Here is a 51,117-nt window from a genome sequence, read left to right on the forward strand (position 1 = left end):
GAGCCAAGCAGCTCCGGTAAGACGTTAACCATTCAGTTTGTCAATCAGCGCCACTATCGGGCGCAGCAGTGCTTTATGTCTGTGGTGCTCATTGATAACGCCGATGGTTCAACCATGCTGGATAAGCGTTATTTCGTCACCAATACTAACCAGTTGTCCATCCAGGATGATCTGTTTAATAGTCTGTCTTTCGTTTTAACACAGCCCTGGCCTAATCGTATGCGAGAACAACTGGCCCTGTTCAGAACGCCGCAAAATACCGCGCTGATGCGTTTTTATGAGGCGCGCCAGCTTATTCTGAGCGGCGATGCGCAGGCGCTAGGTAAAGCCAGCGATATTCTGAATGGCATTATTAAGGAAACGCCTGATTTCAACTATGCCTATGAATATAAAGTGCTGGTAGATGTATTACGGCAATCACAGCAGCCGTTTGATAAAGAACAAGTGGCCGCACTGAACGAAGAGTTTAAAAAAATAGATCAAATTCCGGGCGTTGAGAAAACGTCTGTTTATTATAAAATCAAGACCGTCGATCTGTTAGGCAAAGGTGATATCGATGCAGCGTATGAGGAAATCAATAAAAGCATCGAGCTTGAAATGTCGTGGTTTAACTATGTCCTGTTGGGGAAAGTTTACGAAATGAAAGGTGAGAATCGTCTGGCCGCTGATGCCTATCTGACCGCCTTTAATTTACGTCCAGGTGAAAACACACTGTACTGGATCGAAAATGGCGTATTTCAGACATCCGTTCAGAAAATTGTCCCTTATCTGAATAGTTTTCTGGCAGAAGACTAAATTTAACGCTGAACCATGACGAATAAAAGCGAAAAGATATTAAATTTTTCGCTTTTATTTTGTGAAAAACATGTTGCCAAAAATAGCTTATGTTAATTTTGGCAACATATTCATCGCAAAGAAATGTAAATATAACTCTTTGTAATTAAACGATGTTTATCCTTTCATGATATTTTTCATGATATTTATATGTTAATTCAAAAAAATCAATCTATCAGTTTTTTCATGTTTGTGTTTATTTCACTTTTTCTTTAGGACTTATCTCAACCCATTCGTTAATCTTGTCGACAGTTGAACGGGCACGCAGCATATATGAAGCATAAGCCCGGTTCTTAAAAATACAGCTCAGGAGAAATAAACATGAGTTCTGTCAAAAAGATCGGGCTATTTGCCTGTACTGGCGTCGTTGCCGGTAATATGATGGGGAGCGGGATTGCATTATTACCCGCCAACCTTGCCAGTATTGGTGGCATTGCCATCTGGGGCTGGGTAATTTCTATTATTGGGGCAATGTCGCTGGCTTATGTTTATGCGAGGCTGGCAACCAAAAACCCTCAACAGGGTGGCCCTATCGCTTATGCTGGGGAAATATCTCCGGCGTTTGGTTTCCAGACCGGCGTTCTTTATTATCACGCAAACTGGATTGGTAACTTAGCCATCGGCATTACCGCTGTTTCTTATCTTTCTACATTCTTCCCGGCATTAAATAATCCAATACCGGCAGGTATTGCCTGTATTGCTATCGTCTGGCTGTTCACCTTTATTAATATGCTGGGCGGGGCCTGGGTCAGCCGCTTAACAACGATTGGCCTATTCCTGGTGCTGATCCCGGTAGTCTTGACCGCAGTCGCCGGCTGGCATTGGTTCGATATCGCGACCTATCACGCGAACTGGAACACGTCCACGACGACCGACTCTCACGCCATTGTTAAAAGTATTCTGCTCTGCCTGTGGGCATTCGTTGGCGTTGAGTCTGCCGCCGTCAGCACCGGCATGGTGAAAAACCCGAAACGCACCGTACCGCTGGCAACCATGCTGGGTACCGCGCTGGCAGGCATCATCTATATCGCCGCGACTCAGGTTATCGCCGGGATGTTCCCAGCTTCCGTTATGGCCTCTTCCGGCGCGCCGTTCGCTATCAGTACCTCCACGATTCTGGGTGGCTGGGCTGCGCCGCTGGTTTCCGCCTTTACCGCTTTCGCCTGCCTGACGTCTCTGGGCTCCTGGATGATGCTGGTCGGCCAGGCTGGGGTTCGCGCCGCCAACGACGGCAACTTCCCGAAAATTTACGGTGAAATGGATAAAAACGGTATTCCGAAAAAAGGTCTGCTGTTGGCTGCGGTGAAAATGACGGCGCTGATGATTCTGATCACCATCATGAACTCCAGCGGCGGTAAAGCGTCCGACCTGTTCGGCGAACTGACCGGGATTGCCGTACTGCTTACCATGCTGCCGTACTTCTACTCCTGTGTTGACCTGATTCGCTTCGAAGGGTTCAACATCCGTAACTCGGTAAGCCTGATTTGTTCTGTACTGGGCTGCGCATTTTGCTTCATCGCACTGATGGGCGCCAGCTCCTTCGAACTCTCCGGCACCTTTATCGTCAGTCTGATCATCCTGATGTTCTACGGCCGCAAAATGCACCAGCGCCAGAACAACGACAGCGACAACAATACGGCTGAAGCGCTTTAACCGCTAACTCCTTTTTCTCAAAGCCCCTTTCGTCACCTGCTATAGCGTAGCGGGAGGGGCCCACTTTACCAGGAACAAGACTATGAACGTTATTGCTATCATGAACCACATGGGCGTCTACTTTAAAGAAGAGCCTATTCGTGAACTGCATCGTGCACTGGAAGGTTTAAATTTCCGTATCGTCTATCCAAACGACCGAGAAGACCTGCTGAAGCTGATTGAAAATAACTCCCGCCTTTGCGGCGTCATTTTCGACTGGGATAAATATAACCTTGAGCTTTGCGAAGAGATTAGCAAGCTGAACGAGTATATGCCGCTGTACGCCTTCGCCAACAGCTACTCTACGCTGGACGTCAGCCTCAACGATCTGAGAATGCAGGTTCGCTTCTTTGAATATGCTTTAGGCGCCGCAGCCGATATCGCGGCGAAAATTCGCCAGAATACCGATGAATACATCGACAATATTCTGCCGCCGCTGACAAAAGCGTTGTTCAAATATGTGCGTGAAGGGAAATATACTTTCTGTACGCCTGGCCACATGGGCGGGACCGCTTTCCAGAAAAGCCCCGTCGGCAGCATCTTTTATGATTTCTTCGGCCCGAACACGATGAAATCCGATATTTCGATTTCCGTTTCCGAACTGGGTTCGCTGCTGGACCACTCCGGCCCGCATAAAGAAGCAGAAGAGTATATCGCCCGCGTCTTTAACGCCGAACGTAGCTACATGGTGACGAACGGCACCTCTACGGCGAACAAAATCGTCGGTATGTACTCCGCGCCGGCAGGCAGCACGGTACTGATTGACCGTAACTGCCATAAATCGCTGACCCATCTGATGATGATGAGCGACATTACGCCGATTTATTTCCGCCCAACCCGTAACGCCTACGGTATTCTTGGCGGTATTCCGCAAAGCGAGTTCCAGCACGCCACTATCGCTAAACGGGTAAAAGAGACGCCTAACGCAACCTGGCCGGTCCATGCTGTTATTACTAACTCAACCTATGACGGTTTGTTGTATAACACTGACTACATCAAGAAAACTCTGGATGTGAAGTCCATTCATTTTGACTCCGCCTGGGTGCCTTATACCAATTTCTCCCCTATTTATCAGGGTAAATGCGGTATGAGCGGCGACCGTGTAGAAGGCAAAATCATTTATGAAACCCAGTCCACGCATAAACTGCTGGCGGCGTTTTCACAGGCATCCATGATTCATGTTAAAGGCGACATTAACGAAGAAACCTTTAACGAAGCCTACATGATGCATACCACCACTTCTCCGCACTACGGTATCGTAGCGTCTACTGAAACCGCAGCGGCGATGATGAAAGGTAATGCGGGTAAACGCCTGATTAACGGTTCTATTGAACGTGCGATTAAATTCCGTAAAGAAATTAAACGCCTGAAAAGCGAATCCGACGGCTGGTTCTTTGACGTATGGCAGCCGGAACATATCGATGGGGCTGAGTGCTGGCCGCTGCGTTCAGATAGCGCATGGCATGGCTTCAAAAATATCGATAACGAACACATGTACCTCGACCCGATCAAAGTCACTATCCTGACGCCGGGGATGAAAAAAGACGGTACGATGGATGAGTTCGGTATTCCGGCAAGTCTGGTCGCCAAATATCTCGATGAACGCGGCATCATCGTAGAAAAAACCGGTCCATACAACCTGCTGTTCCTGTTCAGCATTGGTATCGACAAAACCAAAGCTCTGAGCCTGCTGCGCGCGCTCACTGAATTTAAACGCGCCTTTGACCTGAACCTGCGCGTCAAAAACATTCTGCCAGCACTGTACCGCGAAGCGCCTGAGTTTTATGAAAATATGCGCATCCAGGAACTGGCGCAGAATATTCATAAACTGGTCGAACATCATAATCTGCCGGACTTAATGTACCGTGCGTTTGAAGTGCTGCCGAAAATGGTGATGACGCCGTATACTGCGTTCCAGAAAGAGCTGCATGGCGAAACGGAAGAGGTGTATCTTGAAGAGATGGTTGGTCGCGTCAACGCCAACATGATCCTTCCTTACCCTCCGGGAGTGCCGCTGGTGATGCCTGGTGAAATGATCACCGAGGAAAGCCGTCCGGTACTGGAATTCCTGCAAATGCTGTGCGAAATCGGCGCTCACTATCCGGGCTTCGAAACCGATATCCACGGCGCCTATCGTCAGGCAGACGGACGTTACACCGTTAAGGTGCTGAAAGAAAATACGAAATAAGTACCAAAGGGAAGTGGCTTGCCACTTCCCTTTTTTCACGCAGCAAGGAGACTTTATGAAAACACCCTCACAACCGCGCGCGATTTTTTACATCGTGGCGATTCAAATTTGGGAATACTTCAGCTTTTACGGCATGCGTGCCTTACTCATCCTTTATCTTACCCACCAGCTTGGTTTTAATGACAGCCACGCGATCAACCTCTTCAGCGCCTACGCCTCTTTAGTTTACGTTACCCCTATTCTTGGCGGCTGGCTTGCCGACCGCCTGCTTGGCAACCGCGTGGCGGTTATCACCGGCGCCTTATTGATGACGCTGGGTCATGTGGTATTGGGCTTAGAATCTGATTCAACGCTGAGTTTGTATGCGGCGCTGGCCATTATTATCTGCGGCTACGGCTTGTTTAAATCCAATATTAGCTGTCTGCTGGGCGAACTTTACGCCCCTGATGACAACCGCCGCGACGGGGGATTCTCGCTGCTCTACGCCGCCGGGAATATTGGATCGATAGCCGCGCCAATCGCCTGTGGTCTGGCGGCGCAGTGGTATGGCTGGCATGTCGGCTTTGCGCTGGCGGGCGTGGGAATGTTCATCGGCCTGCTCATCTTTTTAAGCGGTCATCGCCACTTTCAGCAGACGCGCGGTGTTAATCGCCCCGCGCTGCGGGCGGTTAAATTCGCCCTTCCAACCTGGGGTTGGCTGGTATTAATGCTGTGTATCGCGCCGGTATTCTTCACCCTCCTGCTGGAAAATAACTGGTCTGGCTATGTGCTGGCCATTGTCTGCGTCTTCGCGGCGCAACTTATCGCCCGTATTATGGTTAAATTTCCCGAACACCGTCGCGCCTTGTGGCAAATCGTTCTGTTAATGATCACCGGCACTCTCTTCTGGGTTCTGGCGCAGCAGGGCGGAAGTTCGATCAGTTTATTCATCGACCGTTTTGTCAACCGCCACTGGCTGAATATGACCGTCCCCACCGCATTGTTCCAGTCGGTCAATGCGATTGCGGTGATGGCGGCGGGCGTGGTGCTGGCGTGGCTGAGCAGCCCGAAAGAGAGCGCCCGCTCGGTGCTGCGCGTCTGGCTTAAATTTGCCGTGGGACTGGTATTAATGGGCGGCGGTTTTATGCTGTTGGCGCTAAACGCGCATCAGGCCCGGTTAGATGGGCAGGCATCAATGGGAATGATGATCGCAGGGCTGGCGCTGATGGGCTTTGCGGAGCTGTTTATTGATCCGGTCGCGATGGCGCAAATTACCCGCCTCAATCTGCCTGGCGTCACGGGCGTACTGACCGGTATTTATATGCTGGCGACCGGCGCGGTCGCTAACTGGCTGGCTGGCGTCGTCGCGCAACAAACCACGGAATCGCAAATTAGTGATACGGCGGTAGCCGCCTACGGACACTTTTTCTCGCAAATGGGCGAGTGGACGCTAAGTTGCGTGGCGCTGATCGTCGCCATTGTCGGCCTGAGATGGGTTTGCACCCGGACTACATCGGCGCTACCGCAGGGCGATTAAACGGTGGTTCGCTGCCCACAAGGAGGAGACGGGCAGCGAATCGGCACATCAGATAGCCGCGTCGTCTTCTTCGCCAGTACGGATACGAATAACGCGGGCGACATCAAAGACAAAGATCTTACCGTCGCCGATTTTCCCCGTCTGCGCGGTACGAATGATGGTGTCAACACAGGTATCCACGATGTCGTCAGGCACAACGATTTCAATTTTTACCTTCGGCAGAAAATCCACCATATATTCCGCGCCGCGATACAGCTCGGTGTGGCCTTTTTGACGGCCAAAGCCTTTGACTTCAGTGACCGTCATGCCGGTAATACCTACCTCGGCCAGCGCTTCACGGACATCGTCCAGCTTGAAGGGTTTAATAATCGCATCAATCTTTTTCATGCTATTCCTTGAAAAGGTCGCCTGTGTTTTGATCGGTTAAACGTAACATATTTCGCGCTACTTTACGGCATGAAAACTACTCTTTGAAATCATTCGCATCCAGTTCGTGACGGGAGAGTAGCTTATAGAATTCCGTGCGGTTGCGCCCCGCCATCCTTGCCGCGTGCGTCACGTTACCTTTGGTAATTTGCAGTAACTTGCGCAGATAGTTCAGTTCAAATTGGTTTCGCGCTTCGGCAAAAGTTGGCAGCGCGGTGTTTTCGCCTTCCAGCGCCTGCTCGACCAACGCATCGCTGATCACCGGCGAAGAGGTTAACGCCACGCATTGTTCAATGACGTTGACCAGTTGGCGCACGTTGCCCGGCCAGCTTGCCGTCATCAGCCGTTTCATTGCATCAGTAGAAAAGGCGCGAACAAACGGTTTATGCCGCTGTGCCGACTGTCTGAGCAGATGATTAGCCAGCAGCGGAATATCCTCGGTACGCTCCGCCAGCGCCGGAATTTTCAGGCTCACGACATTCAGCCGGTAGTACAAATCTTCACGAAATTCGCCCCGCGCCATCGCCTTCGGCAGATCGCGGTGCGTCGCGGAAATAATTCGCACGTCGATATCAATATCGCGATTGCTGCCCAGCGGTCTGACTTTGCGCTCCTGTAACACCCGCAGCAGCTTCACCTGTAACGGCGCGGGCATATCGCCAATTTCATCCAGAAACAGCGTGCCGCCTTCCGCCGCCTGGAACAACCCTTCACGATTGCTCACTGCGCCGGTAAAGGCGCCGCGCGCATGGCCGAATAATTCGGACTCCAGCAACTGTTCCGGCAACGCGCCGCAGTTGATGGCGACAAACGGCTTGTTACTGCGCGGGCTGGCATTATGAATCGCCTGTGCGAAAATCTCTTTCCCGGTGCCGCTTTGTCCGTTAATCAATACGCTGACATCCGACTGCGCGACCATGCGCGCCTGTTCAAGCAGTCGCAGCATCAGCGGGCTACGGGTAACGATAGCGTTGCGCCAGCTATCGTCCGTCGCGGGAGCGGACTGCTCCAGCGCTTCATCTATCGCTTTATATAACGCGTCTCTGTCGATCGGCTTTGTCAAAAAGCTGAATACGCCCTTCTGGGTAGCGGCCACCGCATCCGGAATGGAACCATGCGCCGTCAGAATGATAACCGGCATTCCTGGCTGTACTTTCTGAATTTCTGTGAACAGTTGCATACCATCCATTTCGTCCATGCGCAGGTCGCTTATTACCAGATCCACTTTTTCCCGATGCAGTACCCGCAGTCCTTCCTGGCCGCTCTCTGCGGTCACGACGCTGTACCCTTCACTGGTCAGGCGCATACCGAGCAATTTCAGTAATCCGGGATCGTCATCGACCAGCAACAGGTGCGCCGGTTTACGGCTTATCATGGCGTTACCTCATCTTGTGACGGCGACGGCGCCGCGCCATCTTCAGACGTCGCGGGTTTGTCATTGGTATGCGGCGTATCGGCGTTGTAATTCCCTGCCGGTTTTCGTGTCGAAAGCTGGCGCTCAATATCGGTTAAACTCTCCAGCTTACGGGTGGTAAGATCGAGCTGCGTTTGCAAGGCCTGTTGCTGCTGGCGCAGCGCATCAAGCTCACTATCTGACGTTTGCTGGAGTTTGCTATAACGCTGACGTTCGGCAGAAAGTGCTAATTGCAGCGCCTGACCGTCATGCCAGATTTGGTAGACGGGCCGTACCTGAGCCGGTATTTGCGCGCTTAACGCCTCCAGACGGGTCACGATGGCGCGCCGCTCCGGCGGCGTAATTTTTGCATCCGCCAGTAAGATCCCGCGTCTGAAGGCATTCTGCCAGTTATCATCCGTCAACGCGCGCGCCTCTGCGCGCGACTGAACCGGCATCAGACGATCGGCGCAGTCAATCGTGCGTAGCCAGTACAGCGGATTCGTCTCCACCGCCTGCCCGCGTAGCGACCAGATATCCGCGCACGCCGTCGGGAGATAATCCGCCAGTTGATAATGGGGGAGCGTGTCCTGCGCTGCGCTACCGGGCAGTTGCTGTGAAGCATGGGGAACACATGCGGTCAGCGCCAGACACGATATGCCCACCGGTATTCCCCATCGCAAAAGGCATCGTTTAATAGTTTGGACGAAAACGTGTGACATACGCACCAGGCTTAAATTCATATTAGTGTTTGTCAGATGCAGGCAATGGCAGCGAGATGCGAAAACAAACTTCCTGCGCTTTGTCATCCACCAGTTGGATCTCTCCCTGCATTCGACGAATACAATCTCTGGCGATACTCAGCCCTAACCCACTGCCTTTTACCGCCCCTTTTCGCTGGTGGCTTCCCTGGAAAAAAGGCTCAAAAATCATTTCTCTTTCGGTTTGCGGAATCGGCTCGCCGCTATTAACCACATCGATATAAACCGTGGAGCCATGAGAGCGACTACGGATACAAATGTTACCGGATTCAGCGCCATAGTGCACCGCGTTGGAATAGAGATTATCCAGCACGCTCATCAGCAACATGGGCTCTGCTATGCAGCGTTCGGCCTTCAGGTCGACATCGGTATGCATCATTTTAGCGCGGGCAGGCAAACTGTGGGCGGAAACCACCATATCCACAAGCGGCGCGATATCGACCGATTCCAGCTCTGTGGCACTGTCTACCAGTTTCCGGTTGTAATCAAGCAATTGCTCAATCAATTTTTGTAAATTACGACTGCTGTCATCCAGAATATCGACCACCTCTTTTTGCTCCGGCGTCAGCGGCCCAACCACCTGATCGGCCAGCAGCTCTGTCCCCTCGCGCATACTAGCCAGCGGAGTTTTCAGCTCATGGGACAAGTGACGTAGAAACTGATGGCGCTGGGATTCCAGCCACGCCAGACGCTCACTCAGCCAGATAATGCGCTGCCCCACCGATCGTAATTCACGCGGACCGGTAAAGGTGACGGTATTCCCCAAAGAACGGCCTTCGCCCAGGCGATTAATCATCCGTTCAATTCCTTTCACCGGCCCGATAATCATGCGGGTAAAAAGTAGCACCATCGCCAGGCTCACCAGAAATAGCACCAGCGCCTGCCAGCCGAAAAATTGTCCGCGCTCGGCGATTTCTTGTTGTAACTGCTGCCCGCGCGAGTAAACCACAGTACGCGTCGCCTGCACCATTTCCGTATTAGCGTTGGCAAAGGCCTCCAGACGCGCGGCCGCTGCCGCTTCCGGGCCGCTATCTTTACACTGCAATTGCGCCAGCGCGTTTAAATCCTGGCGTAACGCCTGATACAACTTATCATCCGGCAAGACGCCGGCATGGGCGTCCAGCATATCGCTATAGCGCTTACGCTGGCTTTGATACACTTTTGCCAGCGTCGGATCGTCAAGCACGCAATACTGTCGGTAGCTTCGCTCCATCTCCAGCGCGACGTTGGTCATCGCCTCGCTGCGCCGGGCGTCAATAAGCGTGCTGCGGTTAGTCACCGCAGCCTGATCGCTTAACGCGTTAAGGCTTTGCCACGCCTGCCAGGCCAGAACCAGCAACGGCAGCAGGATCAGCAAAAAGGCCAGCATGACCAATTGTCGTAAAGAACGGGGGAAAACAGACCAGCGCTTCAACGTGTCGCTCACATAAAAGAAGAATAAAAAAGATGCTAACCGAGGGAAGCGCCAGATACAACAAAGCCGGGCTAAACCCGGCTTTGTTATGGAATAAGGCGGTGCCTAACTCGACGTTTCGCCCGGAGGTTGATAAAGCTACGCTATTATCAGAAGTTGGACGGCAGGCACCTTGTTGTGCGTCATTCGAAGTTTATGTAGCGCGTCCCTAAGGGGCTGACATAAGAAGGTGAATGAGCCACTGGTTACCATTATGCAGTAATTGTGCCAACATTCAAAAGAATTTGTTAACACAATGATAGATATGGAAAATATCGTTATTCATGCTAAAAATGGCTCTGCCTGTTTTTTGCCCTTTCTGTCGCCAATCAGCAACACCTGCAACACCTAAAAACAAAATCATTTTAAATCAAATGTTTAAATGTCTCTTTTTGGCGACAACCTACCCCCCGCTCATGTCGGGATTTCCCGACACTTTAATCTTGCGGCATAAGCGCTAGTTTATTGCCGGATGGCGGCGTAAACGCCTTATCCGGCCTACCGCTTGACGTTCAAGACGGTAGCTACAACCGCGCTTCCCCGTGGGCCTGATAAGCGCCGTCTACAAAAAGCCCCTCGTGAAGAGGGGCTTAATGGCTATCGGGCTAATTAACCTAGCTGCTTACGCGCATTACGGAAGATACGCATCCACGGGCTATCCTCGCCCCAGTTTTCCGGGTGCCAGGAGTTGGCGACGGTGCGGAATACGCGTTCCGGATGCGGCATCATAATCGTCACCCGACCATTTTCGGTCGTCACCGCCGTGATGCCGTTCGGCGAACCGTTCGGGTTAGCCGGATAGGTTTCGGTCACCTTACCAAAGTTATCAACGTAGCGCAGGGCGACCAGGCCTTTGCTCTCAAGCGCGGCAAGATGCGCATCGTCCCGCACCTCAACGCGCCCTTCCCCATGGGAAACCGCAATCGGCATCTGTGATCCTACCATTCCTTGCAGCAGCAGCGATGGGCTTTGCGTCACTTCCACCAGGCTAAAGCGGGCTTCGAAGCGGTCAGAATGGTTACGTACAAAACGCGGCCACAGTTCGCTGCCCGGGATCAGCTCGCGCAGATTCGACATCATCTGGCAACCGTTGCACACCCCAAGCGCCAGCGTCTGCGGACGATGGAAGAAGGTTTCGAATTCGTCGCGCACCCGATGGTTAAACAGAATGGATTTCGCCCAGCCTTCGCCCGCCCCCAGCACGTCGCCGTAGGAAAAGCCGCCGCAAGCCACCAGCGCATGGAAGTTACCCAGACCGATACGACCGCCCAGCAGGTCGCTCATATGGACGTCAATCGCGTCAAAGCCCGCACGATGGAACGCCGCCGCCATCTCCACGTGAGAGTTCACCCCCTGCTCGCGCAGTACAGCGACTTTCGGTCGTGCGCCTGTCGCAATGTACGGCGCGGCGATATCTTCATTAATATCAAACGACAGTTTCACGTTGAGGCCCGGATCGGCATCATTCGCTTTCGCCTCGTGTTCCTGGTCTGCACATTGCGGATTGTCGCGCAGACGCTGCATCTGCCAGGTGGTTTCCGCCCACCAGACACGCAGCGTAGTGCGGCTTTCGCTGAATACCGTCCGATCATTAGCGGTAATTACAAAGCGATCGCCAGCCAGGGCCTGACCAAGGTAGTGGACGCAGTCAGCAAGGCCGTACTGCGCCAACAGCGCTTCGACCGCGTCTCTGTCTTCAGCGCGTACCTGAATCACGCCGCCCAGCTCCTCGTTGAACAGTGCGGCCAGATGGTCATCGCCCAGCGCAGCGATATCGACCTGCACGCCGCAGTGGCCGGCAAAGGCCATCTCGGCCAGCGTCACCAGCAGACCGCCGTCGGAACGGTCGTGCCAGGCCAGTAATTTACGCGCAGCGACCAGCGCCTGCATGGCGTCATAGAAGCCTTTCAGTTGCGCGACGTCACGCACGTCCGCGGGTTTGTCGCCAAGCTGACGATAGACCTGCGCCAGCGCCGTTGCGCCCAGCGCGTTGTGGCCCTTGCCAAGATCGATCAGCAGCAAGGCGTTATCTTCCGTTGACAGCTGCGGCGTAAGGGTGTGACGCACGTCTTCCACGCGGGCAAACGCGGAAATCACCAGCGACAGCGGCGAGGTCATTTCGCGCTGTTCGTTGCCTTCCTGCCAGCGGGTTTTCATCGACATCGAATCTTTGCCCACCGGAATCGTCAGGCCAAGCTGCGGACAGAGTTCCTCTCCCACCGCTTTAACCGCGTCATACAAACCGGCATCTTCGCCAGGATGACCGGCTGCCGCCATCCAGTTAGCGGAAAGTTTGATGCGCTTGATATCGCCAATCTGCGTCGCGGCAATGTTAGTCAACGCTTCACCGACGGCCAGACGGGCGGAGGCGGCAAAGTCCAGCAGCGCCACCGGCGCGCGCTCGCCAATCGACATCGCTTCGCCGTAGTAGCTGTCGAGGCTGGCGGTAGTGACCGCGCAGTCAGCCACCGGGACCTGCCACGGGCCAACCATCTGGTCACGCGCCACCATACCGGTGACGGTACGGTCGCCAATAGTGACAAGGAAGGTTTTTTCCGCCACGGTCGGCAGATGCAGAACACGCTTTACCGCGTCGGCAATCGTGATATCCGCGCGGTTCAGCGCATCGCCTTTCGCCTTCAATGTTTGCACATCGCGGGTCATTTTCGGCGTTTTGCCCAACAGGACATCCAGCGGCAGGTCGATCGGCTGATTGTCGAAATGGTTATCATGCAACGAGAGATGCTGTTCTTCGGTAGCATCGCCAATGACCGCATACGGCGCGCGTTCGCGCTTACACAGTTCATCGAACAGCGGCAACTGGTCAGCCGCGACCGCCAGCACATAGCGCTCCTGGGATTCGTTACACCAGATTTCCAGCGGGCTCATGCCCGGCTCGTCGCTAAGAATGTCGCGCAGTTCGAATTTCCCGCCGCGCCCGCCGTCGCTCACCAGCTCCGGCATCGCATTGGAGAGACCGCCCGCGCCCACATCATGGATAAACAGGATTGGGTTAGCGTCGCCCAACTGCCAGCAGCGGTCGATCACTTCCTGGCAGCGGCGTTCCATTTCCGGGTTGTCGCGCTGAACAGAGGCAAAATCGAGATCCGCATCAGACTGGCCGGAAGCCATTGACGATGCCGCGCCGCCGCCGAGGCCGATATTCATCGCCGGGCCGCCAAGGACGATCAGCTTCGCGCCCACGACGATCTCGCCTTTCTGCACGTGATCGGCGCGAATATTACCGATCCCGCCCGCCAGCATGATCGGCTTATGGTAGCCGCGCAGCTCTTCGCCGTTGTGGCTGTTCACTTTCTCTTCATAAGTACGGAAGTAACCGGTCAGCGCCGGGCGACCAAATTCGTTGTTAAACGCCGCGCCGCCCAGCGGACCTTCGGTCATGATATCCAGCGCGGTGACAATACGTTCCGGCTTGCCAAAATCCTCTTCCCACGGCTGTTCAAAGCCCGGAATACGCAGGTTGGAAACGGAGAAGCCCACCAGCCCGGCTTTTGGTTTCGCGCCACGCCCGGTGGCGCCTTCATCACGAATTTCGCCGCCGGAACCGGTCGCCGCCCCCGGCCACGGAGAGATAGCGGTTGGGTGGTTATGCGTTTCGACCTTCATCAGAATGTGCGCGGGCTCCTGATGAAAATCGTAACGGCCGGTATTGTGGTCGGCGAAGTAGCGCCCCACCGCAGATCCTTCCATCACCGCGGCATTGTCTTTATAGGCAGAGAGCACATAGTCCGGCGTGGTTTCGAAGGTGTTTTTAATCATTTTAAACAGCGACTTCGGCTGCGGTTTACCGTCGATAATCCAGTCGGCGTTAAAAATCTTGTGCCGGCAGTGCTCGGAGTTCGCCTGGGCGAACATGTACAATTCGATATCTTTCGGGTTGCGCCCCAGTTTGGTAAACGCCTCCTGCAAATAGTCGATTTCATCTTCCGCCAGCGCCAGACCGAGACGCAGGTTGGCGTCAATTAACGCCTGGCGGCCTTCTCCCAGCAGATCGACACTGGAAACCGGCGCAGGCTGATGGTGGATAAACAATTTTTCCGCATCGGTTAAAGAAGAGAACACCGTCTCCATCATACGGTCGTGCAGCTCTGCGGCCACTTGTCGCCACTGTTCCGCCGTCAACGTCGAAGCCTCGATATAGTACGCTACGCCGCGCTCCAGCCGATCAACCTGTTGCAGGCCGCAGTTGTGGGCGATATCCGTTGCTTTTGAAGACCAGGGGGAGATGGTACCAGGACGCGGTGTGACCAACAGGAGTTTACCCGCCGGCGTATGGCTGCTAAGCGCCGGGCCGTATTGCAGCAGACGGGTAAGCTGCGCCTGCTCGCTATCATTTAACGGGGCGTTCAGGTCAGCAAAATGGACATACTCAGCGTATATATTGTGGACCTGGAGGTTGGCAGCCTGAAAGCGCGCCAGCAGTTTATTGATACGGAATGCAGACAGTGCAGGCGAACCACGCAGAATTTCCATCATAAGTCTCTCGTCTTCTAAGCTTTGGTGTGCGCAAGGGGGGAAACGGCCGTCATTATAAAGAATCTGACGCGCCGACGAAACCGTTTGCGTAGAAATAAAATCACCGCTTTTTCTTGTCATACGGTGCGGCTATCGTTGCGAATAAGTTGCCAACTGGCGCATTGTTACGCAAAATGCCGCTCATTAATGACTTATCCATTGCAGCAAAACATCTTTTTCAGCCCGAGGCAACGCACGATCCAGAGAATTAACTAATTGAAAAAATTAAAGATTAATTATCTGTTCATCGGCATATTGACGCTGCTGCTGGCAGCAGCCCTTTGGCCCTCAATCCCCTGGTTCGGTAAAACCGAAAACCATATCGCCGCGATTCAAGCCCGGGGGGTACTGCGCGTCAGTACGATCGACTCGCCATTAACCTATTCCGTTATCAACGGTAAAAAATATGGTCTGGACTATGAACTGGCGCAGCAGTTCGCCAACTATCTCGGCGTGAAGCTGAAAGTGACGGTGCGCCAGAATATCAGCCAGTTGTTTGACGATCTGGATAACGGCAATGCCGACCTGCTCGCGGCTGGGCTGGTCTACGACAGCGCACGCGTTAAAAACTATCAGCCCGGCCCCATGTATTATTCAGTTTCGCAACAGCTCGTCTACCGGGTCGGACAATATCGCCCACGCTCGCTGGCGACCGTTAACGAGAATCAGCTTACCATTGCGCCAGGGCACGTCGTGGTCAATGATTTACAGCGTTTAAAAGAGACAAAGTTTCCCGACCTGAGCTGGAAAGTGGATGATAAAAAAGGCTCGACGACGCTGCTGGAAGAGGTCATCAGCGGCAAACTGGATTACACCATTGCCGATTCAGTGGCGATCAGTCTGTTTCAGCGCGTCCATCCCGAACTGGCCGTGGCGCTGGATGTCACGGATGAACAGCCCGTGACCTGGTTTAGCCGACTGGACGACGATAATACGCTCTCCGCCGCGCTGCTCGATTTTTTCAATTCGATCAATGAAGACGGTTCTCTGGCGCGGATCGAAGAGAAATATCTGGGACATGGCGATGATTTCGACTACGTTGATACCCGCTCTTTCCTGCGAGCGGTGGATAACGTCCTGCCGGAGCTGGAACCGTTATTTAAAAAATATGCCAAGGAGATAGACTGGCGCCTGCTGGCGGCGATTTCTTATCAGGAATCACACTGGGACCCGCTGGCGACCTCGCCAACCGGCGTGCGCGGCCTGATGATGCTGACTAAAAATACCGCCCAAAGTCTGGGGCTGACCGACCGTACCGATGCGGAGCAAAGCATCAGCGGCGGCGCTCGCTATCTTGAAGATATGATGGCTAAAGTTCCCGAAACCGTTCCGGAAGACGAGCGTATCTGGTTTGCTTTAGCCGCCTACAATATGGGTTATGCGCACATGCTCGACGCCAGATCGCTAACGGTAAAAACCAAAGGCAATCCGGATAGCTGGACCGATGTGAAGCAGCGTTTGCCGCTATTAAGCCAAAAACCGTATTACAGTAAGCTAACCTACGGTTACGCGCGTGGACATGAGGCTTATGCTTATGTGGAAAATATCCGTAAATACCAGATAAGTTTAGTGGGGTATTTGCAGGAAAAAGAAAAGCAGGAAGCGGAAGCCATGAAACTGGCGCAGGATTACCCGGCGGTGTCGCCGGAGGAGCTGAATAAAGCGCCTTTCCCCTTCCTGTCGTTTTTATCGCAGTCATCAGGCTACCTGACGCATTCGCCGTCTTTACTGTTTACGCCGCAGAAGAAAGAAGAAAAATAGCGCGATGGTCTTATCGGATGGCGACGAGCAACGTCTTATCCGGCATTGCGCTATACTGCCGGCCCCGCGCCTTCCGCACGGTCGGCTTTCTTCAGGGCTTTAATTTCCTGACGACGCATACGGAAAAAATCACTGAGCAGCGTCGCACATTCATCGCGCAGCACCCCTTCAATAATGTCGACCCGGTGATTCATTCCCGGATGGTGCAGCACATCAATTAGCGATCCGGCCGCGCCGGTTTTTGCATCGCGCGCGCCAAAGACAACGCGTCCAATGCGGCTATGCACCATAGCGCCTGCGCACATCACACAGGGTTCCAGCGTGACATACAGCGTGGTATCCAGTAACCGGTAATTCTGCAATACCAGACCGCCCTGACGCAGCGCCATTATTTCAGCATGCGCAGTAGGATCGTGGCGGCCAATGGGTCGGTTCCAGCCTTCGCCAATGACGCGATGGTTATGCACCAATACCGCGCCAACCGGAACCTCGCGTTCGTCCCAGGCGCGTTTCGCCAGCGTCAGCGCGTGGCGCATCCAGTATTCGTGATCTAATTCGACATCAGACAAAGAGGTAACTCCGGTAATGAAAGCGGGCGGCATTATACACAGACGCTATGCGTTTCACTATTCGAGCTGCTGCAACTCGCCGTGCGGCGTCACCCGCCAGCGATGCTGGCAAAAATAAAGCAGCGGGTTATCCTGTTTGCTGTCGCTGTAGCCGCTATAAAGACGCAGCGGCGTACCGATTTTACGTTCCAGTTGCGCGACTTTTTCATGGCCCAGACAGCGCACGGTTAATACCCAGCCGCCATACCGTCGCGCCATCTGGCTGGCGATGAGGTTAACGCGCGGCAGCCACGGCGTATCAAAATAGACTTGCTCTACCAATGATTGCGGAGAACCGGTAATAAGCCAGATATCCGCGTCAGAGCTCAATAGATAGGTGGTCAGACGCTCCTGTACAACCGGAAACGCCGTGACGTTAGCGCGAAACCAACGGACAAAATCCGCCTGATGCGCCTGCAAACGCGTTTCGCTATGGCCAAAAGTACAGCCCCACAACAACAGACTCATCGGCCAGCGGGCCGCACGCCCTTTTACCAGTAAACCGATACCGATAATGGGCAACAACGGCAGTACGAGCAGCGCATTTAGCGGCTGACGGCGCAGCAAATAACGCAGAAAACTGCCGAACATATCCTGTTGATGTAACGTTCCATCCAAATCAAAAAAGACGACACGACGCTCGTGGCTGACCAAACCTTACTCCTCTGGATCATTGAACCCCAGCAGCCAGGTAAAAATAAACCCGGCAATTACCGCTATTAAATAGCCTAACAGATAGAACAGGACTTTTCCGGCAACAATTGTTAATGCCAGCGGCAAACCGGAAATACCAAAGGTAATCACCGTCGCCACTTTCCAGTAGCTGATCAACGCCCCGCCTACCGCGCCGCCGAGGCAAGCGCCAATAAATGGCTTACCCAGTGGCAGCGTGACGCCAAAAATCAGCGGCTCGCCAATCCCCAGCAGTCCGACCGGAAGCGCGCCTTTAATCACCTTTTTGAGCCGCGCATTGCGGGTTTTCATCAGTACGGCAATGGCCGCGCCTATCTGACCAACGCCCGCCATCGCCAGGATGGGAAACAGCGCGTTATAGCCGTGCGCTTGCACCAGCTCCACATGAATAGGCACCAGCCCCTGATGCAGCCCGGTCAGTACCAACGGCAGGAAGGTTCCGGCTAACACCGCACCCACAAGAAAACCGCCGCGATCGATAGCCCAGGACGCGCCGTGAGCGATAGCGTCTGAAATCCAGCCGCCAAGCGGTTGCAGAGCGACAATCGCTACCGCGCCGGTGATAACAGTCGTCAATAAAGGGTTAAGAATTAACTCCAGCGACCCCGGCAGCAGCTTACGGAACTGGCGCTCAATCCAGCACATTAACGCCACCACCAGCAGGACGGCGATGACGCCGCCCCGTCCCGGCTGAAGCGCCTCGCCAAAGAGCGTAATCTGCGCCAGTTGCGGGCTGGAAAGGATCCCCGCCATCACGCCGCCTAACGCCTGCGATCCGCCAAAGACTTTCGCGGTATTGACGCCAACCAGAATGTTCATGATAGCGAACACCGCGCTACCAAATATCCCCATCAGGCCCAGCAGGTTAGGATAGTGGACGGCAACATCGCCGACGATATCCGGACGTTTAAGAATGTTGATAATGCCGGTAATCAAGCCGGATGCGATAAAGGCGGGGATAAGCGGTATAAAAACATTCGCCAGCTTACGCAAAGCATCGCTCATCGGCGCTTTATACTTCGCTTTCGCCTCAGATTTGGTACGCGCCATAGCGTCGTCCGGCTTTACACCACCTGCGGCAATCTGCACGCGCATCGCATCAACCACCTGCGCAGCCTTCCCCGGCCCAACGATCAGCTGATGTTGCTCCCCTTGCTTTACGTATCCACTGACGCCAGGCAACGCTTTTAAGCGCGGAATATCCAGTTGGCTGTCGTCCTGTACCTCCACTCTGACTCGCGTCATACAGTTTTCCAGGCGCAGAATATTTTGCTCTCCGCCGATACCACATAAAATGTCGCTGGCGAGCGCTGCCGTCTTATCCATACACACCTCTTTAGTGTTCTAACGCCGCCCTTAAAAAGCCCTGATGAGCGGCGAGTTTTTCCCTGGCGGCTGCAGCATCCAGCCCCGTAAGCGCCATCAAAATGGCGGGCTTAACCTCAAAATCGGTCTGTTTCAGCAACGTTTCCGCCTCTTCACGACCTATCCCGGTCGCTTCAACGACCATCCGACACGCGCGATCGACCAGTTTGACGTTGGTGGCTTTCATATCCACCATCAGGTTTTGATAGACCTTGCCGAACTTCACCATCGCGCCGGTAGAAATCATATTGAGCACCATTTTCTGTGCGGTGCCGGATTTCAGCCGCGTGGAGCCAGTAAGCGCTTCCGGCCCGACAACGGGCGAAATGGCGATATTAGCCTCCCGCGCAATAGGCGAATCTGGATTACAGGAGACGGCAACAGTGGTACAACCGGACTGTCGCGCATAGCGCAGGCCGCCAATCACATAGGGTGTACGACCCGACGCCGCGAGCCCCACGACCAGATCTTGTTCTTGCAGATTTAGCGCGACAAGATCGTCTTCGCCTGCCTGTTGGCTGTCTTCCGCGCCTTCGACCGCTTTCAACAACGCGCCCGGCCCGCCGGCAATCAGTCCGACGACCAGACCGTGCGGAACGCCAAACGTCGGGGGGCATTCTGAGGCATCCAGTACGCCAAGCCGACCACTGGTGCCCGCGCCCATATAGATGATACGTCCGCCAGACTTCAGCGCCGCCGCCGCGGCATCCACCGCACGCGCAACGTCAGGCAGAGTGGCTTTTACTGCTTCCGCTACCAGCGTATCCTGTTCATTAAAACGCTTAACTAATTCAGGAGTAGGCAACGCATCCAGATCCATCGTTTGCGGGTTACGGGCTTCAGACACTAAGGTACCAAGATTCATTTTTGTCCCTCTGGAATTTTTAATTCATAATAAGCGTCCATGATGGAATAGAATATTCCCCCAGGCGAGTGAAATTTCGTTTTGTCGTCGCCATCACGTTTCGCAGGAGCTGCCCATGAACTGTTTGATTCGTATTCGCCAGCGTTATCCGGATCTCGCGCAAAGCGACAGGAAACTGGCAGATTATCTGCTCGCGCAACCGGATACGGCGCGGCATCTGAGCTCGCAGCAACTGGCGGCCGAAGCGGGCGTCAGCCAATCCAGCGTAGTCAAGTTCGCGCAAAAACTGGGGTTTAAAGGGTTTCCGGCGTTGAAACTGGCTCTCAGCGAAGCGTTGGCCAGCAATCCTAATCCGCATTCCGTTCCCGTTCATAACCAGATTCGCGGCGACGATCCGATGCGCCTGGTCGGGGAAAAATTAATTAAAGAGAATGTGGCGGCGATGCACGCCACGCTGGACGTTAACAGTGAAGAAAAGCTGTTAGAAAGCGTCACGATGCTGCGCCACGCCCGCCGTATTGTGATCACCGGGATTGGCGCCTCTGGGCTGGTGGCGCAAAATTTTGCCTGGAAGCTACTGAAGATTGGCATTAACGCGGTGGTTGAGCGCGATATGCACGCCCTGCTGGCGACGGTGCAGGCGCTGGCACCGGAGGATCTGCTGCTGGCGATCTCGTATTCCGGGGAGCGGCGCGAGCTGAACCTGGCGGCGGACGAAACATTACGCGCAGGCGCGAAGATCCTGGCCATTACCGGTTTTTCTCCCAACGCCTTGCAGCAGCGCGCCACCCGCTGTCTGTATACGATTGCCGAAGAGCAAGCGACGCGTAGCGCCGCTATCTCCTCGACACATGCGCAAATGATGTTGACCGACTTACTGTTTATGGCGCTGGTACAACAGGATTTAGAGCGGGCGCCGGAGCGTATTCGCCATAGCGAGGCGCTGGTAAAAAAACTGGTTTGAAAATGGCTCTTCCGCCTCATGCAGAAGCGCCATCAAGTTTATTGTGCTTCTTTAGCGTGAATCAATTGCGTCAGGAGTGTGTTAACCGGTACGGCAATATTGTTCTGAGCGCCGATTCGCGCAATCGCACCATTTAAATGGTCGATTTCAGTCAGTCGGCCTTTATGTAAATCCTGATGCATAGAAGGATAGTGGTGGCCGCTCTCACGCGGATCGAACACTTTCTTCACCGTATTCATCACCATTTGCTCAGTCAACGGAATATTCTGGCTGGCAGCAACTAACACAAACTCATCAACTACCGCTTGCGCTAAATCTAAAGCACCAGGCCGCTGACCAAATCCGCCGACATTACAATCCAGTAGCGCACAATAGGTGTTCATTACGCTATTAAAGGCTGCTTTCTTCCAGATCGATAATAATACGTCAGGGCTTATTTCAGCATTCAATCCAGCGCTATTAAGGGTGGCAATGACCTTAGCCTCTTGAGCCGCATCCTGGCTGGCAATCGGCTGCAGTTCAATCGTTCCGGTACCGGTGGCCATAATATGCCCAGCCCCCTCCAGTTCGCTGGACCATAACGTCACACCCGCATAGATTTTCTGCCGATCGACATATTTCTCCAGCGTTTCGATATTTCCCAAGCCGTTAGATAAAATCATCACTACTTTCGCGGCTGGCAGTAATGGCTTGATACGCTGTAACATGCTATCCAGCTGCATTGCTTTGGTAAACAGAATAACCAGCTCAAACTCCCCCGGGGATTCATCAGCCAACATAGCAGGGATGGGGTAATACTTCTGAGTCGTTTCCGTTTCGACAAACAACCCCTTGCTACGAATAGCGTCGACATGCTCCTGCCAGCTATCGATAAGCGTCACGTCGTGCCCGGCCTCCAGCAGCATATAGCCAAAACGACATCCCATAGCGCCTGCACCTGCGATTGCAATTTTCATTTTTATTTCCTTATTATCTGATTAATGAATTTTGGCTAAAACCGTTGCGACATATTTTTTCGTTATCAGGGTCAACACGACTCCAATAAGCAATAGCACCGTGGTCAAAATAAATACCGTATCGTAGCTTCCGGTATATTTTGCAATAGCGGACGTGACGTAAGGAGCAATAACCGCACCGACGGCAAAACCAAAATACATAAAGCCGTAGTTTAGTCCCTGGTTACGCATACCAAAATTCTGGCTGGTCAAGCCAGGGAAGATAACTAATATACCGGCATAAGCAAAGCCCACGCCCAGAGCGCTGAAATAGAATACCGAAGTATTGCCATTGAAGAAAAATAACAGCAGCATACACAAGCAAGTAAAGAGGTAAACAATAACCAGCGTATTATAGCCGCCTAATTTATCGGTTAACCCTCCCCAGAACAGGCGACCGATCGAGTTAAATATCGATACCAGGCTAACGACTAATGCACCGGACAGTAAACCGTACTGCGTCATACCAATTTGCGCAGAGCTTGAGCTAATTACCATCCCAGAGAACACGCCCAGCGCCAGAATCATAAACAGCAGCCAGAAGCGCAGATCTTTCAGCATGTGCCGATAGTCTTTATCCAGTGGCGACGCTTTAATTCCTCCACTATCTTTTGCTGGCGCGCTACGAATAAAGAACTGGACGATAAAAATAACCACCAGATAAACAATGCCCAGATATAACAACGCCCGACTAACATCGTGAGTTTGCGCCATAAAATATTCGGCCAGGCGGGTGCAAAGTAGCGTCCCGACGCCAACACCCGCCAGTACGATACCGCTAGCCAGACCGCGACGGTCAGGGAAAAATTTCAGAATATTATTCAGATTACCCGTAAAAGCCAGGCCCGATCCCAACCCGGCAATGACGCCGTAGGTTAAAAACAGCATTGGCAAATTATCCACAAACCCGGACAAGATAAAACCTAAAGAAAACAGGATACCGCCGATAACTATCGCCTGCTTTCCTTTACCATTGTCGATCATTCTCCCGCCCCAAATCATCGGTAAAGGAATGATCCCCATATTGATAGAGAATGCTAACGCCAGCGTAGCCGGATCCCAGTGATATTGCGCCATGAGTGGTGTTTTGAAATAGCTAAATGCGTAGACGCCCCCGAGCACAAAATTGATGCACACGTGAGCGGCAAGCATTCCCCAGCGGTTGATTGATGCCGACATAATTTTCCCTTTTTAAAATGCACTGATCACAGTTTAAAAAAAGCAAAATAGGCAAACAATTTGGTATTTTTTATAATCGTTATAACAAAACCCAATCGATTGGCATTAAATTTTAATGAATATCAAACAACTACATTCCTTCCTGATATTGTGTGATGAATTACATTATGGTCGGGCAGCCAGTCGCCTGTTTATCACTCAGCCATCATTAAGTCAGCAAATCAAACAACTTGAGTCATCACTTAAAACAATATTATTTAAGCGAAAAGGTAGAGGAATTAAATTAACAAAAGCAGGCATTATTTTGCAACGACACGCTAACAAAATAATGCTGGATTTAAAAAATGCAGAAAATGAACTTCTTCCCTATCAGGATCAACAGCGCGATACTATTTCAATCGGGGTGTCAGGCAGCTACCTGGTCCTGCCCGCTTTTCGCAGCTTTATGGCACACCATCCGGCAATATCCTTAAATGTTAAAGAGTTTTCAACTGAGCAAACCATTAAAAAGCTGACGGATAGCGCCGTTGATATTGGCATTGTTTATCGAACAGCGCTCCCTGCCCAGCTAAGCTCGACCATGCTGTTTGAAGATGAAATTATCGCTGCAATCCCACTTTCTCATCCTCTGGCGACACGCGAACGTCTGCATTTAAAAGATTTAAACGACCAACCCATTATCGTGCTTAATGACTCTCTGCTATTAAGAGGAATCATCACCACTGAATTTAATAACCGCAAAGTCGTTCCTAACGTCATCTGCGAACTGGATAACCACTACTCATGCCTTGAGTATGCCGAAGCGCAGATTGGCATCGCATTTATTACCCGCTCGCTAACCCATTTATCGACACCCAAAAATGTTCGCCTGGTTTCACTGGGCATCCCCGCATTCTTTATTCCTGTCATGCTGGTGCACAGTAATGACCTTTCACTGGATAACGCAACCATCTGCCTGCTCAAGCAGATCAAAAATTTTTACACTGTAGATAACAAATCAGCGCCAGAAAAGAGCTGGCCCGAGCAGAAAATAGGCGTATAATGCCCGCCCGATTTGTGTTGTTTCTGAGAATTTCCTGATGGCGCTGTTAATCACCAAAAAATGTATCAATTGCGATATGTGCGAGCCGGAGTGCCCGAATGAGGCGATTTCAATGGGCGACAGCATTTATGAGATTAACAGCGACAAATGCACCGAGTGTGTAGGCCATTACGAAACGCCGACCTGTCAGAAAGTCTGCCCAATCCCCAATACGATTTTGCAGGATCCCGCCCATGTCGAAAGCGAAGAACAGTTGTGGGATAAGTTTGTTCTGATGCATCACGCAGATAAACTGTAAGCGGGTTAACGCACTTCCAACGCAACAATGCCTGATGGCGCTATGCTTATCAGGCCGACAATATATCGGCCTGTAGGTCAGATAACGTGTTTACGCCGTCATCTGGCAAATCTAGCTTTCCAGAATGACCGTAGCGCAGGCGTAATGGCGTTCATCGGCCAACGTAACATGCATGTGCGCCACACCGAGTTTTTCCGCCAGCATTAACGCCTCGCCCCACAGCCGCAAACGTGGTTTTCCCAGCTCATCGTTAAACACTTCGAACTGATTAAACGCCAGACCGTTGCGGATGCCGGTGCCAAAAGCTTTCGCTGCCGCCTCTTTGACCGCAAAACGCTTGGCGAGAAAACGCACCGGCTGCTGATGCGTCTCCCAGATAGCCCACTCGTTGTCACTGAGCACACGCCTTGCCAGACGTTCGCCGGAACGGGAGATCACTGCCTCAATGCGGGCAATCTCTACAATGTCCGTTCCCAAGCCGAGAATCGCCATTAGCCGCGCGCTTCCAGCATCAAACGTTTCATTTCAGCCACCGCCTCTTTCAGCCCCGTCATCACTGCCCGACCAATAATGGCATGACCGATATTGAGCTCGTGCATTTCCGGCAGTGCGGCAATAGCTTTGACGTTATGGTAGGTCAGGCCATGACCCGCATTTACTTTTAGCCCCAGACGGGCCGCCAGGGTCGCGGCGCTGGCAATACGCGCCAGCTCTTTTGCCTGTTCCGCATCGGTTTCTGCGTTGGCGTAGCAGCCGGTATGGATTTCGATAAACGGCGCGCCGACTTCCGCCGCCGCGTTGATTTGCGTTTCATCGGCATCGATAAAGAGCGAAACCTGGATGCCAGCCGCCGCCAGGCGCGCACAGGCATCACGCATTTTATCGCGCTGTCCGGCCACATCCAGACCGCCTTCGGTGGTGACTTCCTGGCGTTTTTCCGGCACCAGACAACAGAAATGCGGCCTGGTTTCTACGGCGATCGCCAGCATCTCTTCGGTCACCGCCATCTCCAGATTCATACGCGTATGCAGCGTCTGACGCAGAATGCGCACATCGCGATCGGTAATGTGGCGACGATCTTCGCGCAGGTGTACGGTAATGCCGTCCGCGCCTGCCTGTTCAGCAATAAACGCCGCCTGTACCGGATCCGGATAGTCGGTGCCGCGCGCATTACGTAACGTGGCAATGTGGTCAATATTGACGCCTAACAGTAATTCAGCCATGACAATCCTCGTTAATCTTTCTTCGTTTTTACTGTGCGTTTGGGCATAAATTGCCGGAACAGCTCCCGGCTTTTTAACGGTTTTCCCCCAAGATACGGCTTTAATGCCATACGGGTAAAGCGTTTAGCGGCACGCAGGGTATCTACATCCGGAAATTCCCGCGCCTCCAGCGCTTTCAGGTGCCGTCCGGTAAAGGTGTTGTTATCGATGACGACGCTGGCGAAAAAGCCTTTTTCTTCGCGGTAACGGTAGGTCATGGTGTCATCCACCCGTTCGCCGCTGCCTGCACAGTGGGTGAAATTGACGCCATACCCCAGATGACCCAGCAACGCCAGTTCGAAACGTCGCAACGCCGGTTCAGGCGAGCCGGTGGTTCCCGCCAGCGCCTGAATACAGTTCAGATAATCAAAAAAGAGTTCGGAGAAGCGCGTTTCATATTCCAGTACGCGAGAGAGGAGTTCGTTGATGTACAGGCCGCTATAGAGCGTAATACCGCTTAACGGCAGCGCCAGAGAAACTGCCTCGGCGCTGCGCAGGGTTTTCACCTCGCCGCGTCCGCTGTAGCGTAGCAATAACGGCGTAAAAGGCTGCAACGCGCCTTTCAGATTGGAACGTTTAGATCGTGCGCCTTTGGCGACAAGGCGCACGCGCCCCGATTCTTCCGTGAAGACGTCCAGCATCAGGCTGGTTTCGCTCCAGGGGCGACTGTGCAGGACAAATGCGCGCTGCCACCCTTCCACGCTGTGTTAACTCACAGATCGTCTACGTAACCGAGACTGCGCAGAGCGCGTTCGTCATCGGCCCAGCCGGATTTCACTTTCACCCACAGTTCCAGGTGTACCGGCGCTTCGAACATCTCCTGCATGTCTTTACGCGCTTCAATACCAATGGTTTTGATTTTGGCGCCTTTGTTGCCAATCACCATCTTCTTCTGCCCTTCGCGCTCGACGAGGATCAGCCCGTTGATATCATAGCCGCCGCGTTCGTTGGTAACAAAACGTTCAATCTCAACGGTAACGGAATACGGTAGCTCGGCGCCGAGAAAACGCATCAGCTTTTCACGAATGATTTCAGACGCCATAAAGCGCTGAGAGCGATCGGTGATGTAATCTTCCGGGAAGTGATGAATAGCTTCCGGTAAATGTTTACGCACGATACCGGCAATGGTATCGACGTTCATACCCGTTTCAGCAGAGATCGGTACGATATCAAGAAAGTTCATCTGGCTTGCCAGTAACTGGAGGTGCGGCAGCAAATCGGCTTTTTCCTGCACGTTATCCACCTTGTTAACGGCGAGAATAACCGGCGCTTTGCCATCGCGCAGTTTGTTCAGGACCATTTCGTCGTCCGGCGTCCAACGGGTGCCTTCCACAACGAAAATCACCAGCTCAACGTCGCCAATCGAACTGCTCGCCGCCTTATTCATCAAACGGTTAATGGCGCGCTTTTCTTCCATATGCAGACCCGGGGTATCGACATAAATTGCCTGATACGGGCCTTCGGTATGAATACCGACAATGCGGTGGCGCGTGGTCTGCGCTTTACGGGAAGTGATCGAAATCTTCTGCCCAAGCAGTTTGTTCAGCAAGGTGGATTTGCCAACGTTCGGACGTCCGACGATGGCAATAAATCCGCAGTAAGTTTTGTCGGTGCTCATTCCAACTCCAGTTTTTTCAGCGCCTGTTCGGCGGCAGCCTGCTCCGCCTTACGACGGCTGGAACCCGTGCCAACCACCGGTTCGCTCAGGCCGCTGACCTGGCAGTGGATAGTAAATTCCTGATCGTGCGCCTCGCCGCGTACCTGCACAACCAGGTAAGATGGCAGCGGCAGATGGCGACCCTGCAAATACTCCTGCAAGCGCGTTTTAGGATCTTTTTGTTTATCGCCCGGACTTATCTCATCCAGACGGGTTTTATACCAGTTAAGGATTAACTGCTCGACGGTCTGGATATTGCTATCGAGAAATACTCCGCCGATTAACGCTTCAACGGTGTCCGCCAGAATGGACTCCCGACGAAATCCGCCGCTTTTTAATTCGCCCGGCCCTAAACGCAGGCACTCGCCTAAATCAAATTCACGGGCTAATTCCGCCAGCGTATTACCACGTACCAACGTGGCGCGCATACGGCTCATATCTCCCTCATCCACCCGTGGAAAACGGTGATAAAGCGCGTTAGCGATAACGAAGCTCAGGATTGAATCGCCTAAAAATTCCAGGCGTTCGTTATGTTTACTGCTGGCGCTGCGGTGAGTTAATGCCTGCTGCAACAGCTCCTGATGATTAAAAGTGTAGCCCAGCTTCCGTTGAAGCCGATTAATTACGATGGGGTTCATGCGATACCAATAAATGAATGCGTCAACAATCCAGCACACGAAACAGACCTGATACACGTCATCTGTCCTGCCGCATCGCTGCAGCGGAAAGAAGGTTGTCTATAACCAACGCTGTTTCGTGTGCCGTGGCGACCAAACGGCGCCAACCTAAAACTTCGGGGGAATATTCTATACACAACGACAGGGGATGTCGTTAGTCTGAGGGAATTTATCCAGGAAATAATTCACGCTGCCGCTAAAAAGACGGCAGCGTGAACGATCATTTCGTCACAGTTAGTGAATACCGCCGATACGACTCAGGCGTACGCCTGTCGGCCACTCCCCTTCCTGCTTGTCAAAGCTCATCCAGATAGCGACCGCTTTACCGACCAGATTCGCTTCCGGAACAAATCCCCAGTAACGGCTATCCGCACTGTTATCGCGGTTGTCGCCCATCATGAAATATTGTCCCGGTGGTACAACCCAGGTCGCCAGCGGTTGTCCTGGCTGTTGGTAATACATGCCCAACTGATCCTGGGCTATCGGCACCATCAGGATGCGGTGGGTCACATCGCCCAACGTCTCTTTACGTTCGGTCAGGCGAATGCCGTTTTCTTTCGTCTCGTTTAGCGGAACCTCAAAGAAACCGCTGGTCGCTTCTCCGCCGTTACGGCGGGCAAAGGTCTGTACAAAATCGCTCGGCTCAACGTTAGAGTAGGTAACCGGCAGCGCATTTTCGCACGCCTGACCGGAGCTACAGCCAGGCTGAATCGTCACCTCTTTTGCAACCGGATCATAAGTGATTTTATCGCCCGGCAAACCGACTGCGCGTTTGATGTAATCTAACTTAGGATCTTCCGGATATTTAAATACCACAATATCCCCGCGCTTTGGATGACCGGTTTCAATCAGGGTTTTCTGGTAGATCGGATCTTTAATGCCGTAGGCAAATTTTTCCACCAGAATAAAATCGCCGATAAGCAGTGTCGGCATCATTGAGCCTGACGGGATCTGAAAGGGTTCATAAAGAAATGAACGAACGATCAGAACGATCGCCAGAACCGGGAAAACCGACGCCCCGGTCTCCAGCCAGCCCGGCTTAGGCGCCACTTTATTGAGCGTAGCGTTATCCAGCGCATCTCCCGACGCCGTTTGCGCGGCAGCCTGGCGCGCCCGACGTTTTGGCGCGAAAACAAACTTATCAACGCACCATAAAATGCCCGTCACCAGTGTGGCTATCACCAGAATCAGGGCAAACATGTTCGCCATGCCAACTCCTTAGGGATTATTTATTGTCTTTACCGACATGCAGAATGGCGAGGAACGCTTCCTGAGGCAGCTCGACGTTACCGATCTGCTTCATGCGTTTCTTACCTTCTTTCTGTTTCTGCAGCAGTTTTTTCTTACGACTGATATCGCCGCCGTAGCACTTCGCCAGCACGTTTTTACGTAACTGTTTTACCGTCGAACGGGCAATAATATGCGTACCAATCGCCGCCTGAATCGCGATATCAAACTGCTGGCGTGGGATCAAATCTTTCATCTTCTCCACCAGCTCGCGACCACGGCTTTGCGAGTTATCGCGGTGCGTGATCAGCGCCAGCGCATCGACACGCTCGTTGTTGATTAACACATCAACACGCACCATATCGGAAGCCTGGAAGCGCTTGAAGTTATAATCCAGAGACGCATAGCCGCGCGACGTCGATTTCAGACGGTCAAAGAAGTCGAGCACCACTTCCGCCATCGGGATTTCATAGGTCAACGCGACCTGGTTACCGTGATACACCATGTTAGTTTGTACGCCGCGTTTCTCAATACACAGCGTAATAACGTTACCTAAATAGGCTTGTGGTAACAGCATATGACATTCGGCGATAGGCTCGCGCAGTTCATAAATGTTATTCAACGGCGGCAGCTTGGAGGGGCTATCAACATAGATAGTCTCTTTCGCCGTTGTTTCTACTTCATAAACCACGGTCGGCGCAGTGGTGATCAGATCCAGATCGTATTCGCGTTCCAGACGCTCCTGAATGATCTCCATGTGCAACAGGCCGAGGAAGCCGCAGCGGAAACCAAAGCCCAGCGCCGAGGAGCTTTCCGGTTCATAAAACAGTGAGGCGTCGTTCAGGCTTAGCTTGCCGAGCGCGTCGCGGAAACTTTCATAATCGTCGGAGCTGACCGGGAACAGACCTGCATAGACCTGCGGTTTCACCTTCTTAAAGCCCGGCAACGCTTTTTCCGCTGGGTTACGCGCTGAGGTTAAGGTATCGCCAACCGGCGCGCCGAGGATATCTTTAATGGCGCAGACCAGCCAGCCTACTTCGCCGCACTTCAGCTCGGTACGATCAACCTGTTTCGGCGTGAAGATCCCCAGGCGGTCAGCGTTGTAGGTCTGCCCGGTGCTCATCACTTTAATTTTGTCGCCTTTACGCATGGTGCCGTTTTTAATACGCACCAGCGATACCACGCCCAGGTAGTTATCGAACCAGGAGTCAATAATCAGCGCCTGCAGCGGGCCGTCCGGATCGCCTTGCGGCGGCGGGATATCGCGCACCAGGCGTTCCAGAACATCCGTCACGCCGACACCCGTTTTGGCGGAGCAGCGTACCGCGTCCGTCGCATCGATACCGACAATGTCTTCGATTTCTTCCGCCACACGCTCCGGATCGGCGGCCGGCAGGTCAATCTTGTTAAGCACCGGCACCACTTCAAGATCCATTTCCATCGCGGTGTAGCAGTTCGCCAACGTTTGCGCTTCTACGCCCTGGCCGGCATCCACCACCAGCAGCGCGCCCTCGCAGGCGGCTAACGAACGGGAAACTTCATAGGAAAAGTCAACGTGTCCCGGCGTGTCGATAAAGTTCAGTTGATAAGTTTCACCATCAGACGCTTTAAAATCCAGCGTCACACTCTGGGCTTTAATAGTAATACCGCGCTCACGCTCAAGATCCATCGAATCAAGTACCTGAGCTTCCATTTCACGGTCAGACAGGCCACCGCAGATTTGGATAATACGGTCAGACAGCGTCGATTTACCGTGGTCAATGTGAGCAATGATCGAAAAGTTACGTATGTTCTTCATAGAGATAAATTATTATGCCTTACGCCTGGTTGACCAGACTTTAGAGGTCGCTGTTCTGAGCTTAACGTCTGTTTTAACTGAAACGCCGCATTCTACACTACAACGCTAAGGCGAGGAAATGTTCATAGTGTAAGGAGAACGGGAACTGGAAAACGCCTCGCTTTTTTCCTGTAAAACACCGCAACGCAGGAAAAGCGCATGCTTATCGGGACAACAACCCAACGCGGCAGGTGTACCGTTGGGCAAAACGTTTACTGGCGCGTTTCGATTGAGGTAGTTTCGACGCGAACAAGGTCCGGCGGGAGGGCAACGTTTAAAATCACCGGCTGCCAGGCGTCGCGCTCCGCCAGTTTTCGGGAATAGCCGCGGGCAACCAGAAAACCGCCCACGCCGCCCAGCACGGCCCCGCTTAATGCGGCAAGGTCAGATCCAAACAGCATCTGAAAAAGCGCCGCACAAAGAAATAGCCCCGCTAAAGGCGACATATAGACCAGCAACGCCGAACCTAAAAGGCTTTTTTCGGCGATGCCCAACTCGACTTTCTGCCCCGGCGCCAGCGGCTCCGCGCTTGGCACAACAATGGTATGCGTGGTTTGCGGCCCTAATTTATTCAGCACGCGACTGCCGCATCCCGCACGGGAGGCGCAGCTACTGCATGACGCTTTAACGTCGCAGCTCACCACCGCCTGACCATTCTGCCAGGAGATAACGGTTGCCCACTCTTTAATCATTGTACTGCCCTGAATTTGATACTGTCGGCAATGCGCTTCGCCGTTTGCGGCGGAAGCTCGCCGACAATGGTGATTTCCGCGTTGTCGCGAACGCTGCTATAAACCGTTCGGCGCCCGGTGCGCAGCATCTGATCGCTGCTGTTTTGCGTCGCCCGGTTCACATTGACGGAAAAGCTAAACAGACCGTCAGAATAAAGCCGCGATTCGATAGGCAGGTTATCCATCGTCGGCAACGGACGACGGCTGCTGGAAACTTCGCTAAAGCCTTGCGGTACCCAGGATGGACTCCAGTTAAATTTCGTTTTTTCGCCACCGGGAACAGAAAGCAGCGGCGGCAGATTCGCCTTCGCCAGCGCCTGCATGTTGCTGCCGATATCCTGGCTCACCGTGAACGCAATAACGCGGAACTGCTCCAGCGTCTCGCCATCGCGATCCAGCAGATCAACGCGCATCGGTAGTTTGGTATCCATGTCCATCCAGACGATATAGCTGTAACGCGTACCATCGCGCGCCACAACGCGGATAACTTCGCACAATCTGTCTGCGATACGGGTGCGTCCGACGGAAATAAAGTCGTAGTAAGGCGCCAGGCGCTTGAAGTCGGTGTAAATCAGGGAAGGCAGAGAATCGACAATATAATCACCGTTCAGGGTGAACGGCTCAAGGCCCGGTTCAAAATAACTGATTTCATTACCACGCTGTACGACCTCCCGGCGGGGACCGTCCAACTGTAGCAATTGCGCAAGCGGGCGACTATCCAGGCGTGCGTGTCGATAACGCAGAGATTCAACGCCTTGTTTCGTGATGCTGACGAATGACAGCTCGTAATTCAGTGACTGACTGGCGATGTTCATCTGCTGCAATAACGCCCCGGACGCAGGGTCGGCCGAGGCGTTTACTGAGAAGAACAGGCTAGCCGCCACAAGGGACATGGCAAACCAAAGTTGCTTCATTACTGCGATTGCGTTCCTAAAGTTTGGATTCCTGGCACCTGTACCGCGGCTTGCTGGGTTTGCGCCTGCTCAAACTGAAGCTGTTCGGAGTGCAGTCGGCGCTGCAGTTCATAGTCCTGCAACATGGCATTAATGCGACGACGCTGCTCCTGTACCTGCTGTTGCTGACTGCCGACAGGCGCTGCTTCAGAAGGCACTCCCAGACTTACCGGGCTGGCTTTCCCCATCATAGGCAGGGTATTGAAAACCGGCGTTTCAGGTTGTTGGGATGTTTCAGATTGCCCATTATAGTGCTGGACACCGACGATAACTGCAAGTGAAACGCACGCCGCCACGCCCATTTGGGTAAGCTGCGCCGCCCACGGACGCACTTTTTTCCAGAACGGCATTTTCTGCCATTGCTGCGGAGCGGGTTGGGCCTCAGGGATTAATGGCGACACCTGACGTACTGGCTCGTTTTCAATAGCGGCCATCACGCGAGCGGATATATCGAAATGGAGAACGTCAGGCGTATCCCCCCGCATTGAATCGCGGATCAGGTGATAACTCTCCCAGGTTTTCTGCATTTCCGGGTCGTGCGTAAGCGCTTTGAGCAGCTCACTATCCAACGTTTCGCCATCCATCAAAGCGGAAAGTTTTTCTTTCTGCATGCCTAATACCTTTTCCAGTATCCCGCTATCGTCAACGCCTGATAAGCGGTTGAACTTTATTATCAATAGCTTCCCGCGCCCGGAAGATACGTGAACGCACCGTCCCCACCGGACAATCCATGATAGCCGCTATCTCTTCATAGCTCAGGCCATCCAGCTCCCGTAAGGTGATTGCCATACGTAAATCTTCCGGGAGGGACTCAATAGTTCGGAAAACTATCTGTCTCAGTTCTTCTGACAACATTAAGTTCTCAGGGTTCGAAATTTCTTTCAGCGCGCCGCCGCTTTCAAAGTTTTCTGCTTCAATCGCGTCTACATCACTGGAAGGCGGACGACGCCCCTGCGCAACCAGGTAGTTCTTCGCGGTATTGACCGCAATACGATACAACCAGGTATAAAAAGCACTATCCCCCCGGAAAGAATCCAGCGCGCGATAGGCCTTAATAAATGATTCCTGTACGACATCGGGAACGTCGCCCGATGGCACATAGCGGGAAACCAGACTCGCCACTTTATGCTGGTAGCGCACTACCAGTAAGTTAAAGGCTTTCTGCTCTCCCTTCTGGACCCGTTCAACCAGGACCTGGTCCGTTAACTGCTCGCTCATCCGAGGTAATGTCTCCCCAAACCAAATTTCCACGCGCTTTCGAAACGCCACTCCATAAGCCGCACTATGAGCAAGCAACAGGTTAGAGTGTCTATGTTTCGTAAAGTTCCGTTACGCATTTGTTTTTGTTTGTCATGTTGTAGACAGGTCTTATCTTCCATTATAAGTCTACAGATGCTGAACAACGCACTATCTGTACAGAAATGCCCATTTCGTCGTTTGCAGAGTAACCTAACAGCATCTTTATTTCACTACAAAATCCGACGCTAACACCCTGCCCTATAAAATATTTTTTGCCGTTTATCTCTCGCCGTATTTTTATTTTATGTTTAATAAACACAACACCAGCGAAATCATCACGTGCTTTTTAGCGCCATATAGTGCTAATCTGCCGCAACCATGTTTAGTAAATTAAACAAGAACCATGATGACAACTCCTGAACTGTCCTGTGATGTGTTAATTATCGGCAGCGGCGCGGCCGGACTCTCGCTGGCGCTGCGTCTGGCTGAAAAACATAAGATTATCGTCCTGAGTAAAGGGCCGGTGAGCGAGGGCTCCACGTTTTATGCGCAGGGCGGTATTGCCGCCGTGTTTGATGAAACCGACAGTATTGCGTCGCATGTCGAAGATACGCTGATTGCCGGCGCCGGAATTTGCGATCGCCACGCGGTGGAGTTTGTCGCCAGCAACGCTCGTACCTGCGTGCAGTGGCTTATCGATCAGGGCGTGCTGTTTGATACGCATGTCCAGCCAAACGGCAAGGAGAGCTATCATCTCACGCGTGAAGGCGGCCATAGCCATCGCCGTATCCTTCATGCCGCTGACGCTACCGGAAAGGAAGTCGAAACCACGTTGGTCAGTCGGGCGCAAAATCATCCTAATATTCAGGTGCTGGAACGCAGCAACGCCGTTGATTTAATTATCTCCGATAAAATGGGTCTGCCAGGGCCTCGCCGGGTCGTCGGCGCCTGGATCTGGAATCGCAATAAAGAGTGGGTTGAAACCTGTCATGCGAAGTCGGTGGTGCTGGCGACCGGCGGCGCCTCAAAGGTTTATCAATACACCACTAACCCGGATATTTCCTCCGGCGACGGTATCGCGATGGCCTGGCGCGCAGGCTGTCGGGTCGCTAATCTGGAATTTAACCAGTTTCATCCCACCGCCCTTTATCACCCGCAGGCGCGTAATTTTCTCCTTACCGAAGCGCTGCGCGGCGAAGGCGCATACCTTAAACGTCCGGACGGTTCACGGTTTATGCCGGACGTTGACGAACGCGGCGAACTGGCGCCGCGCGATATTGTCGCCCGCGCTATTGACCATGAGATGAAACGACTCGGCGCAGACTGTATGTTTCTCGATATCAGCCACAAGCCTGACGATTTTGTCCGCCAGCACTTCCCGATGATCTATGCGAAACTGCTCGATTTGGGGATGGATTTAACCAAAGAACCGATTCCCGTTGTTCCTGCCGCGCACTATACCTGCGGCGGCGTGGTTGTCGATGATTATGGTCGTACCGATGTAGACGGCTTATATGCCATTGGCGAAGTCAGTTACACCGGCCTGCACGGCGCTAACCGTATGGCGTCCAACTCGTTGCTGGAATGCTTAGTGTACGGCTGGTCCGCAGCAATGGATATCGACAGGCGAATGCCTTCTGTCCACAGCGTTGACGTCCTTCCCGCCTGGGATGAAAGCCGCGTGGAGAACGCCGATGAGCGGGTGGTGATTCAGCATAACTGGCATGAACTGCGCCTGCTGATGTGGGACTATGTGGGCATTGTGCGCACGACGAAACGGCTGGAGCGCGCCCTACGGCGTATTACTATGTTGCAACAAGAGATTGACGAATATTACGCCAACTTTCGCGTCTCGAATAATTTGCTGGAGCTGCGCAATCTGGTGCAAGTGGCCGAACTGATTGTACGTTGCGCGATGATGCGTAAAGAGAGCCGGGGGCTGCACTTTACGCTGGATTATCCGCAACAACTGGCTGAATCAGGCCCATCGATCCTTTCGCCGTTAACGCCTCACATAAACAGATAAAATGCCTGGGTCAGCGCCGTATAACTTTCAGAATAATGCTGGTCTGACCCGCGAATTACTAATCTGTCGCTAAAGCACTCTCCGGCTTGCGGGGAGAATGCGAGCAAAACCCGGTGCGGCAAGCGCGCTTCGTTTTCCGCAACGTCAGTACGTAATCGCAAATGCCATCCCATGTTGAGCGCTTGCTGCGTAAAAGCGTTACCTATTTGTTCCGGCAAGACTACGCAAAAAAAGCCATCTTCGGTAATACAATCCGCCGCAATAGCCAATAACGTCTGGTGATCCAGCGTAGCGGTGTAACGCGCCTGCTCCCGCTGCGGCGTGGCGCATTCCACACCGGGTTCGTAATAAGGCGGGTTGCTGATAATAAGATCAAAGCGTACCGTCTGGCGAGGCGCCCAACGCTGAATATCGTCAGTATGCACCGTTATTCGATGCGGCCAGGGAGAGTGAGCCACGTTTTCCTGCGCTTGCATGGCAGCCCCGGCATCCAGTTCCACGGCGTCAATAGGCACATTGTCATCCGTCCGCTGCGCCAGCATTAACGCCAGCAGACCGCTTCCAGTACCGATATCCAGAATTCGCTTTACATCCGCGACCGGCGCCCACGCCCCGAGTAAAATACCGTCAGTTCCCACTTTCATCGCACACCGATCGTGTGCGACAAAAAACTGTTTAAACGTAAATCCGTTACGACGAAGAACGGAGCCAGACTGAGACATGTAAAAACAACCTTGCAAAAAACGGCGACAGCGCCGAGTGAAAACAATACCTGAGAAGGGATATCCATACAAACAGATGAAGATTGCGGCCGTAACGTCTATAATCAGCGCCCCACACAGAGGTAGAACATGACTGTAACGACTTTTTCCGAACTTGAACTCGACGAAAGCCTGCTGGATGCCCTCCAGGATAAAGGTTTCACTCGCCCGACCGCCATTCAGGCTGCCGCCATTCCGCCTGCGCTCGATGGCCGTGATGTACTCGGTTCTGCGCCGACAGGCACCGGTAAAACGGCGGCATATCTGCTGCCGGCGTTGCAGCACCTGCTCGACTTTCCGCGTAAAAAATCGGGGCCGCCGCGCATTCTGATCCTGACGCCAACCCGCGAACTGGCAATGCAGGTTGCCGATCACGCTCGTGAACTGGCTAAGCATACTCATCTGGATATCGCCACGATTACCGGCGGCGTGGCCTATATGAACCATGCTGAAGTGTTTAGCGAAAACCAGGATATCGTGGTCGCCACGACGGGCCGTCTGCTGCAATATATAAAAGAAGAGAACTTTGACTGCCGGGCGGTTGAAACACTGATCCTTGACGAAGCTGACCGGATGCTCGACATGGGCTTCGCTCAGGACATTGAACATATCGCTGGTGAGACCCGCTGGCGTAAACAGACGATGCTGTTCTCCGCCACGCTGGAAGGCGATGCGATTAAAGATTTTGCCGAGCGCCTGCTGGAAGACCCGGTTGAGGTTTCCGCCAATCCGTCAACCCGCGAGCGTAAGAAAATTCACCAGTGGTACTACCGTGCCGACAATTTCGAACATAAAGTTGCGCTGTTGAAGCACCTGTTAAAACAAGACGATGCAACCCGTTCTATCGTATTTGTACGTAAACGTGAACGCGTCCATGAATTGGCTGAAACGCTGCGTCTGGCAGGGATCAACAATTGCTATCTTGAAGGTGAGATGGCGCAGATCAAACGTAACGAAGGTATTAAGCGTCTCACCGACGGTCGCGTTAACGTGCTGGTCGCGACCGACGTCGCGGCACGCGGGATTGATATTCCTGACGTCAGCCACGTCATTAACTTCGACATGCCGCGCAGTGGCGATACCTATCTGCATCGCATTGGTCGTACAGGCCGTGCTGGCCGCAAAGGCACTGCAATCTCGCTGGTAGAAGCCCACGACCATCTGTTGCTGCTGAAAATCGGTCGCTACATCGAAGAGCCGCTAAAAGCGCGCGTCATTGATGAGCTTCGCCCGACCACGCGTGCGCCCAGCGAAAAGCTGACCGGCAAACCGTCGAAAAAAGTACTGGCGAAACGCGCCGAGAAGAAAAAAGAGAAAGAAAAAGAGAAGCCGCGCGTGAAGAAACGTCACCGCGATACAAAAAATATCGGTAAGCGCCGCAAGCCAAGCGGTACAAAAATGCAGGAGCAATCCAGCGAAGAGTGATGATAATGCCGGGTTCGTTAACCCGGCATTTTTTTATCTTCCACGGTAAAACACGCCTCCATACACTGCATAAATATCTGCATTGCCGGGCTGACCGCTTTCCCGGCATGATGGGCGCACAGCGCCATGATCGATAGCGACGGCGCGCCAAACGGCAGCTCTTTCAACTGACCGGTACTAAGTTCTCGTTCAACGGTAAATCGTGGTAAAAAGCTGATGCCCAGGTTAGCAGCCACACACTGTTTAATGCTTTCAATACTCCACAGTTCAATGGTGTTTTCCAGCGTAATCCGCCTCTGCCGTAGCGTACTTTCAAACAGCTGGCGGAAGACACATTGCGGTTCATTGATGATGAAGCTACAGGGGATATGCTGATCTGGCTGCGTAAAATCAGCATCCTGTAGCAGTGGAGAGGCCACCAGCGCCAGCGACTGCTCCCCCAGTTGCTGCATCGTGAGCGCGTCATCATTGCCTACGCGATAAAAAACGCCCAGATCGACCTCGTCATTCAGCAACGCATCACGTATCACATAGCAATTCAGCGATTGTAGCGACAATCTGACATTCGGCGCTCGCAGCTTAAAGCGTTGTAAAACCTGCGGCATTTTGTACGCCAGTAAGGTTTCACCTGTCGCCACGCGCAGCTCTCCGCCGGGTTCCGCATCCTGTCTTGCGGCTTCACGAATCGACTCCATCACACGCGTCAGTTCATGGATATGCGGCATCAGCTTTTTCCCCTCAGTGGTCAGGCACATTCGGCGCCCTATTTTCTCGAATAGTTGCAGGGAAAACTCACGTTCAAGCTGTTGAATATGAAAAGTTACCGTCGACTGAGTACAGCACAGCTTTTGCGAAGCCCGTAGAAACGAGCCCTCTTCCACTACCGTTTTCAGCGTAATAAACCGACGCAGATCCATAACCACCAACCTATCGAAAATCTCGAATTCAGAATTAAAAAACATTCATTTTTTTAAATATTTCATATCGGGTACTGTCTGCTAAAACAGAGGAGATGACAAGTGACACCGATGCTTTTAAGCGCTTTCTGGACTTATACATTAATCACCGCCCTTACCCCCGGCCCAAACAATATTCTCGCGCTTAGCGCAGCAACTGCACATGGTTTTCGGCAGAGTATTCGTGTACTGGCAGGTATGAGTCTGGGATTTTTGGTCGTCATGCTGCTGTGCGCCGGGATCGCGTTTTCCCTTGCGGTTATCGATCCGGCAATCATTCATTTACTCAGTTGGGTGGGGGCTGCGTATATCCTGTGGCTGGCGTGGAAAATTGCCACCAGTCCAGCGGCGGATGAGAACGCCAGACCAAAACCGGTTGGCTTTTGGGTAAGCTTTGGCCTGCAGTTTGTGAACGTCAAAATTATTCTTTACGGCATTACCGCTCTGTCTACATTTGTTTTACCGCAAACGCAGGCGCTGAACTGGGTCATCGGCGTCAGTATATTGCTGGCATTGATCGGCACGTTCGGTAATGTGTGTTGGGCGCTGGCGGGACATCTGTTTCAGCGGGCGTTTCGCCATTATGGTCGCCAGTTAAATATCATTCTGGCGTTACTGCTGGTGTACTGCGCGGTGCGGATTTTTTACTGACCCAAATAAAACAAAAGCGGAAAAGGCCCGGCCTCTTCCGCTTGTTATTACCGGATAAGCCTTACAGGCTTTCGGTAAAGGTACGAGCGATAACGTCGCGCTGCTGTTCCGGCGTCAGGGAGTTAAAACGCACCGCATAACCAGAAACACGAATAGTCAGCTGCGGGTATTTTTCCGGATGCTTAACCGCGTCTTCCAGAGTTTCACGACGCAGAACGTTAACGTTCAGATGCTGACCGCCTTCAACGCGTACTTCCGGTTTAACTTCCATCGGAATTTCACGGTATTCAATCTCGCCCAGTTTGCTGACAGCCACAACTTCATCTTCAGCAAAGCCGGATTTTGCAACGATGCAGCGCGCTTCGCCTTTTTCGCTGTCCAGCAGCCAGAAGGAATTCAGCAGGTCGTCGTTAGCGGCTTTAGTAATCTGGATACCTGTAATCATGTGATGCCTCCCCAGGCAAAATTATTTGATTTCGGTCGGCCTAATCCCGGCCAATTGGTAAAACCATTGTTGCTTGAGTGTATATATACCCTTCGATCACCCTTCATTCTTTGATTTAAATCAATAAAAACCACACCATAAAAAGGGTGATGAAGGGAATTTATTGTTTTACATCAACTTACACCATTCAGACCTATAAACTTTTTACATAAACTTTCAACTATCTTTTGTAGGTAACCGTTTTTGTAGCACGCAGGATTTTGCACCGCAGAAAGAAGCAGTTAAGCTAAGGGAACTGGAAATTCGCAGGAGAGCGAGATGGCGACTGAGTTAACCTGGCACGATGTGCTGGCTGATGAGAAACAGCAACCTTACTTTATCAATACGCTTCACACTGTTGCTGGCGAGCGTCAGTCGGGTATCACGGTCTACCCGCCGCAAAAAGATGTGTTTAACGCCTTTCGCTTCACGGAACTGGGCGACGTTAAGGTGGTGATCCTGGGACAAGATCCTTACCACGGCCCCGGCCAGGCACATGGTCTGGCGTTTTCCGTGCGTCCTGGGATCGCTCCCCCGCCGTCATTAGTGAATATGTACAAAGAGCTGGAAGCCTCCATTCCCGGCTTTGTTCGCCCCGCGCACGGTTATCTGGAAAGCTGGGCACGCCAGGGCGTACTGTTACTGAATACGGTGCTCACGGTACGGGCAGGCCAGGCGCATTCTCATGCCAGCCTGGGGTGGGAAACCTTTACGGATAAAGTGATAAGCCTGATTAACCAACACCGCGAAGGGGTTGTCTTCCTGCTGTGGGGCTCGCACGCCCAGAAGAAAGGCGCGATTATTGATCCACAACGCCACCATATTCTGAAAGCTCCGCATCCCTCGCCACTCTCTGCGCACCGCGGATTTTTTGGCTGTAACCATTTTGCGCTAACGAACCAATGGCTGGAACAACACGGCGAGAAAACTATCGACTGGACGCCAGTATTACCGGCTGAGAGTGAATAACGTTGGCGACTCGCCGTTTTATCGCCCGGATAACGGCGCGAAAGCGCCTTGTCTGACCGGGCGGTAGGAAGTACATCATTGGCCCGGCGCGCGTTGCGTCACCGGGCTGCAGCCCTTACGCTTTATTCTGTCGCCACCACTCGGCGAGCAGTACGCCTGTCGCAACCGACACATTCAGGCTTTCCACGTTCCCGGTGCCGTTAATTTTCACGCACAGATCGTCGGGTTCGCGCGCCGCTTCCGGCAGGTAGTCATATTCACGGCCTAAGACCAGCACCATCTTTTCCGGCAGGGTCGTACTAAAGAGCGCCTGACCGCGTTCGCTGGACGTCGTCACCACGGTGTACCCCGCCTGACGAAAGTCATCCAGTACGTCAACAATGCTTTCACCAGTGATCGGCTGGACATGCTCCGCCCCGCCTTCCGCAGTACGAATCGCCGCGCCGGACTCCAGCAACGCCGCATCCTGTACCACCACGCCCTTCACGCCGAAGTGCGCGCAGCTACGCATCATGCCGCCCAGATTATGCGGGTTAGCGACATCTTCCAACGCCAGCACGCAGTCTTGATCCGCCGCCTGCTTTACCCATTGCTTAACGGTCGTACCGTTACGCTTTTTAATCAGGAAACACACGCCGCCGTGGTGCTCAGTCCCGGAAGCTTTTGCCAGTTCGGCTTCATCCACCACATGGTAGGCTTTACGATTCGCCGCCATCCAGCGCAGCGCCTCTTTAAAACGCGGGGTCACGCTTTGGATAAACCATGCGCGCACGATGGCGTCAGGACGGCTCTGGAATAGCGCCTGGCAGGCATTTTCGCCGTAGACGCGCGTCTCTTCCGCACGCTGGCGACGCAAAACTTCAGGGTCGATAAAACTTTTACCGCTAATACCACCATGATCGACTTTCTCAGGCGTTTCATCGCCTGGCGCGCGGGACACGGTGCGCCACGGCGAAGTTTCATGTTTACGGTCACGGCTCTGATTATTTCGCTCATCACGGGCGGGGCGACGTCCACCGTCAGTGCGAGACTTTGCTGGGCGGCCTCCCCCTTTCCCGGTACGCGGGTTATGGGTGCGTTTATCAGAGTCATCATCACTACGGACATACATCACTTTGACTTTGCCGCTTTTGTTTTTTAATTCATCGTTCATGCTTTTCTCCACCAGCGCTGCGCGAAGCGCGAAGATTACCCGATGTGCATCCGGTTAGCCATGATTTCGTTTAAAAGCTTGCGACTATTGTACTCATTGAATAAAACACATTGTTGTTTAGCACAGACTCCTCGATAATATGTAACATTATAGAAACATCCCGCGCGTAGCGGGACGTCTTCCGACGTATTCAGAGGTTAGCTATGAACACCGTTTGTACCCATTGTCAGGCCATTAACCGCATCCCCGACGATCGGCTTCAGGACGCGGCAAAATGTGGACGCTGCGGTCATGAGTTGTTTGACGGAGAAGTCATTAATGCGACCGGCGAAACGCTGGACAAACTGTTGAAGGACGATCTTCCAGTGGTGATCGACTTTTGGGCCCCCTGGTGCGGCCCTTGCCGTAACTTTGCGCCAATCTTCGAGGATGTCGCAGAAGAGCGCAGCGGTAAAGTCCGTTTCGTCAAAGTGAATACCGAGGCGGAACGGGAACTCAGCGCCCGTTTCGGTATTCGCAGCATCCCGACGATTATGATTTTTAAACATGGGCAGGTGGTCGATATGCTTAATGGCGCAGTGCCTAAAGCGCCTTTCGACAGCTGGCTGAACGAAGCGCTGTAAACGCCACGGGGCGCATCTTGTGCCCCGTTTTCACCTCTGCCACAATAGCGTTTTTCTCCGCAAACGCTTTCTATGACCAATAACGCTGTCCTTCAGTTACGCGCCGAACGGCTTGCGCGCGCTACTCGCCCTTTTCTTGCCAGAGGCAATCGGGTTCGCCGCTGTCAACGCTGCCTGCTGCCGCTAAAATCTTGCCTGTGTGATACGTTAACGCCTTCTCAGGCGAAAAGCCGTTTTTGTCTGGTCATGTTTGACACTGAAGCGATGAAACCCAGCAATACCGGCCGGCTGATAGCCGATATTTTGCCGGATACCGCGGCGTTTCAGTGGTCGCGTACCGAGCCGCCGCAGGCGTTGCTGGAGCTGGTACAGCATCCGGATTATCAGCCGATAGTGGTTTTTCCTGCATCCTACGCCGGCGAAGCGCGCGAGGTCATTTCCACCCCGCCCACCGGGAAACCGCCGCTGTTTATCATGCTGGACGGCACCTGGCCCGAAGCACGTAAAATGTTTCGTAAAAGCCCTTATCTGGATCATCTGCCGGTCATTTCCGTCGATTTATCGCGTCTTTCAGCTTATCGTCTGCGTGAAATCCATGCCGAAGGGCAATATTGTACCGCCGAAGTCGCCATAGCGTTGTTAGATCTGGCGGGAGATACCGAGGCGGCAACCAGTTTAGGTGAACATTTCACCCGTTTTAAAACGCGCTATCTGGCAGGAAAAACGCAACATCCGGGAAACGTCACAGCATAAAATAGCGAAAGCGTTTAAAATTATCCGGTCACTTCTGTGTAAGGGAAACCGGTATGAGCCAGCAAGGACTGGAAGCGCTACTGCGACCAAAATCGATCGCGGTGATTGGCGCATCAATGAAGCCCCACCGCGCGGGTTACCTGATGATGCGTAACTTGTTGGCGGGCGGATTCAATGGCCCCGTCCTTCCCGTAACGCCCGCCTGGAAAGCCGTTTTAGGCGTCATGGCCTGGCCGGATATCGCCAGTCTCCCTTTTACTCCCGATCTGGCTATTTTATGCACTAACGCCAGCCGTAACCTGGCGTTACTGGACGCGCTTGGCGCGAAAGGGTGTAAAACGTGCATTATCCTTTCTGCTCCCTCGTCACAACATGAAGAACTTCTTGCCTGTGCCCGGCATTATAAAATGCGTCTGCTGGGTCCAAACAGTCTTGGGCTCCTCGCGCCGTGGCAAGGGCTGAATGCCAGCTTTTCTCCCGTCCCGATTAAACAGGGCAAGCTCGCTTTTATTTCCCAGTCTGCCGCCGTTTCCAATACTATTCTTGACTGGGCGCAACAGCGTGAAATGGGCTTTTCCTACTTTATCGCGCTGGGCGATAGCCTGGATATTGATGTCGATGAACTACTGGATTATCTGGCGCGCGACAGCAAGACCAGCGCGATTTTGCTCTACCTGGAACAGTTAAGCGACGCCCGCCGTTTTGTTTCCGCCGCCCGTAGCGCTTCACGTAACAAACCGATTCTGGTGATTAAAAGCGGCCGAAGCCCGGCTGCCCAGCGTTTACTTAATACCAGCGCGGGAATGGACCCTGCGTGGGATGCGGCCATCCAGCGCGCAGGCCTGCTGCGAGTCCAGGATACGCACGAGCTTTTTTCCGCCGTCGAAACACTGAGCCATATGCGTCCGCTACGCGGCGACAGACTGATGATCATCAGCAATGGCGCCGCGCCTGCCGCGCTGGCGTTAGATGAGTTGTGGTCGCGTAACGGCAAGCTGGCGACGTTGAGCGAAGAGACCCGCCTGCAACTACGGCAGGCGCTTCCCGCGCACATTGATATTGCCAATCCGCTGGATCTGTGTGATGACGCCAGCAGCGAACATTACGTCAAAACGCTGGATATCCTGCTCGCCAGTCAGGATTTTGACGCGCTTATGGTTATCCACTCTCCCAGCGCTGCCGCGCCGGGTACGGAAAGCGCCCATGCCCTGATCGAGACGATTAAGCGCCACCCCAGAGGCAAGTTTGTTACGCTGCTGACAAACTGGTGCGGCGAGTTCTCGTCTCAGGAAGCAAGACGGCTATTCAGCGAAGCCGGCTTACCAACCTACCGCACACCGGAAGGCACGATTACCGCGTTTATGCATATGGTGGAATACCGGCGTAACCAGAAGCAACTGCGGGAAACGCCAGCGTTGCCGAGTAACCTGACGTCCAATACCGCTGAGGCGCATAATCTGTTACAGCGGGCGATTGCGGAAGGCGCCACCTCACTGGATACCCATGAAGTACAGCCGATTTTACACGCCTATGGGCTGCATACGCTCCCAACCTGGATTGCCAGCGACAGCGCTGAAGCGGTGCATATCGCCGAACAGATAGGCTATCCGGTAGCTCTCAAGCTACGCTCGCCCGACATTCCGCATAAATCTGAAGTTCAGGGGGTCATGCTTTACCTGCGAACCGCAAGCGAGGTACAACAGGCCGCGAACGCCATTTTCGATCGTGTAAAGATGGCCTGGCCGCAGGCGCGGATTCACGGTTTGCTGGTACAAAGCATGGCTAACCGCGCCGGCGCGCAGGAGCTGCGTGTGGTGGTCGAGCACGATCCGGTGTTTGGTCCTTTGATTATGTTGGGTGAAGGCGGCGTAGAGTGGCGTCCGGAAGAGCAGGCGGTCGTCGCGCTGCCGCCGCTCAACATGAATCTGGCGCGCTATCTGGTGATTCAGGGCATTAAACAGCGGAAAATTCGCGCCCGCAGCGCGCTGCGTCCGCTGGATATTGTCGGTTTAAGCCAATTGCTGGTCCAGGTTTCAAACCTGATTGTCGATTGCCCGGAAATTCAGCGTCTGGATATCCATCCGTTGCTGGCTTCCGCCAGTGAGTTTACCGCGCTGGATGTGACGCTGGATATTGCCCCGTTTGATGGCGATAACGAAAGTCGACTTGCGGTACGCCCCTACCCCCACCAGCTTGAAGAGTGGGTGGAGATGAAAAATGGCGATCGCTGCCTGTTCCGTCCGATCCTGCCGGAAGATGAGCCCCAGCTGCGACAATTCATCGCACAGGTCACCAAAGAGGATCTTTACTACCGTTATTTCAGCGAGATCAACGAATTCACCCATGAAGATTTAGCCAACATGACGCAGATCGACTACGATCGAGAAATGGCCTTTGTGGCCGTGAGGCAGATGGACAATGCTGAAGAGATCCTCGGCGTAACGCGCGCGATCTCCGATCCTGACAACGTAGATGCCGAATTTGCCGTATTGGTGCGTTCAGATCTTAAAGGGTTGGGTTTAGGACGCCGTTTAATGGAGAAATTGATTGCCTATACTCGCGATCACGGATTGAAGCGGCTGAACGGTATTACGATGCCGAACAATCGCGGCATGGTCGCGTTGGCCAGAAAACTGGGATTTCAGGTCGATATCCAGCTCGAAGAGGGCATCGTGGGATTGACGCTGAATCTGGCCAAATGTGATGAATCGTGAGTAATGTACTGGAAATGTTGACCACTTTAACGGGTACTGATGTTATTATTGCTCGCTTATGTCGTCTGCATAGCACAGAGGACCCTTCAATGAACAGAGAAGAAATGCACTGTGATGTTGTCAAAATTTAAGCGTAATAAACATCAACAACACCTTGCCCAACTCCCTAAGATTTCTCAGTCAGTTGATGATGTAGATTTCTTTTATACTCCTGCTACTTTTCGGGAGACACTGCTGGAGAAAATCGCCAGCGCGACGCAGCGTATTTGTATCGTTGCCCTGTATCTGGAACAGGACGATGGGGGTAAAGGTATACTCGACGCGCTCTATGCGGCTAAACGGCAGCGTCCTGAATTGGACGTGAGGGTGCTGGTCGACTGGCATCGCGCGCAACGCGGGCGCATTGGCGCAGCAGCCTCGAATACCAATGCAGACTGGTATTGCCGACTGGCGCAGGAAAACCCCGGCATTGATGTCCCGGTTTACGGCGTACCGATTAATACGCGAGAAGCGCTTGGCGTACTGCATTTTAAAGGCTTTATCATTGATGATAGCGTCCTGTACAGCGGCGCCAGCCTGAACGATGTCTATCTCCATCAGCATGACAAATATCGCTACGATCGCTACCAGCTGATTCGCAATCGGCAAATGGCAGACATCATGTTTGACTGGGTGACGCAAAATCTGATGAATGGCCGTGGTGTGAATCGTCTGGATAATACCCAGCGGCCGAAAAGCCCGGAGATTAAAAACGATATCCGCTTATACCGTCAGGAGCTGCGTGATGCGTCATATCATTTTCAGGGTGACGCTAATGACGAGCAACTCTCCGTTACGCCGCTGGTCGGGCTTGGAAAATCCAGTCTGCTGAACAAAACCATTTTCCATCTCATGCCCTGTGCGGAGCATAAGCTCACCATTTGTACCCCTTACTTCAATCTACCAGCGGTACTGGTGCGGAATATTATTCAGCTACTGCGCGACGGAAAGAAAGTCGAAATCATTGTTGGCGATAAAACCGCGAATGATTTTTACATTCCGGAAGATGAACCGTTCAAGATCATTGGCGCGCTGCCCTATCTCTATGAGATTAACCTGCGCCGCTTCCTGAGCCGTTTACAGTATTACGTCAATACCGATCAGCTTGTGGTGCGTCTGTGGAAAGATGACGACAATACCTATCATCTGAAAGGGATGTGGGTAGATGATAAATGGATGCTACTCACCGGCAACAACCTGAATCCTCGCGCCTGGCGTCTGGATCTGGAAAACGCCATTCTGATCCACGATCCTAAGCAGGAGCTTGCCCCTCAGCGGGAAAAAGAGCTGGAACTTATCCGAACGCACACAACCATCGTAAAACATTATCGTGACCTGCAGAGCATTGCCGACTATCCGATAAAAGTGCGTAAACTGATTCGCCGCCTGCGCCGGATCCGCATCGACAGATTAATTAGCCGTATCCTGTAATCGAAGCCCCGTCCTGTACGGGGTTTTCTCTTAGGAGTGAACTGGTGCGCGTGTTGATTCCTTTTGCGGTGTTGTTTCTCTCCGGGTGCAGCCATCTGGCTAACGACCACTGGAGCGGTCAGGATAAAGCCCAGCATTTTATAGCATCAGCGATGCTATCGGCAGCCGGTAATGAGTATGCGCGTCACCAGGGAGTAAGCCCTGACCGCAGCGCAGCGATAGGGCTGATGTTTTCTTTGAGTCTCGGAGCCTCAAAAGAACTCTGGGACAGCCGCCCGGAAGGCAGCGGCTGGAGCTGGAAAGATTTTGTCTGGGATGTCGCTGGCGCGACAACCGGTTACGCTATCTGGCAAATGGCGCGATACTAAAGGCGTAAGCCCTTTCCTTTACGGTGCAACATCAGCGAAACCAGGAAAGCCAGAACGGCCATCGCGGTAACATACCAGAAGAATGAACTCTCCATACCGACAGATTTTAGCGACAGCGCGACATATTCCGCAGAGCCGCCAAATAACGCATTTGCTACCGCGTAAGATAAACCGACGCCCAGGGCGCGAACCTGCGCCGGAAACATCTCCGCTTTCAGGATCCCGCTAATCGAGGTATAGAAACTCACAATCAATAGCGCGCACATCACTAAAGCAAATGCGGCATAAGGCGACGTCACATTCTGCAACGCGGAGAGAATTGGAACGGTGAAAAGCGTCGCGAGCGCGCCAAAACATAGCATAGAGGTGCGCCTGCCAATCTTATCGGATAACGCGCCGAATAACGGCTGCACCAACATGAAAACACACAGCGCGACCGTCATAATGCCGCTGGCGACATTGGCATGCATACCTGCTGTATTTACCAGATATTTCTGCATATAGGTGGTGAAAGTATAAAAGCACAGCGAGCCTGCCGCGGTGAAACCAAGCACCATCAAAAAGGCTTTGCGATTACGCCACAAACCTTTCAACGAACCGGCTTCTTTTAATGCGCGAGTCTCATGCTTCGAGGTTTCATCCAGCTGGCGACGTAGCCATAACGCCACAACCGCCAGCACGGCGCCCAGCGCAAAGGGAATACGCCATCCCCAGGCACGAAGTTCAGCATCTTCCAGAACCTGCTGCAAAATCACAACGACCAGCAATGCCAGTAGTTGGCCACCGATAAGCGTAACGTACTGAAACGACGCGAAAAATCCCTTACGACCTTCAAGCGCAACTTCACTCATATATGTCGCGCTGGTCCCATACTCTCCCCCTACCGAGAGCCCCTGAAATAACCTTGCAATAAGTAGCAGCGCCGGTGCCCAGGTGCCGATGGTATCGTAACCAGGTAAGCAGGCAATCACCAGCGACCCCATGCACATCATGCACACCGAAATCAACATTGAGGCTTTGCGCCCGCGTCGATCGGCAATGCGTCCAAACAGCCAACCACCGATAGGCCGCATTAAAAAACCGGCGGCAAAGACGCCTGCCGTTTGCAAAAGCTGAGTGGTGGTATTACCAGAAGGAAAGAAGATATGTGCAAAATAGAGCGAGCAGAAAGAGTAGACGTAGAAATCAAACCATTCCACTAAGTTTCCGGAAGAAGCCCCCACGATAGCCCATATGCGCCGCCGCATCTCCGGAGCCTCAGCGTTGTTTTTATCTATACGCTGAATAATTTCTGCCATACTGTTCTCCTTGTTGCCAGGCTTAATCGGCCTTTTATTTTGGAGATTCAGATTACGCGAGACCAAAAAGTAAATAAAGTGTTGATTATTTGTTTGCTAATTTTTATCCCCACCGTGCCTGATGCTGGCGTTTCCGTTTCAGATAGTCTTCGTCCTGACGAATTTTATCCCACCAACCTTTGAAAACCGTTGCCGCCGCGGCCTTAATAGGATCATTACCCCGTGTATTCAGGCTGCCGTCTTCGGCATACTTTTTACCGCCTTTATAGTTAGCGTATCGCCTGGCGCGGGTGTATCCCATCTGAATAAATTTACGCGCCATGTCCATACCAACGAAATCATCCTGCTGCCGGTAAGCTTCGAACAACTGGTAGATCTGTTCTGCGGATTTCATCGCCGATGCTTCATCTTTATAGCGCCAGAAAGGAAGAATTTCGCTTTTGTAGGGTTCAACCAGTAGCACCCCCTGCTCGCCTCGTCCAACCTGATACAATTCAGGCTGCTGGCGGAAGTCGATGCTGGAAAAGTCTTGCTGGTAGTTAAAAGGTTTGATAGCCAATGAAAATCCTCACTGCTTATATAAGCACGTGTAAAGGATAGTTCATCGTTAACGATTGGGTGGGTTGTGCTCTTATCAGTTCTACAAGAGCACCAGCTTCGTAGGCGGGATAATTCCTGTAGGCCGGATAAGGCGGAGCCGCCATCCGGCGGTGCAGGTTGCCTGATGGCGCTGCGCTTATCAGGCCTACATTTTTACAGTTACCGCACACGCAAAGAAGCCCGTCCTGACGGACGGGCTTCTTCACTTGTTTGATGCCTGGCAGTTTATGGCGGGCGTCCTGCCCGCCACCCTACGGGCCGTTGCTGCGCAACGAGTGCTCACCGACAGACTACAGATAAAACAAAAGGCCCTGTCTTCCGACAGGGCCCTTCGTTTTATTTGATGCCTGGCAGTTCCCTACTCTCGCATGGGGAGACCCCACACTACCATCGGCGCTACGGCGTTTCACTTCTGAGTTCGGCATGGGGTCAGGTGGGACCACCGCGCTACGGCCGCCAGGCAAATTCTGTTGCCAGAAACGAATCTTTTACACCGATGCTGCGTTGGCTGCATTCGCAAAGTCAGTCACATACTTCAGTATGCTCCTTCCTTTCCTTCATTTGCCGCCTTGCCTCAGCGTAAAATCTTTCGTTCCCGAAAATCCGGAATCAGTGCTGAAAATTGTTGTCTTCTCAACCGCCAAAACATCTTCGGCGTTGTAAGGTTAAGCCTCACGGTTCATTAGTACCGGTTAGCTCAACGCATCGCTGCGC

The 51,117-nt window shown here is 52.9% G+C and carries 47 protein-coding genes and 1 rRNA gene (1 of these 48 running past the window's edge); 18 read left to right on the plus strand and 30 right to left on the minus strand.

All coding sequences use genetic code 11. The features are described 5' to 3' along the window. The 4 genes from cadC to dtpD form a co-directional block, all read left to right on the plus strand. A protein-coding gene (gene cadC / locus NAZ64_RS16385) for a lysine decarboxylation/transport transcriptional activator CadC (protein WP_220569706.1) crosses the window boundary here: on the plus strand, positions 1 to 795 show its 3' portion. 747 nt of this gene lie to the left of the window's left edge; the window shows 795 of its 1,542 coding nt (coding positions 748-1,542); its start codon lies off the left edge, out of view; the stop codon is at positions 793 to 795. A gap of 360 nt (positions 796 to 1,155) precedes the next feature. Further along, positions 1,156 to 2,487, plus strand: coding sequence for a cadaverine/lysine antiporter (cadB, locus tag NAZ64_RS16390; RefSeq protein WP_000100008.1), 1,332 nt, complete (start codon positions 1,156 to 1,158; stop codon positions 2,485 to 2,487). An 82-nt stretch (positions 2,488 to 2,569) separates the two neighbouring features. Then, a complete protein-coding gene (gene cadA / locus NAZ64_RS16395) occupies positions 2,570 to 4,714 on the plus strand; it encodes a lysine decarboxylase CadA (protein ID WP_001100652.1) in 2,145 nt (714 codons plus the stop codon). Positions 4,715 to 4,769: 55 nt separating this feature from the next. After that, a complete protein-coding gene (gene dtpD, locus NAZ64_RS16400) occupies positions 4,770 to 6,230 on the plus strand; it encodes a dipeptide permease DtpD (RefSeq protein WP_000856793.1) in 1,461 nt (486 codons plus the stop codon). Between the two features lie 48 nt (positions 6,231 to 6,278). On the opposite strand, the gene glnB is transcribed toward dtpD, so the two are convergent. The 5 genes from glnB to purL all read right to left on the minus strand — a co-directional run bounded on the left by glnB (position 6,279) and on the right by purL (position 14,760). Next, positions 6,279 to 6,617 carry a nitrogen regulatory protein P-II gene (gene glnB, locus NAZ64_RS16405; RefSeq protein ID WP_000717694.1) on the minus strand — a complete coding sequence of 113 codons (339 nt, stop codon included), beginning with the start codon at positions 6,615 to 6,617 and terminating at the stop codon, positions 6,279 to 6,281. Positions 6,618 to 6,693: 76 nt separating this feature from the next. Continuing rightward, positions 6,694 to 8,028, minus strand: coding sequence for a two-component system response regulator GlrR (gene glrR / locus NAZ64_RS16410; protein ID WP_024131115.1), 1,335 nt, complete (start codon positions 8,026 to 8,028; stop codon positions 6,694 to 6,696). After that, complete coding sequence (qseG, locus tag NAZ64_RS16415) at positions 8,028 to 8,792, minus strand: two-component system QseEF-associated lipoprotein QseG (RefSeq protein ID WP_001054239.1); 765 nt, start codon at positions 8,790 to 8,792, stop codon at positions 8,028 to 8,030. Before qseG ends, glrR begins: the two co-directional genes overlap by 1 nt. A gap of 1 nt (position 8,793) precedes the next feature. Further along, complete coding sequence (gene qseE / locus NAZ64_RS16420) at positions 8,794 to 10,224, minus strand: two component system sensor histidine kinase QseE/GlrK (protein WP_220569705.1); 1,431 nt, start codon at positions 10,222 to 10,224, stop codon at positions 8,794 to 8,796. 648 nt (positions 10,225 to 10,872) lie between these two features. Next, entirely contained in the window at positions 10,873 to 14,760 is a 3,888-nt protein-coding gene (gene purL, locus NAZ64_RS16425) for a phosphoribosylformylglycinamidine synthase (protein WP_220569704.1), read from the minus strand. Positions 14,761 to 14,781: 21 nt separating this feature from the next. Here purL and NAZ64_RS16430 point away from each other — a divergent pair, with 21 nt between their 5' ends. Beyond that, entirely contained in the window at positions 14,782 to 15,015 is a 234-nt protein-coding gene (locus tag NAZ64_RS16430) for a hypothetical protein (protein WP_031617765.1), read from the plus strand. Further along, positions 15,016 to 16,560, plus strand: coding sequence for a membrane-bound lytic murein transglycosylase MltF (gene mltF, locus NAZ64_RS16435; protein WP_000734248.1), 1,545 nt, complete (start codon positions 15,016 to 15,018; stop codon positions 16,558 to 16,560). 50 nt (positions 16,561 to 16,610) lie between these two features. Here mltF and tadA read toward each other — a convergent pair whose 3' ends face one another. Genes tadA through murQ form a run of 4 tightly spaced genes read right to left on the minus strand, consistent with a single transcriptional unit; the run spans position 16,611 to position 20,091 of the window. Continuing rightward, positions 16,611 to 17,162 (minus strand): tRNA adenosine(34) deaminase TadA, encoded by a 552-nt coding sequence (gene tadA, locus NAZ64_RS16440; protein ID WP_001134563.1) that lies wholly within the window; start codon positions 17,160 to 17,162, stop codon positions 16,611 to 16,613. A 24-nt stretch (positions 17,163 to 17,186) separates the two neighbouring features. Further along, positions 17,187 to 17,822, minus strand: coding sequence for a phosphatidylglycerophosphatase C (gene yfhb, locus NAZ64_RS16445; RefSeq protein WP_000253558.1), 636 nt, complete (start codon positions 17,820 to 17,822; stop codon positions 17,187 to 17,189). A 3-nt stretch (positions 17,823 to 17,825) separates the two neighbouring features. After that, complete coding sequence (locus NAZ64_RS16450) at positions 17,826 to 19,187, minus strand: PTS transporter subunit EIIC (RefSeq protein WP_220569703.1); 1,362 nt, start codon at positions 19,185 to 19,187, stop codon at positions 17,826 to 17,828. 10 nt (positions 19,188 to 19,197) lie between these two features. Next, the gene (gene murQ / locus NAZ64_RS16455; protein WP_063916981.1) at positions 19,198 to 20,091 is read right to left on the minus strand and encodes an N-acetylmuramic acid 6-phosphate etherase; all 894 of its coding nucleotides are present in this window, start codon (positions 20,089 to 20,091) and stop codon (positions 19,198 to 19,200) included. Positions 20,092 to 20,206: 115 nt separating this feature from the next. Between murQ and NAZ64_RS16460 the strand changes: the two genes are divergently transcribed. Then, positions 20,207 to 21,055, plus strand: a complete 849-nt coding sequence (locus NAZ64_RS16460) for a MurR/RpiR family transcriptional regulator (protein WP_000995703.1) — start codon at positions 20,207 to 20,209, stop codon at positions 21,053 to 21,055. Positions 21,056 to 21,093: 38 nt separating this feature from the next. Here NAZ64_RS16460 and NAZ64_RS16465 read toward each other — a convergent pair whose 3' ends face one another. Together NAZ64_RS16465 and NAZ64_RS16470 are read right to left on the minus strand one after the other, a co-directional pair. Further along, a complete protein-coding gene (locus NAZ64_RS16465) occupies positions 21,094 to 22,011 on the minus strand; it encodes an oxidoreductase (protein WP_220569701.1) in 918 nt (305 codons plus the stop codon). 21 nt (positions 22,012 to 22,032) lie between these two features. Beyond that, positions 22,033 to 23,229 carry an L-lactate MFS transporter gene (locus tag NAZ64_RS16470; RefSeq protein WP_001276363.1) on the minus strand — a complete coding sequence of 399 codons (1,197 nt, stop codon included), beginning with the start codon at positions 23,227 to 23,229 and terminating at the stop codon, positions 22,033 to 22,035. A 115-nt stretch (positions 23,230 to 23,344) separates the two neighbouring features. Here NAZ64_RS16470 and NAZ64_RS16475 point away from each other — a divergent pair, with 115 nt between their 5' ends. Continuing rightward, entirely contained in the window at positions 23,345 to 24,271 is a 927-nt protein-coding gene (locus NAZ64_RS16475; RefSeq protein ID WP_079963418.1) for a LysR family transcriptional regulator, read from the plus strand. 37 nt (positions 24,272 to 24,308) lie between these two features. Beyond that, positions 24,309 to 24,569 carry a YfhL family 4Fe-4S dicluster ferredoxin gene (locus NAZ64_RS16480; RefSeq protein WP_001196290.1) on the plus strand — a complete coding sequence of 87 codons (261 nt, stop codon included), beginning with the start codon at positions 24,309 to 24,311 and terminating at the stop codon, positions 24,567 to 24,569. 111 nt (positions 24,570 to 24,680) lie between these two features. Here the strand turns inward: NAZ64_RS16480 and acpS are convergent, their stop codons facing one another. The 12 genes from acpS to rseD form a co-directional block, all read right to left on the minus strand. Continuing rightward, a complete protein-coding gene (gene acpS, locus NAZ64_RS16485) occupies positions 24,681 to 25,061 on the minus strand; it encodes a holo-ACP synthase (RefSeq protein WP_076934885.1) in 381 nt (126 codons plus the stop codon). Then, positions 25,061 to 25,792, minus strand: a complete 732-nt coding sequence (gene pdxJ, locus NAZ64_RS16490; RefSeq protein WP_000818972.1) for a pyridoxine 5'-phosphate synthase — start codon at positions 25,790 to 25,792, stop codon at positions 25,061 to 25,063. The genes acpS and pdxJ overlap by 1 nt, the downstream gene beginning before the upstream one ends. Before the next feature lie 11 nt (positions 25,793 to 25,803). Continuing rightward, positions 25,804 to 26,532, minus strand: a complete 729-nt coding sequence (recO, locus tag NAZ64_RS16495; RefSeq protein ID WP_000399380.1) for a DNA repair protein RecO — start codon at positions 26,530 to 26,532, stop codon at positions 25,804 to 25,806. 11 nt (positions 26,533 to 26,543) lie between these two features. Then, positions 26,544 to 27,449, minus strand: coding sequence for a GTPase Era (gene era, locus NAZ64_RS16500; RefSeq protein ID WP_063916984.1), 906 nt, complete (start codon positions 27,447 to 27,449; stop codon positions 26,544 to 26,546). After that, positions 27,446 to 28,126, minus strand: coding sequence for a ribonuclease III (gene rnc, locus NAZ64_RS16505; protein ID WP_001068341.1), 681 nt, complete (start codon positions 28,124 to 28,126; stop codon positions 27,446 to 27,448). Before rnc ends, era begins: the two co-directional genes overlap by 4 nt. A gap of 273 nt (positions 28,127 to 28,399) precedes the next feature. Beyond that, positions 28,400 to 29,374: a signal peptidase I gene (gene lepB / locus NAZ64_RS16510; RefSeq protein WP_000002559.1), complete on the minus strand. Its 975-nt coding sequence runs from the start codon at positions 29,372 to 29,374 to the stop codon at positions 28,400 to 28,402. 16 nt (positions 29,375 to 29,390) lie between these two features. After that, positions 29,391 to 31,190 carry a translation elongation factor 4 gene (gene lepA, locus NAZ64_RS16515; protein ID WP_000790154.1) on the minus strand — a complete coding sequence of 600 codons (1,800 nt, stop codon included), beginning with the start codon at positions 31,188 to 31,190 and terminating at the stop codon, positions 29,391 to 29,393. Positions 31,191 to 31,441: 251 nt separating this feature from the next. Then, the gene (rseC, locus tag NAZ64_RS16520; RefSeq protein ID WP_000589049.1) at positions 31,442 to 31,921 is read right to left on the minus strand and encodes a SoxR-reducing system protein RseC; all 480 of its coding nucleotides are present in this window, start codon (positions 31,919 to 31,921) and stop codon (positions 31,442 to 31,444) included. After that, the gene (gene rseB, locus NAZ64_RS16525) at positions 31,918 to 32,874 is read right to left on the minus strand and encodes a sigma-E factor regulatory protein RseB (protein WP_000812021.1); all 957 of its coding nucleotides are present in this window, start codon (positions 32,872 to 32,874) and stop codon (positions 31,918 to 31,920) included. Before rseB ends, rseC begins: the two co-directional genes overlap by 4 nt. Continuing rightward, complete coding sequence (rseA, locus tag NAZ64_RS16530; RefSeq protein WP_001168374.1) at positions 32,874 to 33,524, minus strand: anti-sigma-E factor RseA; 651 nt, start codon at positions 33,522 to 33,524, stop codon at positions 32,874 to 32,876. Before rseA ends, rseB begins: the two co-directional genes overlap by 1 nt. A gap of 31 nt (positions 33,525 to 33,555) precedes the next feature. Next, complete coding sequence (gene rpoE / locus NAZ64_RS16535) at positions 33,556 to 34,131, minus strand: RNA polymerase sigma factor RpoE (protein ID WP_183049204.1); 576 nt, start codon at positions 34,129 to 34,131, stop codon at positions 33,556 to 33,558. Continuing rightward, positions 34,128 to 34,292 (minus strand): rpoE leader peptide RseD, encoded by a 165-nt coding sequence (gene rseD, locus NAZ64_RS16540; RefSeq protein ID WP_014344135.1) that lies wholly within the window; start codon positions 34,290 to 34,292, stop codon positions 34,128 to 34,130. The genes rpoE and rseD overlap by 4 nt, the downstream gene beginning before the upstream one ends. A 263-nt stretch (positions 34,293 to 34,555) precedes the next feature. On the opposite strand from rseD, the gene nadB reads away from it, so the two are divergent. Continuing rightward, positions 34,556 to 36,178, plus strand: coding sequence for an L-aspartate oxidase (gene nadB / locus NAZ64_RS16545; protein WP_024156172.1), 1,623 nt, complete (start codon positions 34,556 to 34,558; stop codon positions 36,176 to 36,178). Here nadB and trmN read toward each other — a convergent pair. Then, positions 36,163 to 36,900, minus strand: a complete 738-nt coding sequence (gene trmN / locus NAZ64_RS16550; RefSeq protein WP_000083343.1) for a tRNA(1)(Val) (adenine(37)-N(6))-methyltransferase TrmN — start codon at positions 36,898 to 36,900, stop codon at positions 36,163 to 36,165. The genes nadB and trmN overlap by 16 nt on opposite strands. A 129-nt stretch (positions 36,901 to 37,029) precedes the next feature. Here trmN and srmB point away from each other — a divergent pair, with 129 nt between their 5' ends. Next, positions 37,030 to 38,364, plus strand: coding sequence for an ATP-dependent RNA helicase SrmB (gene srmB / locus NAZ64_RS16555; RefSeq protein ID WP_000219174.1), 1,335 nt, complete (start codon positions 37,030 to 37,032; stop codon positions 38,362 to 38,364). 17 nt (positions 38,365 to 38,381) lie between these two features. Here the strand turns inward: srmB and NAZ64_RS16560 are convergent, their stop codons facing one another. After that, complete coding sequence (locus NAZ64_RS16560; protein ID WP_001535061.1) at positions 38,382 to 39,281, minus strand: LysR family transcriptional regulator; 900 nt, start codon at positions 39,279 to 39,281, stop codon at positions 38,382 to 38,384. A gap of 102 nt (positions 39,282 to 39,383) precedes the next feature. On the opposite strand from NAZ64_RS16560, the gene eamB reads away from it, so the two are divergent. Further along, positions 39,384 to 39,971: a cysteine/O-acetylserine transporter gene (gene eamB, locus NAZ64_RS16565; protein WP_000188414.1), complete on the plus strand. Its 588-nt coding sequence runs from the start codon at positions 39,384 to 39,386 to the stop codon at positions 39,969 to 39,971. Between the two features lie 61 nt (positions 39,972 to 40,032). Here eamB and grcA read toward each other — a convergent pair whose 3' ends face one another. Next, a complete protein-coding gene (gene grcA, locus NAZ64_RS16570; protein WP_000627811.1) occupies positions 40,033 to 40,416 on the minus strand; it encodes an autonomous glycyl radical cofactor GrcA in 384 nt (127 codons plus the stop codon). Between the two features lie 318 nt (positions 40,417 to 40,734). On the opposite strand from grcA, the gene ung reads away from it, so the two are divergent. Continuing rightward, complete coding sequence (gene ung / locus NAZ64_RS16575) at positions 40,735 to 41,424, plus strand: uracil-DNA glycosylase (RefSeq protein WP_000179978.1); 690 nt, start codon at positions 40,735 to 40,737, stop codon at positions 41,422 to 41,424. A gap of 115 nt (positions 41,425 to 41,539) precedes the next feature. On the opposite strand, the gene NAZ64_RS16580 is transcribed toward ung, so the two are convergent. Then, complete coding sequence (locus NAZ64_RS16580; RefSeq protein WP_000997372.1) at positions 41,540 to 42,577, minus strand: tRNA/rRNA methyltransferase; 1,038 nt, start codon at positions 42,575 to 42,577, stop codon at positions 41,540 to 41,542. A gap of 203 nt (positions 42,578 to 42,780) precedes the next feature. On the opposite strand from NAZ64_RS16580, the gene trxC reads away from it, so the two are divergent. The 5 genes from trxC to NAZ64_RS16605 all read left to right on the plus strand — a co-directional run bounded on the left by trxC (position 42,781) and on the right by NAZ64_RS16605 (position 48,505). After that, positions 42,781 to 43,200 carry a thioredoxin TrxC gene (trxC, locus tag NAZ64_RS16585; protein WP_001098732.1) on the plus strand — a complete coding sequence of 140 codons (420 nt, stop codon included), beginning with the start codon at positions 42,781 to 42,783 and terminating at the stop codon, positions 43,198 to 43,200. A 72-nt stretch (positions 43,201 to 43,272) separates the two neighbouring features. Beyond that, positions 43,273 to 43,953 carry a tRNA-uridine aminocarboxypropyltransferase gene (gene tapT, locus NAZ64_RS16590; RefSeq protein ID WP_220569697.1) on the plus strand — a complete coding sequence of 227 codons (681 nt, stop codon included), beginning with the start codon at positions 43,273 to 43,275 and terminating at the stop codon, positions 43,951 to 43,953. A gap of 53 nt (positions 43,954 to 44,006) precedes the next feature. After that, positions 44,007 to 46,667, plus strand: a complete 2,661-nt coding sequence (pat, locus tag NAZ64_RS16595) for a protein lysine acetyltransferase (RefSeq protein WP_115285759.1) — start codon at positions 44,007 to 44,009, stop codon at positions 46,665 to 46,667. Between the two features lie 114 nt (positions 46,668 to 46,781). Then, positions 46,782 to 48,137, plus strand: a complete 1,356-nt coding sequence (gene pssA / locus NAZ64_RS16600; protein ID WP_000949286.1) for a CDP-diacylglycerol--serine O-phosphatidyltransferase — start codon at positions 46,782 to 46,784, stop codon at positions 48,135 to 48,137. A 44-nt stretch (positions 48,138 to 48,181) separates the two neighbouring features. Then, positions 48,182 to 48,505 (plus strand): YfiM family lipoprotein, encoded by a 324-nt coding sequence (locus NAZ64_RS16605; protein ID WP_001264466.1) that lies wholly within the window; start codon positions 48,182 to 48,184, stop codon positions 48,503 to 48,505. On the opposite strand, the gene NAZ64_RS16610 is transcribed toward NAZ64_RS16605, so the two are convergent. The 3 genes from NAZ64_RS16610 to rrf all read right to left on the minus strand — a co-directional run bounded on the left by NAZ64_RS16610 (position 48,502) and on the right by rrf (position 50,864). Then, positions 48,502 to 49,803, minus strand: a complete 1,302-nt coding sequence (locus NAZ64_RS16610) for an MFS transporter (RefSeq protein ID WP_000807818.1) — start codon at positions 49,801 to 49,803, stop codon at positions 48,502 to 48,504. The two genes, NAZ64_RS16605 and NAZ64_RS16610, sit on opposite strands and share 4 nt — an antisense overlap. Positions 49,804 to 49,906: 103 nt before the next feature. Further along, positions 49,907 to 50,362, minus strand: a complete 456-nt coding sequence (locus tag NAZ64_RS16615; protein WP_000985653.1) for a DUF4385 domain-containing protein — start codon at positions 50,360 to 50,362, stop codon at positions 49,907 to 49,909. 386 nt (positions 50,363 to 50,748) lie between these two features. Then, a 5S ribosomal RNA gene (rrf, locus tag NAZ64_RS16620) occupies positions 50,749 to 50,864 on the minus strand. Positions 50,865 to 51,117: the final 253 nt, after the last annotated feature.

It is taken from the genome of Salmonella sp. A1325 (assembly GCF_056991255.1).

Excerpts from the sequence above, each read along its gene's own strand:
- cadB (WP_000100008.1), top strand. The coding sequence starts at position 1,156 with ATGAGTTCTGTCAAAAAGATCGGGCTATTTGCCTGTACTGGCGTCGTT.
- rseA (WP_001168374.1), bottom strand. The coding sequence starts at position 33,524 with ATGCAGAAAGAAAAACTTTCCGCTTTGATGGATGGCGAAACGTTGGAT.
- murQ (WP_063916981.1), bottom strand. The coding sequence starts at position 20,091 with ATGAATCTTGGTACCTTAGTGTCTGAAGCCCGTAACCCGCAAACGATG.
- NAZ64_RS16580 (WP_000997372.1), bottom strand. The coding sequence starts at position 42,577 with ATGAACGATGAATTAAAAAACAAAAGCGGCAAAGTCAAAGTGATGTAT.
- NAZ64_RS16610 (WP_000807818.1), bottom strand. The coding sequence starts at position 49,803 with ATGGCAGAAATTATTCAGCGTATAGATAAAAACAACGCTGAGGCTCCG.
- trxC (WP_001098732.1), top strand. The coding sequence starts at position 42,781 with ATGAACACCGTTTGTACCCATTGTCAGGCCATTAACCGCATCCCCGAC.
- rseC (WP_000589049.1), bottom strand. The coding sequence starts at position 31,921 with ATGATTAAAGAGTGGGCAACCGTTATCTCCTGGCAGAATGGTCAGGCG.
- rnc (WP_001068341.1), bottom strand. The coding sequence starts at position 28,126 with ATGAACCCCATCGTAATTAATCGGCTTCAACGGAAGCTGGGCTACACT.
- lepA (WP_000790154.1), bottom strand. The coding sequence starts at position 31,190 with ATGAAGAACATACGTAACTTTTCGATCATTGCTCACATTGACCACGGT.
- era (WP_063916984.1), bottom strand. The coding sequence starts at position 27,449 with ATGAGCACCGACAAAACTTACTGCGGATTTATTGCCATCGTCGGACGT.
- cadA (WP_001100652.1), top strand. The coding sequence starts at position 2,570 with ATGAACGTTATTGCTATCATGAACCACATGGGCGTCTACTTTAAAGAA.
- nadB (WP_024156172.1), top strand. The coding sequence starts at position 34,556 with ATGATGACAACTCCTGAACTGTCCTGTGATGTGTTAATTATCGGCAGC.
- dtpD (WP_000856793.1), top strand. The coding sequence starts at position 4,770 with ATGAAAACACCCTCACAACCGCGCGCGATTTTTTACATCGTGGCGATT.
- rpoE (WP_183049204.1), bottom strand. The coding sequence starts at position 34,131 with ATGAGCGAGCAGTTAACGGACCAGGTCCTGGTTGAACGGGTCCAGAAG.
- lepB (WP_000002559.1), bottom strand. The coding sequence starts at position 29,374 with ATGGCGAACATGTTTGCCCTGATTCTGGTGATAGCCACACTGGTGACG.
- NAZ64_RS16460 (WP_000995703.1), top strand. The coding sequence starts at position 20,207 with ATGAACTGTTTGATTCGTATTCGCCAGCGTTATCCGGATCTCGCGCAA.
- qseG (WP_001054239.1), bottom strand. The coding sequence starts at position 8,792 with ATGAATTTAAGCCTGGTGCGTATGTCACACGTTTTCGTCCAAACTATT.
- pdxJ (WP_000818972.1), bottom strand. The coding sequence starts at position 25,792 with ATGGCTGAATTACTGTTAGGCGTCAATATTGACCACATTGCCACGTTA.
- tapT (WP_220569697.1), top strand. The coding sequence starts at position 43,273 with ATGACCAATAACGCTGTCCTTCAGTTACGCGCCGAACGGCTTGCGCGC.
- NAZ64_RS16480 (WP_001196290.1), top strand. The coding sequence starts at position 24,309 with ATGGCGCTGTTAATCACCAAAAAATGTATCAATTGCGATATGTGCGAG.
- NAZ64_RS16475 (WP_079963418.1), top strand. The coding sequence starts at position 23,345 with ATGAATATCAAACAACTACATTCCTTCCTGATATTGTGTGATGAATTA.
- NAZ64_RS16470 (WP_001276363.1), bottom strand. The coding sequence starts at position 23,229 with ATGTCGGCATCAATCAACCGCTGGGGAATGCTTGCCGCTCACGTGTGC.
- pssA (WP_000949286.1), top strand. The coding sequence starts at position 46,782 with ATGTTGTCAAAATTTAAGCGTAATAAACATCAACAACACCTTGCCCAA.
- purL (WP_220569704.1), bottom strand. The coding sequence starts at position 14,760 with ATGATGGAAATTCTGCGTGGTTCGCCTGCACTGTCTGCATTCCGTATC.
- NAZ64_RS16560 (WP_001535061.1), bottom strand. The coding sequence starts at position 39,281 with ATGGATCTGCGTCGGTTTATTACGCTGAAAACGGTAGTGGAAGAGGGC.
- trmN (WP_000083343.1), bottom strand. The coding sequence starts at position 36,900 with ATGTCTCAGTCTGGCTCCGTTCTTCGTCGTAACGGATTTACGTTTAAA.
- tadA (WP_001134563.1), bottom strand. The coding sequence starts at position 17,162 with ATGCCGCCCGCTTTCATTACCGGAGTTACCTCTTTGTCTGATGTCGAA.
- NAZ64_RS16450 (WP_220569703.1), bottom strand. The coding sequence starts at position 19,187 with ATGGATAAGACGGCAGCGCTCGCCAGCGACATTTTATGTGGTATCGGC.
- NAZ64_RS16465 (WP_220569701.1), bottom strand. The coding sequence starts at position 22,011 with ATGAAAATTGCAATCGCAGGTGCAGGCGCTATGGGATGTCGTTTTGGC.
- rseB (WP_000812021.1), bottom strand. The coding sequence starts at position 32,874 with ATGAAGCAACTTTGGTTTGCCATGTCCCTTGTGGCGGCTAGCCTGTTC.
- ung (WP_000179978.1), top strand. The coding sequence starts at position 40,735 with ATGGCGACTGAGTTAACCTGGCACGATGTGCTGGCTGATGAGAAACAG.
- pat (WP_115285759.1), top strand. The coding sequence starts at position 44,007 with ATGAGCCAGCAAGGACTGGAAGCGCTACTGCGACCAAAATCGATCGCG.
- acpS (WP_076934885.1), bottom strand. The coding sequence starts at position 25,061 with ATGGCGATTCTCGGCTTGGGAACGGACATTGTAGAGATTGCCCGCATT.
- glnB (WP_000717694.1), bottom strand. The coding sequence starts at position 6,617 with ATGAAAAAGATTGATGCGATTATTAAACCCTTCAAGCTGGACGATGTC.
- grcA (WP_000627811.1), bottom strand. The coding sequence starts at position 40,416 with ATGATTACAGGTATCCAGATTACTAAAGCCGCTAACGACGACCTGCTG.
- srmB (WP_000219174.1), top strand. The coding sequence starts at position 37,030 with ATGACTGTAACGACTTTTTCCGAACTTGAACTCGACGAAAGCCTGCTG.
- rseD (WP_014344135.1), bottom strand. The coding sequence starts at position 34,292 with ATGGAAGATAAGACCTGTCTACAACATGACAAACAAAAACAAATGCGT.